The organism is Phenylobacterium sp. P4_E10, from assembly GCF_056401675.1.
In genome coordinates, this window is the sequence record NZ_JBFUIW010000009.1 from 1 (window position 1) to 55,787 (window position 55,787).

The 55,787-nt window shown below is 68.7% G+C and carries 52 protein-coding genes and 1 pseudogene; 18 read left to right on the forward strand and 35 right to left on the reverse strand.

Translation table 11 applies throughout. The features are described from left to right. Together AC1DQJ_RS11950 and AC1DQJ_RS11955 are read right to left on the reverse strand one after the other, a co-directional pair. The coding region (locus tag AC1DQJ_RS11950; protein WP_477603518.1) for a bifunctional [glutamine synthetase] adenylyltransferase/[glutamine synthetase]-adenylyl-L-tyrosine phosphorylase at positions 1–2,439 on the reverse strand (2,439 nt) is incomplete at its 3' end. A 366-nt stretch (positions 2,440–2,805) separates the two neighbouring features. Then, positions 2,806–4,872 carry a gamma-glutamyl-gamma-aminobutyrate hydrolase family protein gene (locus AC1DQJ_RS11955; RefSeq protein ID WP_477603520.1) on the reverse strand — a complete coding sequence of 689 codons (2,067 nt, stop codon included), beginning with the start codon at positions 4,870–4,872 and terminating at the stop codon, positions 2,806–2,808. A gap of 345 nt (positions 4,873–5,217) precedes the next feature. Here AC1DQJ_RS11955 and AC1DQJ_RS11960 point away from each other — a divergent pair, with 345 nt between their 5' ends. Continuing rightward, positions 5,218–5,481: a hypothetical protein gene (locus AC1DQJ_RS11960; protein WP_477603522.1), complete on the forward strand. Its 264-nt coding sequence runs from the start codon at positions 5,218–5,220 to the stop codon at positions 5,479–5,481. Positions 5,482–5,803: 322 nt separating this feature from the next. Here AC1DQJ_RS11960 and AC1DQJ_RS11965 read toward each other — a convergent pair whose 3' ends face one another. The 14 genes from AC1DQJ_RS11965 to AC1DQJ_RS12030 form a co-directional block, all read right to left on the reverse strand. Continuing rightward, positions 5,804–6,634, reverse strand: a complete 831-nt coding sequence (locus AC1DQJ_RS11965) for a thioesterase family protein (protein WP_477603524.1) — start codon at positions 6,632–6,634, stop codon at positions 5,804–5,806. Positions 6,635–6,679: 45 nt separating this feature from the next. Further along, on the reverse strand, positions 6,680–8,083 hold the full coding sequence (locus tag AC1DQJ_RS11970; RefSeq protein WP_477603526.1) for a sensor histidine kinase: 1,404 nt from the start codon (positions 8,081–8,083) through the stop codon (positions 6,680–6,682). 15 nt (positions 8,084–8,098) lie between these two features. Then, on the reverse strand, positions 8,099–8,770 hold the full coding sequence (locus tag AC1DQJ_RS11975; RefSeq protein WP_477603528.1) for a response regulator transcription factor: 672 nt from the start codon (positions 8,768–8,770) through the stop codon (positions 8,099–8,101). 29 nt (positions 8,771–8,799) lie between these two features. Continuing rightward, the gene (locus AC1DQJ_RS11980) at positions 8,800–10,401 is read right to left on the reverse strand and encodes a Do family serine endopeptidase (protein ID WP_477603530.1); all 1,602 of its coding nucleotides are present in this window, start codon (positions 10,399–10,401) and stop codon (positions 8,800–8,802) included. A 159-nt stretch (positions 10,402–10,560) separates the two neighbouring features. After that, complete coding sequence (locus tag AC1DQJ_RS11985) at positions 10,561–11,034, reverse strand: cytochrome c-type biogenesis protein (protein ID WP_477603532.1); 474 nt, start codon at positions 11,032–11,034, stop codon at positions 10,561–10,563. 89 nt (positions 11,035–11,123) lie between these two features. Beyond that, on the reverse strand, positions 11,124–13,097 hold the full coding sequence (locus AC1DQJ_RS11990) for a heme lyase CcmF/NrfE family subunit (RefSeq protein WP_477603534.1): 1,974 nt from the start codon (positions 13,095–13,097) through the stop codon (positions 11,124–11,126). Beyond that, positions 13,094–13,591, reverse strand: a complete 498-nt coding sequence (gene ccmE / locus AC1DQJ_RS11995; RefSeq protein WP_477603536.1) for a cytochrome c maturation protein CcmE — start codon at positions 13,589–13,591, stop codon at positions 13,094–13,096. The genes AC1DQJ_RS11990 and ccmE overlap by 4 nt, the downstream gene beginning before the upstream one ends. Then, positions 13,588–14,664: a c-type cytochrome biogenesis protein CcmI gene (ccmI, locus tag AC1DQJ_RS12000; protein ID WP_477603537.1), complete on the reverse strand. Its 1,077-nt coding sequence runs from the start codon at positions 14,662–14,664 to the stop codon at positions 13,588–13,590. Before ccmI ends, ccmE begins: the two co-directional genes overlap by 4 nt. Before the next feature lie 61 nt (positions 14,665–14,725). Next, positions 14,726–16,117, reverse strand: a complete 1,392-nt coding sequence (locus tag AC1DQJ_RS12005) for a hypothetical protein (RefSeq protein WP_477603538.1) — start codon at positions 16,115–16,117, stop codon at positions 14,726–14,728. 88 nt (positions 16,118–16,205) lie between these two features. Continuing rightward, on the reverse strand, positions 16,206–17,588 hold the full coding sequence (locus AC1DQJ_RS12010) for a sensor histidine kinase (protein WP_477603815.1): 1,383 nt from the start codon (positions 17,586–17,588) through the stop codon (positions 16,206–16,208). 2 nt (positions 17,589–17,590) lie between these two features. Beyond that, complete coding sequence (locus AC1DQJ_RS12015) at positions 17,591–18,283, reverse strand: response regulator transcription factor (protein ID WP_477603540.1); 693 nt, start codon at positions 18,281–18,283, stop codon at positions 17,591–17,593. Between the two features lie 7 nt (positions 18,284–18,290). Beyond that, the gene (locus AC1DQJ_RS12020) at positions 18,291–18,623 is read right to left on the reverse strand and encodes a PepSY domain-containing protein (protein ID WP_477603542.1); all 333 of its coding nucleotides are present in this window, start codon (positions 18,621–18,623) and stop codon (positions 18,291–18,293) included. Positions 18,624–18,714: 91 nt separating this feature from the next. Continuing rightward, positions 18,715–19,638 carry a DnaJ C-terminal domain-containing protein gene (locus AC1DQJ_RS12025; protein ID WP_477603544.1) on the reverse strand — a complete coding sequence of 308 codons (924 nt, stop codon included), beginning with the start codon at positions 19,636–19,638 and terminating at the stop codon, positions 18,715–18,717. Positions 19,639–19,744: 106 nt separating this feature from the next. Continuing rightward, complete coding sequence (locus tag AC1DQJ_RS12030) at positions 19,745–20,206, reverse strand: YcgN family cysteine cluster protein (protein WP_477603546.1); 462 nt, start codon at positions 20,204–20,206, stop codon at positions 19,745–19,747. A gap of 47 nt (positions 20,207–20,253) precedes the next feature. On the opposite strand from AC1DQJ_RS12030, the gene pbpC reads away from it, so the two are divergent. Both pbpC and AC1DQJ_RS12040 read left to right on the forward strand, forming a co-directional pair. Beyond that, on the forward strand, positions 20,254–22,395 hold the full coding sequence (pbpC, locus tag AC1DQJ_RS12035; RefSeq protein WP_477603548.1) for a multimodular transpeptidase-transglycosylase PbpC: 2,142 nt from the start codon (positions 20,254–20,256) through the stop codon (positions 22,393–22,395). Between the two features lie 112 nt (positions 22,396–22,507). Then, positions 22,508–22,657, forward strand: a pseudogene (locus AC1DQJ_RS12040) (DUF4262 domain-containing protein); the annotation flags it as partial. A 6-nt stretch (positions 22,658–22,663) separates the two neighbouring features. Here the strand turns inward: AC1DQJ_RS12040 and AC1DQJ_RS12045 are convergent. From AC1DQJ_RS12045 to AC1DQJ_RS12055, 3 genes are all read right to left on the reverse strand, one after another. Further along, positions 22,664–23,116, reverse strand: a complete 453-nt coding sequence (locus AC1DQJ_RS12045; RefSeq protein WP_477603550.1) for a DUF695 domain-containing protein — start codon at positions 23,114–23,116, stop codon at positions 22,664–22,666. Positions 23,117–23,171: 55 nt separating this feature from the next. Further along, positions 23,172–23,348 carry a hypothetical protein gene (locus tag AC1DQJ_RS12050; protein ID WP_477603552.1) on the reverse strand — a complete coding sequence of 59 codons (177 nt, stop codon included), beginning with the start codon at positions 23,346–23,348 and terminating at the stop codon, positions 23,172–23,174. Between the two features lie 134 nt (positions 23,349–23,482). Continuing rightward, positions 23,483–24,187, reverse strand: a complete 705-nt coding sequence (locus AC1DQJ_RS12055; protein ID WP_477603553.1) for a choice-of-anchor J domain-containing protein — start codon at positions 24,185–24,187, stop codon at positions 23,483–23,485. A 267-nt stretch (positions 24,188–24,454) separates the two neighbouring features. Here AC1DQJ_RS12055 and AC1DQJ_RS12060 point away from each other — a divergent pair, with 267 nt between their 5' ends. After that, complete coding sequence (locus AC1DQJ_RS12060) at positions 24,455–24,952, forward strand: STM3941 family protein (protein ID WP_477603555.1); 498 nt, start codon at positions 24,455–24,457, stop codon at positions 24,950–24,952. A gap of 105 nt (positions 24,953–25,057) precedes the next feature. On the opposite strand, the gene AC1DQJ_RS12065 is transcribed toward AC1DQJ_RS12060, so the two are convergent. Continuing rightward, complete coding sequence (locus tag AC1DQJ_RS12065) at positions 25,058–26,686, reverse strand: ABC-F family ATP-binding cassette domain-containing protein (RefSeq protein ID WP_477603557.1); 1,629 nt, start codon at positions 26,684–26,686, stop codon at positions 25,058–25,060. Between the two features lie 147 nt (positions 26,687–26,833). Here AC1DQJ_RS12065 and AC1DQJ_RS12070 point away from each other — a divergent pair, with 147 nt between their 5' ends. Beyond that, positions 26,834–28,645, forward strand: coding sequence for an ABC-F family ATP-binding cassette domain-containing protein (locus AC1DQJ_RS12070; protein ID WP_477603559.1), 1,812 nt, complete (start codon positions 26,834–26,836; stop codon positions 28,643–28,645). Here AC1DQJ_RS12070 and AC1DQJ_RS12075 read toward each other — a convergent pair. Continuing rightward, a complete protein-coding gene (locus tag AC1DQJ_RS12075; RefSeq protein WP_477603817.1) occupies positions 28,642–29,655 on the reverse strand; it encodes an SPOR domain-containing protein in 1,014 nt (337 codons plus the stop codon). The two genes, AC1DQJ_RS12070 and AC1DQJ_RS12075, sit on opposite strands and share 4 nt — an antisense overlap. Before the next feature lie 605 nt (positions 29,656–30,260). Between AC1DQJ_RS12075 and AC1DQJ_RS12080 the strand changes: the two genes are divergently transcribed. The 6 genes from AC1DQJ_RS12080 to AC1DQJ_RS12105 all read left to right on the forward strand — a co-directional run bounded on the left by AC1DQJ_RS12080 (position 30,261) and on the right by AC1DQJ_RS12105 (position 36,876). Continuing rightward, a complete protein-coding gene (locus tag AC1DQJ_RS12080) occupies positions 30,261–32,327 on the forward strand; it encodes a hybrid sensor histidine kinase/response regulator (protein ID WP_477603561.1) in 2,067 nt (688 codons plus the stop codon). Between the two features lie 66 nt (positions 32,328–32,393). Beyond that, a complete protein-coding gene (locus AC1DQJ_RS12085; protein WP_477603563.1) occupies positions 32,394–33,401 on the forward strand; it encodes an ABC transporter substrate-binding protein in 1,008 nt (335 codons plus the stop codon). A 145-nt stretch (positions 33,402–33,546) separates the two neighbouring features. After that, a complete protein-coding gene (locus tag AC1DQJ_RS12090; RefSeq protein ID WP_477603565.1) occupies positions 33,547–34,293 on the forward strand; it encodes an ABC transporter ATP-binding protein in 747 nt (248 codons plus the stop codon). Beyond that, positions 34,290–35,048 (forward strand): ABC transporter permease, encoded by a 759-nt coding sequence (locus AC1DQJ_RS12095; protein ID WP_477603567.1) that lies wholly within the window; start codon positions 34,290–34,292, stop codon positions 35,046–35,048. The genes AC1DQJ_RS12090 and AC1DQJ_RS12095 overlap by 4 nt, the downstream gene beginning before the upstream one ends. Before the next feature lie 48 nt (positions 35,049–35,096). Then, positions 35,097–35,765, forward strand: coding sequence for a hypothetical protein (locus AC1DQJ_RS12100; protein ID WP_477603569.1), 669 nt, complete (start codon positions 35,097–35,099; stop codon positions 35,763–35,765). A gap of 13 nt (positions 35,766–35,778) precedes the next feature. Beyond that, positions 35,779–36,876: a DUF2336 domain-containing protein gene (locus AC1DQJ_RS12105; protein ID WP_477603571.1), complete on the forward strand. Its 1,098-nt coding sequence runs from the start codon at positions 35,779–35,781 to the stop codon at positions 36,874–36,876. A gap of 76 nt (positions 36,877–36,952) precedes the next feature. Here AC1DQJ_RS12105 and AC1DQJ_RS12110 read toward each other — a convergent pair whose 3' ends face one another. From AC1DQJ_RS12110 to AC1DQJ_RS12120, 3 genes are all read right to left on the reverse strand, one after another. After that, positions 36,953–38,332, reverse strand: a complete 1,380-nt coding sequence (locus tag AC1DQJ_RS12110; protein WP_477603573.1) for a hypothetical protein — start codon at positions 38,330–38,332, stop codon at positions 36,953–36,955. A 186-nt stretch (positions 38,333–38,518) separates the two neighbouring features. Continuing rightward, positions 38,519–40,117 carry a peptide chain release factor 3 gene (locus AC1DQJ_RS12115; RefSeq protein ID WP_477603575.1) on the reverse strand — a complete coding sequence of 533 codons (1,599 nt, stop codon included), beginning with the start codon at positions 40,115–40,117 and terminating at the stop codon, positions 38,519–38,521. Between the two features lie 56 nt (positions 40,118–40,173). Beyond that, entirely contained in the window at positions 40,174–40,731 is a 558-nt protein-coding gene (locus AC1DQJ_RS12120) for a cysteine hydrolase family protein (protein WP_477603577.1), read from the reverse strand. Positions 40,732–40,831: 100 nt separating this feature from the next. Here AC1DQJ_RS12120 and AC1DQJ_RS12125 point away from each other — a divergent pair, with 100 nt between their 5' ends. Next, the gene (locus AC1DQJ_RS12125; protein WP_477603579.1) at positions 40,832–41,248 is read left to right on the forward strand and encodes an Lrp/AsnC family transcriptional regulator; all 417 of its coding nucleotides are present in this window, start codon (positions 40,832–40,834) and stop codon (positions 41,246–41,248) included. A 1-nt stretch (position 41,249) separates the two neighbouring features. On the opposite strand, the gene AC1DQJ_RS12130 is transcribed toward AC1DQJ_RS12125, so the two are convergent. Both AC1DQJ_RS12130 and AC1DQJ_RS12135 read right to left on the reverse strand, forming a co-directional pair. After that, positions 41,250–41,630, reverse strand: a complete 381-nt coding sequence (locus AC1DQJ_RS12130; RefSeq protein WP_477603581.1) for a hypothetical protein — start codon at positions 41,628–41,630, stop codon at positions 41,250–41,252. Positions 41,631–41,722: 92 nt separating this feature from the next. Continuing rightward, the gene (locus AC1DQJ_RS12135; RefSeq protein ID WP_477603583.1) at positions 41,723–42,055 is read right to left on the reverse strand and encodes a DUF1491 family protein; all 333 of its coding nucleotides are present in this window, start codon (positions 42,053–42,055) and stop codon (positions 41,723–41,725) included. A 93-nt stretch (positions 42,056–42,148) separates the two neighbouring features. On the opposite strand from AC1DQJ_RS12135, the gene AC1DQJ_RS12140 reads away from it, so the two are divergent. Beyond that, positions 42,149–43,066, forward strand: coding sequence for a hypothetical protein (locus AC1DQJ_RS12140; RefSeq protein WP_477603585.1), 918 nt, complete (start codon positions 42,149–42,151; stop codon positions 43,064–43,066). A 6-nt stretch (positions 43,067–43,072) separates the two neighbouring features. Here AC1DQJ_RS12140 and AC1DQJ_RS12145 read toward each other — a convergent pair whose 3' ends face one another. Further along, entirely contained in the window at positions 43,073–44,548 is a 1,476-nt protein-coding gene (locus AC1DQJ_RS12145; protein WP_477603586.1) for a sensor histidine kinase, read from the reverse strand. 191 nt (positions 44,549–44,739) lie between these two features. On the opposite strand from AC1DQJ_RS12145, the gene AC1DQJ_RS12150 reads away from it, so the two are divergent. Continuing rightward, positions 44,740–45,513 (forward strand): sensor histidine kinase, encoded by a 774-nt coding sequence (locus AC1DQJ_RS12150; protein WP_477603588.1) that lies wholly within the window; start codon positions 44,740–44,742, stop codon positions 45,511–45,513. A gap of 46 nt (positions 45,514–45,559) precedes the next feature. Continuing rightward, positions 45,560–45,985, forward strand: coding sequence for a SufE family protein (locus tag AC1DQJ_RS12155; protein WP_477603590.1), 426 nt, complete (start codon positions 45,560–45,562; stop codon positions 45,983–45,985). 12 nt (positions 45,986–45,997) lie between these two features. On the opposite strand, the gene mopJ is transcribed toward AC1DQJ_RS12155, so the two are convergent. The 5 genes from mopJ to AC1DQJ_RS12180 all read right to left on the reverse strand — a co-directional run bounded on the left by mopJ (position 45,998) and on the right by AC1DQJ_RS12180 (position 49,758). Further along, on the reverse strand, positions 45,998–46,486 hold the full coding sequence (gene mopJ / locus AC1DQJ_RS12160) for a motility/cell cycle regulatory protein MopJ (RefSeq protein ID WP_477603592.1): 489 nt from the start codon (positions 46,484–46,486) through the stop codon (positions 45,998–46,000). Between the two features lie 80 nt (positions 46,487–46,566). Further along, entirely contained in the window at positions 46,567–46,848 is a 282-nt protein-coding gene (locus AC1DQJ_RS12165) for a hypothetical protein (RefSeq protein WP_477603593.1), read from the reverse strand. Positions 46,849–46,959: 111 nt separating this feature from the next. Further along, positions 46,960–47,382: a Ros/MucR family transcriptional regulator gene (locus AC1DQJ_RS12170; RefSeq protein ID WP_477603595.1), complete on the reverse strand. Its 423-nt coding sequence runs from the start codon at positions 47,380–47,382 to the stop codon at positions 46,960–46,962. Between the two features lie 222 nt (positions 47,383–47,604). Then, entirely contained in the window at positions 47,605–48,816 is a 1,212-nt protein-coding gene (locus AC1DQJ_RS12175) for a DUF2336 domain-containing protein (protein ID WP_477603597.1), read from the reverse strand. A 57-nt stretch (positions 48,817–48,873) separates the two neighbouring features. Beyond that, positions 48,874–49,758, reverse strand: a complete 885-nt coding sequence (locus AC1DQJ_RS12180) for a crotonase/enoyl-CoA hydratase family protein (RefSeq protein ID WP_477603599.1) — start codon at positions 49,756–49,758, stop codon at positions 48,874–48,876. A 142-nt stretch (positions 49,759–49,900) separates the two neighbouring features. Between AC1DQJ_RS12180 and AC1DQJ_RS12185 the strand changes: the two genes are divergently transcribed. Next, the gene (locus AC1DQJ_RS12185) at positions 49,901–51,439 is read left to right on the forward strand and encodes an acyl-CoA synthetase (RefSeq protein ID WP_477603601.1); all 1,539 of its coding nucleotides are present in this window, start codon (positions 49,901–49,903) and stop codon (positions 51,437–51,439) included. 172 nt (positions 51,440–51,611) lie between these two features. Here AC1DQJ_RS12185 and AC1DQJ_RS12190 read toward each other — a convergent pair whose 3' ends face one another. Continuing rightward, positions 51,612–53,171: an aminoacyl--tRNA ligase-related protein gene (locus tag AC1DQJ_RS12190; RefSeq protein ID WP_477603603.1), complete on the reverse strand. Its 1,560-nt coding sequence runs from the start codon at positions 53,169–53,171 to the stop codon at positions 51,612–51,614. 125 nt (positions 53,172–53,296) lie between these two features. Between AC1DQJ_RS12190 and AC1DQJ_RS12195 the strand changes: the two genes are divergently transcribed. Next, positions 53,297–53,746 carry a MaoC family dehydratase gene (locus AC1DQJ_RS12195; RefSeq protein WP_477603605.1) on the forward strand — a complete coding sequence of 150 codons (450 nt, stop codon included), beginning with the start codon at positions 53,297–53,299 and terminating at the stop codon, positions 53,744–53,746. 10 nt (positions 53,747–53,756) lie between these two features. After that, positions 53,757–54,185 carry a VOC family protein gene (locus tag AC1DQJ_RS12200; RefSeq protein ID WP_477603607.1) on the forward strand — a complete coding sequence of 143 codons (429 nt, stop codon included), beginning with the start codon at positions 53,757–53,759 and terminating at the stop codon, positions 54,183–54,185. Here AC1DQJ_RS12200 and AC1DQJ_RS12205 read toward each other — a convergent pair. Both AC1DQJ_RS12205 and AC1DQJ_RS12210 read right to left on the reverse strand, forming a co-directional pair. Continuing rightward, positions 54,175–54,789 carry a hypothetical protein gene (locus AC1DQJ_RS12205; protein WP_477603609.1) on the reverse strand — a complete coding sequence of 205 codons (615 nt, stop codon included), beginning with the start codon at positions 54,787–54,789 and terminating at the stop codon, positions 54,175–54,177. The two genes, AC1DQJ_RS12200 and AC1DQJ_RS12205, sit on opposite strands and share 11 nt — an antisense overlap. A gap of 117 nt (positions 54,790–54,906) precedes the next feature. Continuing rightward, positions 54,907–55,707, reverse strand: coding sequence for a trypsin-like serine peptidase (locus AC1DQJ_RS12210; protein WP_477603611.1), 801 nt, complete (start codon positions 55,705–55,707; stop codon positions 54,907–54,909). Positions 55,708–55,787: the final 80 nt, after the last annotated feature.

A 55,787-nucleotide genomic window follows, 5' to 3' on the forward strand; every position in this document is an offset into this window, starting at 1 on the left:
GCGCAGCGCCGCCTCGATCGCGCCGGCCGCATCGGCCGCGAAGCCCGGCGTCGAGGCCCAGACCACCCGCGCCCGGGTCAGGGCCAGCAGCTCCCAGGTCTCGGCCTCGCCCGAATAGTAGTCGCCGAACGCCGTGAAGCTCACAGCCACCGGCCCCTTGGTGCCGGACGGCCGCAGCTGCATGTCGACCTCGTAGAGCTCGCCCTCCCCGGTCGGGGTCGAGAGCGCGGCGATCAGGCGCTGGGTGAAGCGGCCATAGAAGACGTCGGCGCTCCACTCCTTGATCGACGAGGCCGCCGCCGGCTCGGCCGGCCGATAGAGCGTCATCAGGTCGAGGTCGGAGCCGGCGCTCATCTCGCGCGACCCGCATTTGCCCAGTGCGATCACCGCCACCTCGCCGGGGAAGGCGCCGCCGATCCGCTGCGCCTCCGCCAGGGCGGCCGGCGCCAGCGCCCCGATGCAGATGTCGGCCTGGTCGGCGAAGGCGCGGCCGGCGACCTGGGCGCTGGCCGCGCCGCTCATCACCTGCACCCCGACCCGAAAGGCCTGCTCGCGGTGCACGCGGCGCACCGCGTCCATCACCTCCTCGAAGCCGTCGGCGCGCGACACCGCCACGGCCATCACGTGGCGGTCCTCCTCGTTGTCGATGTCGGCGAAGAACGCCCCGTCGAGCAGGGCGTCGAGCGCCGCGGGCCGCCTAGCCAGGGTGGTGGCCAGCCGCGGGGCGAAGGCCATCACCTGCACCATCAGCTCGAACAGGCGCGGCTGGGCCAGGAACAGCGACTGCAGCTGCACCCCCGAGGACAGCTTGGAGAAGAACGCCTCGAAGCGGGTGAAGGCGGCGTCCGGCGCGCCGCTGGCCTGGGCCGCGTCGAGCAGCCGCGGGGCCAGCCGGGTGAACAGTTCGCGGCCGCGCGCGGTGCGGGTGGCCGAGATGTGGCCGTGGTGCCAGTTGCGGATGGTCTGCGACACCGCCGCCGGATTGGAGAACCCCATCCGCGCCAGGGTGGCCAGGGTCTCCGGATCGTCCTCGACCCCGGTGAAGATCAGGCTGCCGAACTTCGAGGAGAGCTGCTCCTCGTCGGGGAACAGCTCGCCATAGCGGCGGTTGACGGTCTTCAGGGTGCGCTCGATGGCGGCGTCGAAGCTGCGCACGCGCTCGAACCCCGACAGCGCCGCCACCCGCTTGCGCTCGCCGTCGGCCTCCGAGAGCTTGTGGGTCTGCTCGTCGGCCAGCATCTGCACCCGGTGCTCGGCGCTGCGCAGCGCCCGGTAGGCCTCGGTCAGCTCGCCCGTCGCCTGTGCCGAGACATGGCCAGCCGCCTCCAGCGCGCGCAGGGCGTCGAGGGTGCGCGGCGAGCGCAGCTCCGGGTGGCGACCGCCGAGGATCAACTGCTGGGTCTGGACGTAGAACTCGATCTCGCGGATGCCGCCGCGGCCGAGCTTGAGGTCGACGCCCTTGGCGGTCAGCCGCTCGTCGACCTTGTGGACGTGGATCTGGCGCTTGATCGAGTGGATGTCGGCGATGGCCGCGAAGTCGAGGTTCTTGCGCCAGATGAACGGGGCCAGCTCCTCCAGGAACGCCCGCCCGCGGCCGATGTCGCCGGCCGCGGCCCGCGCCTTAATGAAGGCCGCCCGCTCCCAGTTCTGGCCGACGCTCTCGTAATAGTCGAAGGCCGCCGGGGCCGGCACGGCCGGCGGGGTCGAGGACGGATCGGGGCGCAGCCGCAGGTCGACGCGGAACACGTACCCGTCGCCGGTCTTCTCCTGCATCATCTCGGCCAGCCGATGGGTCAGCCGCACCGCAAAGGCTTGCGTCTCCAGCCCTTCGGCCAGCGGCAGGGCGTCCGGCTCGTAGAAGACCGAGATGTCGATGTCGCTGGAATAGTTGAGCTCATAGGCGCCGTGCTTGCCCATGGCGATGCAGAACCAGCCGGGCACCGGCCCCTCCTCGCCCTCGCCCAGACGGGTCAGCCGGCCGGCCTCCAGCTCGGCCTTGGCGGCGACGGTGAGCGCCGCGTGCAGGGCGGCGTCGGCGAACCGGGTCAGCGCCCCGGTCACCGCGTCGAGGTCCCAGACCCCGCCCAGATCGGCCAGGGCGATCAGCAGGTGGGCCTCGGCCTTGAGCTTGCGCAGGCCCGACTTGGTTTTTTCCCAGTCGAGGCCGGCCTGCTGGGCGGTGCGCGCCAGCAGGTCCGTAAACCGCGCGTCGGGCTCGCTCTCCAGCAGCGCCCGCAGCCTGGCCGGATCGCGCCGCGCCAAGCTGGTCAGATAGGGCGAGGCGCCGAACACCGGCGCCAGCACCGGCCAGCACTGGTCGAGCAGGTCCGCCCAGCCGTCGCGGCCGGCGGCCTCGGCCAGGACGTTGCGGGCGCGGTCGGCCGCCTTGGGATCGGCGATCGGACCGCAAGGGCGCAGGCTGTCTTTGAGCTGAGTCATCGCGGCGGAGTGTAGCCGCCGGGCGGTGAGGATTTCACTAGGGCGTTGAGGGAGTGCAGCTTTGCTGGTCAAGGCGGAAGGCCGAGTTTGAGCTCGGATTTTCAGCAATGATCATGCAGTATCCAGCCAGTAGATGGGCGGTCTCGCAATCTATCCCTCGCGCATAGTTGCACCCCATCAAGGTGGGTCGGCGGACTTTTCAACAGAATCGGCTCGGAGGCGACCTTCAGAAGGTCTGCTGTCGGCGCCGAGCCGCACTTCGACATCGCTGGGCTTGTGCGTCCTCGGAGGTACTCGCGTGCTCCCAACCGCGCCACCTTCCGACAAAGCCCAGCCCAAATCCCGCGGGCGCATGCTCGGCCGTTTTCAAGCGTTTTGCTGAGACGCCGGGGCACGCCGCGCCTTGGCGGCCGCGACCAGGGCCACGAACAGCTGGCGATGGCGGGCGCGGTAGATCATCAGCTCTGGATGATACTGCACGCCGATCCAGAAGGGGCGTGATCGATCTTCGATAGCCTGGATAACGCCGTTGGGCTCGCGCGCCGCCACCGTCAGTCCGGCGCCGACCCGATCGATAGCTTGCTGGTGGATGATGTTCACCATCATGGCGTCCTCGCCGGCGATGCCGGCGAGCCGTGAGCGCTTGCGCAGGCGCACAGGCTTGCGAACGGTCAGGCGCTCCCAGGCCGTAGGCGTCAGGTCGGCGCCCTCGAAGCTGGAAAGGTCCATGTGCAGGGTGCCCCCGGCGATGACGTTGAGCATCTGTGCGCCCCGGCACACCCCAAGCACCGGGAGGTCTAGACGCCGCGCCGCCAGGCCCCAGGACGCTTCCATGTCGCCTCTCGCCAGGTCGTAGCGATAGCCGTCTTTGGGTTTGCCCTCGAACGCCAAGGGGTAGACATCCGAGCCGCCGGCGAACACGAGGCCGTCGATGGTCTTGGGATCGCGCGGCGCGCGCGCCGTAAGCCGCACGGCGCGGCCGCCCGCCAACCCGATCGCGAGCTTCATCGCCAACCATGCCAAGGTGTCGCCGTGGTCGGGCAGGGTGACGCCGATGGTTGGCCGACGGGGCTGCGGGCGGCCGCTTGCCGGATCGGCCGGCTCAGCTCCTGCATCGTAGGTCAGTTCTTCGGGCAGCTTGCCGTGCTTGACGAGTGAACTGAGCACGAAGAGCGCGCCGAGGCCGACCAGCGGGTCGTCGTCGTCGCTGAATTCGCTGGGTGCGCTCTGGCCCTGCGACAGCGCCTCTTTGAGCTGCTCCACGATGTCGCCGACCGAGAGGACGTCCTTGGCCGCGCTCAGGCGCTCTCGCAGGCCGGTGAGCTGGCCGGCGGTCAGGCGTCGCCGGATTTCCCGCCAGGTCTCCTTGGCCGTCGCCAGTTGCGGCGCTGTCGCGGCGACATCCTCCACGGCGGCCAATAACCAGACGCCCGGTGTCTTGGTGCGGGCTCCGATTTGCGGTTCATCGACCCCGTCCAGCGGCTGGCCGATTGTCTGTTGATAAAGCAGCCAGGGAAAATCCACGGCTGTCTGGATGGAATGGAAGATCCCGGCCCAGAACCGCGCATTGACTTCGATCAGTTTGGGCGTGTCCCTGGCCTTGCCCGTCCAGCGGAAGTCGAGTTCGGCCAGGCCATCCCAGGCTGACGCCGCCAGGACCTTCTCGACGGCCTTCCGGAACGGCTCGGCGTCCACGGTCTCCCTGATGGCCCCGGCCCCGGCCTTGCGCGGGAAGGTCGTCAGATTGCGATAGGCCATCATCGCGGCGAGCTTGCCCTTGTCGGCCAGCACAGCGACGCAGAAGTCCTCGCCCGCCACCATCTCCTGGAGCAGGGGCTGGGGCATGAAGCCTAGCGCTTCCACCTGAGCGGTCGCCTCCTCGGCTGACGCCGCGGCGCTGACGCCTCGGCCGCCCGCCCCGTCGCTGGGCTTGACGATCAAAGGATATTTGAGCGTGGGGGCGAGCCGGATCAGCTCGGCGCGGCTCGGCACGATCCAGGTCTTCGGTGCAGGGAGATCGCCGCTTTCGACGAGTTGGACGAGATGGTCCTTGGGATGAACCAGATCGATGCTCTTCCACGAGGGGGTGGCCACCTTGAGCGTAGGCTCAAACCGGTCCCGATTGCGTGCAATCAGCTCGCCCTCGGTAAAAACAGGCATCAGGACGTACGGCCGTCCATCCTGCGGCGCATACTCTCGTACGGCCGCCTCGAGATCGTCGAGGAAGTCTTCAGGATGAAGTTTCCATGGGGCGACGGTGAAGGTCTCCTTCACGTGCTTGGAGAAGGACATCACAGTCAGATCAACGTCGTCGCAGCCGATGACCTCGACGCCCCGCTGGGCGAGCGACCGGGCGATGACTAGAGCCATGAGGCTGCGCCCGTAGGTGAGGATGACCCGCCCGTTCGGCGTCGCAGACGATCGTTGGGGCAACAGTGCTTCTCCGGCTAGGCTCAAGCTCTAGCGATCCGGTGGCGAGGCGGTTCCGAACCGGTGAGCGAGCGCCGACAGCATGGTCGCGGCGGCACAGCGCGTAGGCGCCGAAATGGAGCCGCCCAGCCTGCCTCAATGTCCGATGTCCGAAACGCAGCCGAAGTCTGCTCATGGCGCATTTGCGACCTGTGCCGGCAGCGTGGTCTTTTGCGCCAGGTGCGGACTCCAGGACCGTCTGGAACGGGTGGTGAGCGGACGTTTGAGCAGTGCTTAGGCCTGGAACTTCCGTCCGTCGCCACTTCCGCCGTTAACCTCGCTGCAGCATTAGCGGCCTAGGTCGCCGCCATGCACAAGTTCATCACAATCGCCCTTACCTCCGTCTTCCTGAGCGCCTGCCAACCCACCTCCGCGGACAATGAGGCTCTTGCCCCGCCAGAGGCTGAAGAACTCAAAGCCTGGACGCGACAACTCAAGGCGGATGATCCGGACACAACGCGCCTGCTGGTGCGGGAGTGTGGGCTAGCCGGGGCGTTCGGCTCAGTCGATAGCAAGCTCGAAACGATGCGCTGCATGCACCGCAAATATGACGAGGGCACGCGCGCTCGTTAGTCGGTTCCGGCGCGCCGATCGTAACCGCTAAATGTCCACTCCGGGTCGGATCCGGTCGTTAGGAGTGTTCGTGGAAGCAGACCTCCATAGGAGTCAGCTTCTGGCCGCGCACGAAATGTCTGGTAGTGGCGGATTCTGTTGAAAACGTCCGCCGACCCACTTTGATGGGGCGCAACTATGCGCGATGGATAGATTGCGAGAATGTTCCGCCCATCTACCGGCTGAATACTGCATGATCATTGCTGAAAATCCGAGCTCAAACTCGGCCTTCCGCCTTTTTCAACAGAATCGGCGCCAAGGAGACTTTGGCTCCCCGCCCCCCCTACTCCGGCGACACCGGCGGGGCTTGGCGGTACCAGGCCAGTTGTTCGCTCGTCGCCAGCAGGCGGCCGTCGCGGGACCAGTAGCTGGAGCGCTCGTCGGAGGCTCCGCCGCCGCCGACGCGGCCTTCGCACTCGATCAGGATGAAGTCGTCGCCGATGGCGGCGAGCTCCTCGGCGCTGGCGTGCAGGTAGGCGGTCAGCGAGAGGGTGGTCGTGTGCACGCGCTCCAGCGCGTACATGGCGCGCGGCGCGGAGTTGTCGGTGACCATGGCCAGCAGGGCCTTGTCCCACTTGCCGTTGCGCGGGCGGACCCAGGCCAGGGAGCGGGAGTCGCCGCTGGGCTTGGGCGGGAAGCCGTCGAGGGTGCGGCGCTCGAAGGCCGAGGCGCCGAAGTGGGCCGGGCCGGCCGGGTGCTCGGGGCTCGGCAGATTCTCGGGGTTCGGGGCGTTGGGCAAGGTCGCGAAGGCGAAGGGCGGGGTCGGCGGGCGGCGCGCCAGGGTGACCATGCCGTGGACGCCGACGTCGTCCTGGCCGTGGGGCGCCAGCTCGACCTCCCAAACGCCAATCGACTTGCCCTGGCGCAGGCGGCGGGTGCGGACGTCGAGCAGTCCTGAGGGAAGGCCCGCGGCGTAGGTAAGCGTCATGGAGAGGGTTTCACCGGCAGCCTCGGGCTCGGCCTCCAGCGCGCGGACGCAGAGGCCGAGCGCATAGCCGCCCCAGAGACCGCCGCCGGGATTGCGCCATTCCGGCGCGGCGTGGGTGGTCCAGCGGCCGGGGGCGACGGGATCGAGGGCAATATCGTAGGCGGGGTTGGCGGACGTCTCGAGCATGGGGGTGGTTCTACCCGCCGAGCGGCTGGGTGCAAGCGCGAGCGGTCAGGCCGGGCGCGGCAAGATCAGCGCGACGCGCAGGCCGGGGCCGAGTTCGCCGACCTTGCCGGGGCCTTCGGAGAGTTCGAGGCGCCCGCCGTGGGCCTCGGCGACGGCGGCGACCAGCGAGAGGCCAAGGCCCGAGCCCGGCTCGCTGCGGCTGTTTTCCAGGCGCACGAAGCGCTCGACCACCCGGGCGCGGTCCTCGTCGGGGACGCCGGGGCCGGTGTCGGTGATCGAGAACTCGATCTCGCCGGAGGAGCGGCGGCGGACGCGCAGCATGATGGCGCCGCCGGAGGGCGTGTACTTGACCGCGTTGTCGAGCAGGTTGGCCAGGGCCTGGGCCAGGAACTCGCGGTTGCCGCGCACCTGCAGGTCCTTGGCGAACTCGGCGCCAAACTCCAGCCCCTTGTCCTCGCAGGTCGGCTCGTAGAGGTCGGCGAGGTCGGCGGCCAGCTCGGCCGGGTCGAACAGGTTCTGGTCGGCGGCCTGGCCGGCGGCCTGCAGCCGGGCGATGGCCAGCACCGCGCCGAAGGTCTTCAGCACGCCGTCGGTGTCTTCCAGCGCCTGGGCCAGGGCCTCCTGGGCGTCGCCCTTGCCGGCCTCGACGTCGAGATAGGCGGTCTCCAGCCGGGCGCGCAGGCGGGTCAGCGGCGAGCGCAGGTCGTGGGCGATGGCGTCGCCGGCGTGGCGGTGGCCGGCCATCGAGCGCTGCAGCCGGTCGAGCATGTCGTTGATGCCCTCCGACAGCTCGTCGAACTCGTCGCGGGCGCCGCGCACCGCGGCTCTAGCGTCGAAGTCGCCGTTGCGCACGGCCGTGACCACGTCGTTGAGCGCGCCCATGCTGCGCGAGACGTTGCGGCTGACCAGCAGGCCGCCGGCCAGGCCGAGCACGACGACCAGGGCGCCGGCCCCCCAGAGGGCGCGGACGATCTTGACCACATAGGCCTGGTCTTCGCTGATGTCGGCGCCGACGAACAGGATCTCGCCGCCGCTGAGCCGCTCCTGGAAGCCGCGGGCCGGGTGCTTCACCATCCGGCCTTCGCTGTCGTAGTCGGTGACCGAGAAGCTGGAGCGCGAGGGGGCGTTGGCGCCGCCCTCGATCGGGGACTCGGCGATCGAGCCGGAGATGCGCGTGCCGTCCGGCTTCATCAGCAGGTAGAGGAACGGCCGCTCGCTGGCGGCGCGCTCGATCAGCGACTGGTTGACGGCGTCGACCCCGGCGCGGTCGTAGGCGGCGACCAGCGAGCGCATCTCGCGGGTGATGTTGAGGTCGGTGCGCCGCGTCGCCTCGCCCGCCGTGGCCAGGTAGATGTAGGCCAGGAAGGCGCTGGCCGCCGCGGCGAACAGCGCCAGGAACAGCAGGGTGAGCCTGAACGGCGTGGTTCGAAAGAGCCTGGGCAGGCGCATGGCGTGCGCCAGGCTCTAGGGATCGAGGCGGTAGCCCGCCCCGCGGACCGTCTGCAGCATCGGACGGTCGAAGCCCTTGTCGATCTTGGAGCGCAGGCGCGAGATGTGCACGTCGATGACGTTGGTCTGCGGGTCGAAGTGGTACTCCCAGACCTTCTCCAGCAGCATGGTGCGGGTCACCGACTGGCCGGCGTGGCGCATCATGAACTCCAGCAGCTGGAATTCGCGCGGCTGCAGGTCGATTTCCTTGCCCTGGCGGTGCACGGCGCGGCCGATCAGGTCCATCTCCAGCTCGCCGACCCGCAGCAGGGTCTGGACCGAGCCGGTCTCGCGACGGCGGCTCAGCGCCTCGACCCGGGCGATCAGCTCGGCGAAGGCGTAGGGCTTGACCAGGTAGTCGTCGCCGCCGGCCTTGAGGCCCTCGACGCGGTCGTTGATCTCGCCCAGGGCCGAGAGGAACAGGACCGGGGTCTGATCGCCCTCGCGCCGCAGCGCCTGGACCATGCTGACCCCGTCCATCCGCGGCATCATGCGGTCGACGATCATCACGTCGAACTCGCCGGCCTGAGCTGACGACAGACCCGCCTCGCCGTCGGCGGCGCGCACGCATTCGTGGCCCGCCTCGGTGAGGCCGCGATCCATGACTTCCGCCGCTTCGAGATCGTCTTCGACAATCAGAATGCGCATCGACTCAGGCCCCCAAGCTTTTCCGGAGATTAGCCGGAAATCTTCAGCGGCAGGAAGGAGGTGCGGCCGCCGCGATGGACGCCGACCAGGATGCTCTGGCGACCGGCCTTCTTGGCGGCGGTGACCGCGGCCGAGAAGTCGGCGGCGGTGGCCACCGGCTCGCCGTTGGCCTGGACCAGGACGTCGTCCTTGCGCAGCCCGCGCAGGGCGGCGTCCGAGGACTGGTCGACGCCGGCGATCAGCACGCCCTTGAAGCCGGGCTCCAGGTTCAGGCGGCGGCGGGCGGCCTCGTCGATCGGGGCCAGGGCCAGGCCCAGCACGACCGGACGCTGCGCCTGGGCGCCGGGGCCTTCCGCGCCCGGACGGCTCGCGCCGCCCTGCGGGCCGTCGCTGGCCGCCAGTTCCTTCTCGGTCGGACGGATGCCCGAGCGGACCTCGACCACCTTGCGCTTGCCGGCGCGCAGCACGTCGAGGCGCAGCACGTCGCCGGCCTTGGCCTTGGCCACTTCGCGGGTCAGTTCCGAGGAGCTTTTGATCTTCACGCCGTTGACCGCGGTGACCACGTCGCCCGAGACCAGGCCGCCGCGATCGGACGGACCGCCGGGCGTGACGTTGGCGACGATGGCGCCGCGCAGGTCGCCCAGGCCCTGGGCCTCGGCCATCTCGGCGGTGAAGTTCTGGATCGAGGCGCCGATGTAGCCGCGAGTGATCTTGCCGCCGGAGATCAGCTGCTTGGTGATCGAGTCGGCCAGGTCGGCGGGAATGGCGAAGCCGATGCCGACGGAGCCACCGGACGGCGAGAAGATCGCGGTGTTGACCCCGATCACCCGGCCATAGACGTCGAAGGTCGGACCGCCGGAGTTGCCCCGGTTGATCGGCGCGTCGATCTGGATGAAGTCGACGAAGGTCTCGCCGATGTCACGGCCGTAGGCCGAGATGATGCCGGCGGTGGCTGTGCCGCCGAGCCCGAACGGGTTGCCGACGGTGATGACCCAGTCGCCGACGCGCGGCTTGGCGGCGTTCTCGAAGTTCACGAACGGGAAGCCCGAGCCCTGGACCTTGATCACGGCCAGGTCGGTGCCTTCGTCGCGGCCCACCACGACGGCGTCGAGCTCGCGCTCGTCCTTGAGCACGACCTTGATCTCCTTGGCGTTCTCGACGACGTGGTTGTTGGTCACGATGTAGCCGTCGGCCGAGATGAAGAAGCCGGAGCCGGACGATTGCTGGCTCGGCAGGCGCGGCTGGCTGCGGCCCTGGCCGCCCGGCTGGCCGCCCTGCGGAGGCGCGCCCTGTTCGTCGTCCTCACCGCCCGGCGCCTGGCCGCGCGGCACGATGTCGAAGGGGAAGTTCTCGAAGCCCGGCACGCGGCGCAGGGCGGAAGGATCGACCTCGGAGGTGACGTTGATCGACACCACGGCCGGAGACACCTTCTCGAAGATGTCGGCGAAGGACAGCGGCGCGCCCGGCGGCGGCGCAAAGATCGGCGCTGTCGAGGTGCGCATCAGCATGCTGCGGTCGATCTTCGAATCGGACCGCGGCTGATCCGCGAAATTGGCGCCGGCCAAGGCCGCAGTAGCTACGCCGACACCCGCCAGGGCGCCGAGGAGGTAACCGGTCTTCTTAGAGGTCATAAGCCTTCAATTTCCCTGTGGGCGGCCCAGCCACATAACACGGACGCGCACCCGACAACCTAAGTTCGATGCCAAAGAGCGCAATGTCTCTCAAGTTACGTTTAGGTCACGCTCGGCTCTTCATAGCGTTCAATCTTTGGCGCAATCTTGTCACGCCGCTCAATCCTCAGGCAGCTGATCGATGCGCGCCGCCTCGTCGGAGGATAGTTCGCCGTCCTCGGATCGGTTGCGGAAGTTGAGCACCAGCAGGCCCAAGCCGACGATCACCACCAGGACAGGCGCGCCCCAGAGCGCGGCGTTGCCCCACGAGAACGACGGCTTCAGCAGCACGAACTCGCCGTAGCGGTCGGTCAGATGCTGGCGGACCTGATCGTCGGTCATGCCGGCCTTCACCTCTTCGCGCACCAGGCGGCGAAGGTCGGCGGCCAGCTCGGCGTTGGAGTCGTCGATCGACTCGTTCTGGCAGACCAGGCAGCGGACCTCGCGGAACAGTTCGCGGGCGCGGGCTTCCTGGGCCGGATCGGGCAGCCGCTCGGACGGATCGGACGCCGCGGCGATGCAGAGCACGGCGGCGACTACTGCAAGACAGCTCCTCCCCCGCTGGGGGAGGTGGCGCTTGGAGCGCAGCGACAAGTGACGGAGGGGGCCTGCGCCGCCTGCCCCCTCAGTCAGCTTCGCTGAAAGCTCCCCCAGAGGGGGAGCATCTCGACGCCGAAGCTTCCTCACGCAGCCGCCTCCGCGCGGCGGCCGACGCCGAGCCGCAGCCGGCGGTCGCTGAGCGAGACGATCCCGCCCAGGGCCATGATCGCCGGGCCGATGAAGATCAGCAGCGCCCAGGGGTTCCAGTAGGCGCGGACCAGCCAGACCGGCTCGCCAGCGGCGTCACGCCGCTCGCCGAGCACGACATAGAGGTGGTCGAGGCCGAGGGTGCAGATGGCGACTTCGGACGTCGTCTGGCCGCCGGCCGGATAGAAGCGGCGCTCCGGAGTCGGGGCGCAGATCTGCGTCTCGCCCTTAGAGGCGCGGAGGTAGCCGCGTTCGGCGTCGTAGTTGGGGCCTTCGACGCCCTTCACCTGGTCGAGGACCAGGCTGTACTCGCCAAGGTTCAGCCGGCCGCCGACCGGCAGGGTCTCAGCCGCCTCGAGCTTCCAGCCGGTTTCGAAACAGGCGCCGAGCACGAAGACGCCGAGGCCGATGTGGGCCAGGGTCATGCCCCAGGCGCCGCGCGGCAGGCCTACGAGGCGCCGCCAGCTCTCGCCCGACGAGGCGCGGAAGGCGCGGGTGCGCTCGGCCAGCTCGACCACAGCCCCGATGATCAGCCAGGCGCCCATGCCCACGCCGATCGCGGAGAACGCCTTGCGCGGGCTGATCAGGGCGAAGGCGGCCAGGCCGCAGGCGGCGGCGATCAGCACCGCCACCCAGAGGCGCTGCACGACACCCTGCAGGTCGCCGCGCTTCCAGCCCAGCAGCGGGCCGGCCGGCAGCAGGATCGCCAGGGCCGCCATCAGCGGCGTGAAGGTCAGATTGAAGAACGGCGGGCCGACCGAGATCGCCTCGCCGGTCGCCGCCTCGCGGATCAGCGGGTAGAGCGTGCCGAGCAGCACCGTGGCGGTGGCCGCGGCCAGCAGGATGTTGTTCAGGACCAGGGCGCTCTCGCGGCTGACCGGGGCGAACACGCCGCCGCGTGAGAGGGTCGGGGCGCGCCAGGCGAAGAGCGAAAAGCCTGCGCCGGCCGTGATCCCTAGGATCATCAGCAGCAGGGTCCCGCGGGTCGGATCGACCGCGAAGGCGTGGACCGAGGTCAGTACGCCCGAGCGCACCAGGAACGCCCCCAGCATCGAGAAAGTGAAGGCGGCCAGGGCCAGGAACACCGTCCAGCCCGCCAGCGCGCCGCGCTTTTCGGTGACGATCGCCGAGTGCAGCAGGGCCGTGGCGATGAGCCAGGGCATGAAGCTGGCGTTTTCGACCGGGTCCCAGAACCACCAGCCGCCCCAGCCGAGCTCGTAGTAGGCCCAGAACGCGCCGAGCGTGATGCCGACGGTCAAGGCGCTCCAGGCGGCAAGCGTCCAGGGTCGCACCCAGCGGGCCCAGGCAGCATCGACGCGGCCTTCGACCAGGGCGGCGACGGCGAACGAGAACACCACCGACATGCCGACATAGCCGAGGTAGAGCGCGGGCGGGTGGAAGGCCAGCGCCGGGTCCTGCAGCAACGGATTGAGCGAACGGCCTTCGACCGGCGCATTGGCCAGCCGCACGAACGGGTTGGAGGCGAAGACGGTGTAGGCCAGGAACACGACGCCCAGCAGGCCCTGAACCGCGACGGCCACGCTCTTCAGGCCCGCGGGCAGGCCGCGGCCGAAGCCGGCCACCGCCGCGCCGCAGCCGGTGAGCGCCAGGCACCACAGGAGCATCGAGCCCTCGTGGCTGCCCCAGGTCCCGGCCACCCGATAGAGCAGCGGCTTGGCCGTGTGCGAGTTGGCCGCGACGTTGGCCACCGAGAAGTCCGATGTCACGAACGCGTACATCAGGGCCGCGAAGGCTATCGTCAGTGAGACGAAGGCGCCGATCGCCGCCCCCTGCCCGGCGCCGGCCAGCACCACCGAGCGGCGCAGGCGACCTGCGCCGCTGAGCAGCGCCTGGGCCAGCGAGAGCGCCAGGGCGAGCGCCAGGGAGAACCCCCCGATCTCGACGATCATAGGCTGGAGCCGGTGGTCTGGTAGGCGGGCGGCGGCGCGCCTTCACCGCGCCATTCGCCCTGTTCCTTCAGGGCCTTGGAGACCTCGCGCGGCATGTAGCGCTCGTCGTGCTTGGCCAGCACCTGCTTGGCCTCGAACTGGCCGTCGGCGCGGAAGGCGCCGGTGGCGACGATGCCCTGGCCCTCGCGGAACAGGTCCGGCAGGTCGCCGGAGAAATGCACCTTGGTGGTCGCCTGCTGGTCGGCGACGACGAAATCCACCCGGCCGTCGGCGTGCTTGACCACCGTGCCGGGCTGCACCAGCCCGCCCAGCTGGATCGAACGGCCGACCGGCGGCTTGGCTGCGGCGGCCTGGGCCGGGGTGTAGAAGAACGAGATGGAGTCCGAGAGACCCCACAAGGTCAGGCCGGCGGCGAGCGCCAGCACCGGCGCGATGGCCGCGATCAGGTAGAGGCGACGCCGCGCCTTCGGGGACTTCGGCAGCCAGCCGCTCATCGCATCGGTTCCGTCTTCGCCGCCAGGTCGAGGGCCTTCAGAACATCGGGCTGACCGGCGTAGCGCGCCTTGGCTTTCGTCAATGCGGCGTCGCGTTGTGCGCCATCGCCGAGCACGGCGTAGGAGCGGACCAGGCGCACCCAACCTTCCGGATCGTCGGGCTCGGCCGCCAGACGCGCGGCCAGGCCGGCGACCATGCCCTGGACGGCGGCCATCTGGCTGTCGGCGACCTGCTGGGCAGGCAGGTTCTGCGCCTTGGCGATGGCCTGCAGGACGGCGTCGTGGCGTGGGTCGGAGGTCGGCAGGTCGGCCGCCAGGGCGCGCCAAGCCGCCAGGCCAGCCTCGCGCTGGCCGCTGGCGATCTGGCCGCGAGCCAGATGGAAGCGGGCGTTGACCGCCTTCGGATCGCGCTTCAGCGCCTCCTGGAAGGCGCGCTGGGCCTGCGGCGTGACTTCGCCCTGCGCCTCGACGAGCAGGGTTTCGCCGAGGCCCTCCCACAGGTCGGCGCGATCAGGCGCCAGTTCGATGGCGCGGCGCAGGGCGCGGCTGGCGGCGGCCGGGTTGTCGGAAGCCATCTGCGCCTGGGCCAGGAAGCCGTAGGCCTCCGGGTCGCCGCCGCGTTCGGCGATCACCGACTGCAGCACCACCGCCATCTGCGGCGGGGTCAGGCTGGCCGGGTCGGCCGCGCGCCACTGGGTGACCCGGGTCTTGAACGGCTGGTCCGGCAGGCCGGGCGAGCCGACGGCGAAATAGATCCCGAGGGCGACCAGCGGTGCGAGCGCTGCAACGAGCAGCGCCGGACGGCGGGCGCTGAAGTCCACCGCCCAAGGCGCGGACTTGGCGTCGGTGGCATGCAGCAGGCGGCGGGCGGCTTCGGCGTGGGCGATGGCGCGCTCGCCGGCGGCGATCAGGCCGCGGTCGGCGAGATCGTCGATCTCGCGCAATTGCCGGCGATAGAGCGCGGTCGTCGGATCGGCCGCGCCGGCGCCCGTCGCAGCGCGAGCCGAACCCCAGAGGACAAGACCCGCGCAGAGCGCCGAAAGCACTCCCGCGACCACCCAGAACGCGATCATGGCGGGGCTTTAGCCGAAACGCCGGAGCAGTTCTACAGCGCCGATCCGCGCACGTCGCAAATCAGAGTGGGCGAGCCGGATCTTCCCAGGCCGGGCGCGGCGACTTCACCGCCCCGAAGGCGGTGGCGGCGCGGCGGCGGACGATCTCGGCGGCCCGCGGCTCGTGGATCAGACCCGCGAACTCGGCGGCGACCTGCAGGTAGCGGGCGGCGATCTCTCGCTCGGTGGACTCATTGTCGCGCACCAGTCCCAACACGTCCTCGACGTACTGATCCAGGGTCTCGCCGGCCTTCTCCATCACCTTGGCGCGGGTGGAGGCGAAGCCGCCGTAGTTGGCGCTGGCGCGAATGCCCTCGGCGAAGGTGAGCAGGCTGCGGCAGCGTTCGACCTGAGCGGGATCCGGCGCGGCCAGCAACTGCGGTTCGGACACCATGGCCCGGGCGACGCGCACCTTGTGGCTCGGCAGGGCCGCGTTCTGCAGCTTGGCCAGTTCGCGCAGGCGTCCTTCGACGACGCTGGCGAGGCTTTGCTTCTGCTTCTGGACGCGGCCGCCCCAGCCGCCTTCGCGGCCGAGGTCGACGCCGTTCTCAAGCTCGGTGATCTGCAGGGTCAGGGTCTCGACCCAGGCCGCAGCGGTGTCGCCCGCCGCCGCGCCGCCTTTCAGATCGAAGCTCGCCACCGCCCGCAGGTTGGCGTCGATGGCGTCCATCAGCCGGATGGCGAAGACCGACAGCTCCGATCCGGCCAGGTAGCCCTCAGTCGGGCGGTCCATCACCGCCGAGACGATGCGCAGGATGGTCCAGGGCTCGGCCAGCTGGGCCCCCAGCATTTCGAAGAACCGCGGCCCGAGGTCGTCGCCGTTGCGGCAGGCGTCGCGATAGGCCAGGCGGGCCGCCGCGGCCCGCTCGGAGGTCGTGCGGCTGATCCATTCCGGCAGCTTCAGGGTCGCGCGGCGCACGACCGGCCCCATGGAGAGGCAGGACAGCAGGATCGCGGTTCCGCCCTTCCCCGCGGCCTCGATGATCTGAACGGCGGTGTCGATATCGCGCTGGCCGCCGGTCTCGACCGCTTCGGCCAGTTGCTCGGTCAGGGCGTCGAAAGCGTCGGTCGAGGTGACGCCCGGCTCGTAGTCGGCCAGCACGAAGCCGGCGGCGGCGACCTCGGCCGGGGCCAGTTCGCGCAGGCCACGCCACAGCAGCGGCAGGGCGCGCAGCGGAAAGCTGAGCCGCCCGGCCTGCGGCTGCGCGACGAACAGCGGCGCGATCGGCTCAAGAACCTTGTTGCGAAGATTGCGGTCGGCGACCTCGGCCTCGACGACGCGGCGGACCCCCGCCAGGGCGGTGTCACCCTCCGCGGCGGCCAGCGCATTGCGCAATCCGCTCACGACCTTGTCCGGCGCGCTGGCCACAAGGGTGCGGACGATGTCGATCTTGGCGTCGGGCAAGCCGGCCATGCGGAAGTGAGCTCCAGCGCGGACACGCGCCCGCGCAGACCAACCCATGCGCCCGGCGAGTTAAGGCTTTACGAAATACCCTTGAAAATCAGGACTCAGCGCGCGGCAGGTCGAGCTCAACCAAGAGTCCGCCAAGCCGCGCTTCGCCCAACTTGAGCGAGCCGCCATAGGCCCGCGCCAGTTCGTCGACGATGGAGAGTCCCAGCCCAGAGCCGGGCGCGCTTTCGTCCAGCCGCGCGCCGCGACGCACGACCTCTTCGCGCTGCTGCGGGGTCAGGCCGGGGCCGTCGTCCTCGATGCTCAGATGCAGCCGGTCGCCCGGGACGGCGGCGGCGCGGACCCGCACCCGAGCGCGGCACCACTTGCCGGCGTTCTCCATGGCGTTGCCGGCCAGCTCCAGCAGATCCTGGCGCTCGCCGAGGAAATAGAGGTCGTCGTCGGCGTCCCAGTCGATCTCGACGCCCTTGTCCACGAAGATCCGCTCCAGGGTGCGCGACAGCTCGTCGAGCACGTCGGCGACGGAGGTGCGCGCCCCGGACCCCTGGGTGCGGGCCGCCGCGCGGGCGCGGCGCAGATGGTGGTCGACCTGCTGGCGCATGGCCTCGGCCTGGGTCTCGACCACCTCGGCCAAGCCGCCGCCGGTCTGGCGCGCCTCGGTCAGCATCACCGACAGCGGGGTCTTCAGCGCATGGGCCAGGTTGCCGACGTGGGTGCGCTGGCGCTCCACGACTTCCTGGTTGTGGGCCATCAGGGCGTTGAGCTCGTCGGCCAGGGGCGAGAGCTCGCTCGGATAGTTGCGCTGCACCCGGTCGGATTTGCCCCGGCGTACGGAAGCCACCTCCCGGCGCAGGGCGAACAGCGGGTTCAGGCCCACCCGCACCTGGATCACCACCGCGGCGATCATGCCCACGCCCAGCAGCAGGAAGGCGATGGCGGTGGCGGTGATGAAGCCGCGCACGTCGCGGTCCACAGGACTGCGGTCCTCGGCGGCCATGAAGATCACCGGCGCGGCGCGGCCGGGCAGCTTGGCCTGGGTGGCCATGGCCCGCAGGGGTTCGTTGAGCGGTCCGAGCGTGTTGTAGGCGACCGGCTTGCCCGGCTCGTCATTCAGCCGCTGGGCCGTATCGGCGGGCGACTTGAGCTCGCTGTCCCACAGCGAACGCGAGCGGACCAGCACCCGCAGCTTGCCGTCAGGCCCCGGCTCGGCGATCTGCCAATATTTGCCGGAGAAGGCGCGCAGCGCGCGCAGGTCGGTCAGGGCCGGCGCCACCACCTCGCCCTTGTCGGCGATGGTGGTGCCGGCGGTCAGGTTGTCGATCAGCTCAGACAGGCCCTGGTCGAACCGCCGGATCGCCGCCTGCTGGAACAGCAGGGCCAGCACCAGGGCCGACACCAGCAGCACCGCCAGGCTCCAGCCGGCGGCCAGGATCACCAGCCGCCGAACGAGCGAGGGCTGGTTGAGGGCCGGCATGGTCACGAGCCGGACGCCCCGCCTCCCAGTTCCTCGGTCGGGGCGGTGAGCCGATAGCCCAGCCCGCGCACGGTCTCGATCCGCTCGGAACCGATCTTCTTGCGCAGGCGGCCGATGAACACCTCGATGGTGTTGGAATCCCGGTCGAAGTCCTGGTCGTAGAGGTGCTCGACCAGCTCGGTGCGGCTGATCACCCGGCCCTGATGCATCATCAGATAGTGCAGCAGCCGGTATTCCAGCGAGGTCAGGCGCAGCGGCTCGCCGTTGACGCTGGCGCGGGCGGCGCGCGGATCCAGGCGCAGACCGCCGAGCGACAGGCTGGGCGCGGCGTGGCCGGCCGAGCGGCGCAGCAGGGCGCGCAGGCGGGCCAGCAGCTCCTCGGTGTGGAACGGCTTGGTCAGGTAGTCGTCGGCTCCGGCGTCGAAGCCGGCGACCTTCTCGCTCCAGGCGCCGCGAGCGGTGAGGATCAGCACCGGGGTGGTCATGTTCTCGCGCCGCCAGCGCTCCAGCACCGAGACGCCGTCGACCTTGGGCAGGCCCAGGTCGAGGATCACCGCGTCATAGGGTTCGGTCTCGCCGAGGAACTGGGCCTCCTCGCCGTCGCCGGCGTGGTCGACGGCGTAGCCGGCGTCGCCGAGCGCCGCCTTCAGTTGACGCGACAGATCGCGATCGTCCTCGACCAACAAGATACGCATGGAACTCCTAGCCGCCCTGGCGCGAGATGATCGCGCCGCTCTGGGCGTCGACGACGAAGATGATCACCCGCCCGTCCGTGGTCTGCCACTGGACGAAGTAGGCCGGACGCCCGCCGGCGTCGCCCTGGGTGGTGTTGAGCTGGCGCCCCGGCGTGCGCGCGGCGATCGTGGCGATCACCTGCGACAGCGGCACCTGGCGGCCGCCGCGCACGGCGGCGCGGGCGGCGTCCTGGTCGCCCCGGCCGCCGTAGGACGGGCGGCCGTAGTCAGGGTACGGCTGGGCGACGACCGCCGCGGGGGCGGTCGCCAGCAGCGCGGCAATGACAAGAAGGCGTTTCATGAAGCCAGGATTAGAGCCAGATCACTGAACCGAGCCTGAATACGCAATTAATTAATGCCGGGGCGACTCCTGTCACCCGAGCGGAGCCGGGTTATTTTTTCTTGGGCGTGTAGGGCCGTTCCTTGCGCCAGCGCTCGGCGAATTTCTCGAGCTCGCCGTCCGGCTTCTCGGGCAGCATCAGCACGATGCGGGCCAGCAGGTCGCCGCGCCTGCCGCGACTGTCGGACAGGCCCTTTCCCTTCAGGCGCAGGGATTGGCCGCTGTTGGCGCCCTTGGGCACGGTCAGGGTGACGGCGCCGTCGGGGGTGCGCGCCTCGACCTTGCCGCCGAGCACCGCGTCGGGGATCGAGACCAGCAGGTCCATGACCAGGGACTCGCCCTCGCGCCGGAAGATCGGGTGCGGCCGCAGGACCAGCTCGATGAACGCGTCGCCCGGACCGCCGCGGCCCGGAGATCCCTGGCCCTTGAGGCGCAGGGTCTGGCCCTCTTCGGCGCCCTTGGGGATGGTCACGTCGATGGTGCGGCCGTCGGAGAAGGCGATGCGCTTCTTGGCGCCGTGGATCGCCTCCTCGATGTCGATCTCCAGCTTGGCCCGCACGTCGGAGCCGCGCTGGTTGAAGCCGCCGAAGCCGCCGCCCCCGCCGCCGCGTCGGCCGAGGATCTCGCTGAACAGGTCGCCGAGATCGCCGCCTTCCATGGTCTCGCTATAGCGTCCGCCGCCGGGGCCGCCCCAGGCGCCGCCCTGCTGTCCGAACGGGCCGCCGCCGCCGCCGAAACCACGCATGGTCTCGCGACCGTCCGCGTCGATCTCGCCGGCGTCGAATTTCTTGCGCTTCTGGACATCGCCGAGGATGTCGAAGGCCGCGCTGACCTGCTTGAACTTCTCCTCGGCGGCCGCGTTGCCCGGATTGGTGTCCGGGTGATGCTGCTTGGCGAGCTTGCGGAACGCCTTGCGGATCTCGTCAGCGCTCGCGCTGCGAGAGACGCCCAGCTCCTGATAAGGGTCGCGCGCCAAAGACAAACCTCTCAAAACCTACGGAAACTTCGGGTCACTCAATTAGGCCGTTTGGCCCAGGGCGCAAGCCCGGTTGTGACATATTTACCACAATTGTGCGATCGACCTAGTCGCCGCGCTCCTCGAGCAGATCCCAGGCCGCATACTGAAGGGCGTCTTCGGGATCGTCCAACGTCTCCTCGCTGATCGTCTCGCCGCGGATCGAAACGCCCGCTTCATGAACGCTTTCCGGGTCGCCCGAGATCAGCGGATGCCAGTCGGCCAGGCCGCGGCCTTCGTTGATCCGGCGATAGGCGCAGCTCTTGGGCATCCACTGCAGGTCGTCGATGTTGTGCGGGGTCAGCTTGATGCAGTCGGGCACGTACTTCTTGCGCTCGGGGTAGTTGGTGCAGGTGCAGGCCTGGGAATCGAACAGCTTGCAGTGCACCCGGGTGGGGAAGACCTCGCCGGTGTCTTCGTCCTCGAACCGCACCAGACAGCACAGGCCGCAGCCGTCGCAGAGGCTCTCCCACTCGCGAACAGTCATCTGCTCGAGAGACTTCGTTTCCCAGAAAGGCCTCGAAGCCATGATAAGGGCGTCCTACACAAACCAGATTACGCCGCCCCAGATTACCCGTGACCGACGAGAACAACGACTCCGACCAGACTCCGAAGCCCGCCGGCGGCCTGCGTCCAGGCGCGCCCAAGGCCGCGCCGGAGCCCACAGAGCCCTTCCGCGCCGACCTGCCCGGTAAGGGCGGCAAAGGCAAGGGCGGCCGGGGTCGCGGGGCGAGCATCCTCAAGTGGCTGGCGATCGTGCTGCTGGTGATGGTCGGCGCCGGCCTGATCGCCGCGGCGGCGGCCTGGAACTACGTCAACGACAAGTACCTGCAGGACCTGCCGGAGGTGCCAACCCGCCAGGAGATCTACGCCTCCACCCGGGCGCCGGCGATCAAGTTCTACGACATGAACGGCGCCTTCATCGCCTCGCGCGGGCCGCAGTACGGCGAGAACGTGCGGCTGGCCCAGCTTCCGGACTACGTGCCCAAGGCGTTCCTGGCGGCCGAGGACAGGCGCTTCTACCACCACGGCGCGGTCGACCCCTGGGCGATCGGCCGGGCCGCCTACGCCAACCACAAGGCCGGGCGCGTGGTCGAGGGCGGCTCGACCATCACCCAGCAGCTGGCCAAGGGGATGTTCCTCTCCCCGCAGCAGAACCTGAAGCGCAAGATCCAGGAGGCGGCGCTCGCCAACAAGCTCGAGCAGATGCTGTCCAAGGACGAGGTGCTCGAGCTCTACCTCGACCGGATCTATTTCGGGGCCAACACCTTCGGCCTCGACGGCGCGTCGCGGACCTATTTCGGCAAGCCGGCCAGCGAGCTGAGCCTGGGCGAGGCCGCGCTGCTGGCGTCCCTGCCCAAGGCGCCCTCGCGCATGGCGCTCCACCGCAACATGGACAAGGCCCTGGAGCGCCAGCGCCTGGTGCTGGAGCGGATGCGCGGCGAGAACTGGATCAGCGAGGCGGAGATGCGCCAGGCCCTGGCGCGCCCGCCGCAGCTGGCCGCCACCGCCCTCGCCAATGACGGGGACAACGGCTACCTGATCGACTACGCCCAGGCCGAAGTGCTGAAGATGGTCGGCGAGAATTCGCCCGACCTGTTGGTCACCCTGACCGTCGATCCGCGCCTCCAGGCGGCCGGCGCCCAGGTGCTGCGGCGGATCATTGAGGTGGACGGCAAGGCCAGCGGCGCCAGCCAGGGCGCGATGGTGGCGATCGACTCCACCGGCGCGATCCGCACCATGGTCGGCGGCGTCGACTACACCAAGAGCGTGTTCAACCGCGCGGTCCAGGCCAGGCGCCAGCCGGGCTCCAGCTTCAAGCCGTTCGTCTACGCTGCGGCCCTCGAAAAGGGCGTGCTGCCGTCCGACACCCGCGTCGACGCGCCGGTGAAGATCGGCGACTGGGAGCCCAAGAACTACGGCGGCAAGTACGCCGGAACCGTGAGCGTCGAGCAGGCCCTGGCCCGTTCGCTCAACACCGTCGCGGTGCGGCTGGGCGAGGAGGTCGGGGCGCCAGCGATCGCCAACCTGGCCAGCCGCTTCGGCATCACCACCCTGCCCGCCAACCCGAACCTGTCGGTCGCCCTGGGCGCCTACGAGGTGCCCCTGATCGAGATGACCTCGGCCTATCAGGTGTTCCAGCAGGGCGGGAACCGCATCACCCCGTTCATCGTCGCCCGCATCCAGACCGTCGATGGCCAGGTGGTGTTCGACCACAAGACCGCCTCGCCGGTGCCCGCCTACGACATCCACTGGGCCAGCATGATGGTGAAGATGATGCAGAAGGTGGTCACCGAAGGCACCGGCACCCGGGCCAATTTCGGGCGCCCGGCCGCCGGCAAGACCGGCACCAGCCAGAACTTCCGCGACGCCTGGTTCGTCGGCTTCACCCCCGACTACGTGGCCGGCGTCTGGGTCGGCAATGACGACGACCGGCCGATGAACCAGGTCACCGGCGGCCAGGTCGCCGCCGCCATCTGGCGCGACTACATGGCCGCCGCCCACATGACCCTGGCGAGCCGCGACTTCGACTGGCTGCTGCCCGACCCCGAGCCGGTCTACGAGGACGATCCGCGCAACGAGTTCTACCGCGGCCTGGCCTTCGAGTTCGAAGAGACGGCCAAGGAGAATGCGCCCGGCCCGCCGCCTCCGCAGCTTATCGAGCCGGACGATCCTGCGCAGGAACAGACCCTGGAGATCGAGCCCGCGCCGAACTAGTGATCGCCGTCGAACTGAAAGCTGGGTGAACTGCGTGCTCCGACGGCGAGACCCTGGGCTTGGCGGCGCTGGGTGATCTCAGCACCCCAGAGCGGACCTCCGGTGGTTCTATCGCGGCGACGATTTCGAATGTCTGCAGGTCGTTTGGCCCGACGACGCCGGCCTTTTCCCGTGGGAGGACGGCTTCGATTCCCAATATGCCCGCGCGCAAATCGATCTCACCGAGCGAGGCTGGGCCGCCGAGGCTGCGGCGGCGGAGTAGGCAGAACTAGTTCAAGCGTCGATTCTTCATGCGCTGGTAGTCCGCCGCGCTGGGGTAGAGGAAATCGAAATAGGTCAACCAGTCGGGATCGGGCCGATCGGTCATTTCCAGGACATAGGGCGAATGTCTCCCCATCACCTCGGTGACCGCTGCTTCGACGACCGCGAGGTCGGACGAATATAGGTAAAACACCCGGCGACCGCGCGTCGTCAGCCGGCCAACATAGATCGCGCCGATCGCGTGGACCGACGCTTCCAGATCATCTTCGAGCGCGATGAGATCCTTGAATTCGTCATCGCTCGACATGCCGTTTTCCTGAGCGCGGAGCATCGCGACCGACACCATCGTCGAATGCTGGTGCGACGACACCGGCGCGACCTTGGCCTGGGCCAGATCGAGATAAATCGAGGCGAGGTCCTCGCCCAGTGTGCGCAGATAATGATCCCAGTCCCGCGTCAAGGCGTCCTCGCTTCAATACCGTGATGTCTATCGGGGCCCGAACCTTTGCTCGAGCCTACGCCATCAGGTCCACCTCGTCGGGCCTATAGGAAAGACCGTTGGGCTTGGGGCCTTTGAAGTCCACGCCGCCGCACAAGAAGCCGCGTAACCGGGCGGCGGCCCCGCGTTCCAAACCTACCTTGTCGGGGCTGTAGGCTTCGTCCTGCCGGCAGACAACGCCGCCCTTCGTCACGAAGGGACCTTCTCGAACAAGGCCGTGGCTAGTGGATCGCCGTGCACTGCTACGATGTCGGCATAGCGACCCGGAGCAATCGCACCGATGTCGCTAGATGCGCCCGTCAGTTCCGCGGCCAGTATGCTCGAATCTCAAGCCCGCAAGACAGATCGCCGGCGACCTCGGAGCACCGCGCCCAGGCCCGCGAAGCCAAGGACCATCATCGCCCAAGTGGAGGGCTCGGGGACGGCTGAAGGCGCGTCAGTTTGGATGCTCAAGGTATCCACGCCCATATAGTTGGAAAGGTCGGCGTACCCCACGTATTCGATGGCGAATCTTCCCGTCGATCCCGCGCCTTGCGCCGCGAACGCGATGCTGAATTCTTGCCATTTACCAGGAAGGAGGATCGGTCCCGTAATGTTGGTGAAATTCGCAGTTGCGCTGCTGCCGTCGCTGAATCCGAAACTAATGTGATCCTCATACTCGGGGTAGTCGGGATCTGCTACGGCCCGCGCCCAGAAGGTCACAGTACCGGCGGCGGCAGTCGAAAAAAGCGGCGTGATTAGCCAGTTTGCCAACGTGCCCCCCGGGAGGGCCGCATTGTAATTGCTGGCCACGTACCCCTCTGGGGATCCCGCTTGGGATGAAAAGACGGTTTGGTCTCCTTGATACCAGCCGCCCGTTGAGCCGATCGACGAGCTCTCGTTGGTCAGAACCCAGCCCTTTCCGGACAGATTCGAGATATTGTCGAAGGACTCGCTAAGGAGCGTACCTGCTCGGCTGGGCGTACTCGTCGTGAAAAGGGCCGCCGCGAGAAGTAGCGCCGAGGGAAGAACTGACAAGCCGGACTTTTTCATTAGGCACCCCGATTAACTCTTCATGTCTGCTCCTATGGGTTAATTTGGCCCCATACAAGAGATTACAGTGAAGCTACATCAATAGGTCTACGGTGAGCGGCGGCGAGTGTTCCGGGGCTAGGGTCTTGGCGCGCGCCTTGTAGTTTCGGGGGGCAGCGCAAGGATGAGCCGCGGAGGTCAGCCGTTGGAGCGAAGCCTGAGCTCCAAAAGTGGCGCCTGGCGGTCGAGTTTAACGATGCAGCGTGGCGTTGAGAGAGGGGGGCGGCCATGGGCGCGACAGAGATTTCCGGCTCGCGATGGAAGACCGTTCTGTATCTGGGCGGGAACTTGGCGTTTGTCGTCAGCGCGCTGTTCTTGCTCCAGCACCCCGACCGGGACGCCTGGAAGCTTCAGCTCTGCGTTGGCTTCTTCGGCCTATGCGCGGTCGTCTTCGTATGGATGCTCATCCGTCCCCAGAGACTTCTGCTCGACGATGAGGGCTTCACGCTGCTTGGTGGCTTTGTCAGGTCCCCGAAGAAGGTCCACTGGCGCGACATTGATGAGTTCTTCGTCTACCGCCTTGCGAGGGGCGGCAAGATGATCGGCTTCAGCTACAAGGCGGGTGCGCGTGAGGTCTCGCCGATGGTTCGGTTCGCCCGGAGTTTCGGCGCGGAAGGAGCGCTGCCGAAGGGCTGGGCGCGGTCTCCAGAGGAGATGGTCGCCGAACTCGAGACCTACCGTCTGCGGGCCTTGGCCACGAGAAACGCCGCGGTCGAGAATGCCTGACAGGGGTCGAGAGCGGGCCTCGTCCGGATGGCGGACCTGCTCGCTAGGCCAGTTCGGCGCTGAGCTCCGTCCGCGCGTCACCGGCGGCGCTGGGAGCCGATGGCGCTACCCGCCCGGGTGCAGCCCCGGCGCTTCCTGGCCCGTGCGGCTGACATACTCCGTATAGCCGCCGCCGTACTGATGGACGCCCTCGGGGGTCAGTTCCAGCACGCGGTTCGACAGGGCGCCCAGGAAATGGCGGTCGTGCGAGACGAAGAGCATGGTGCCCTCGAAGTCCGCCAGGGCCGCGACCAGCATCTCCTTGGTCGCCATGTCCAGGTGGTTGGTCGGCTCGTCGAGCACCAGCAGGTTCGGCGGATCGAACAGCATCTTGGCCATGACCAGCCGCGCTTTCTCGCCGCCGGACAACACGCGGCAGGGTTTGTCGACATCGTCGCCGGAGAAGCCGAAGCACCCCGCCAGGGTGCGCAGCGCGCCCTGGCCCGCCTGCGGGAACGAGCCGTCCAGGGACTCGAAGATCGTCTCTTCGCCGTCCAGCAGGTCCATGGAGTGCTGGGCGAAGTAACCCATCTTGACGCTGGCGCCGATGCTCACCGTGCCCTGGTCGGCGGCGGTGTCGCCGGCCACCAGTTTCAACAGGGTCGATTTGCCGGCGCCGTTGGCGCCTAGGACGCACCAGCGTTCCTTGCGGCGCACCAGGAAATCGAGGCCCTCATAGATCGGCTGGTCGCCGTAGCCCTTATGGACATCGCGCAGGCTGATCACGTCGTCGCCCGACCGCGGCGGGCTCCTGAACTCGAACTGGACCGACTGGCGCCGGCGCGGCGCCTCGACACGTTCGATCTTGTCGAGCTTCTTCACCCGGCTCTGGACCTGGGCGGCGTGCGAGGCGCGCGCCTTAAACTTCTCGATGAAGTTGATTTCCTTGGCCAGCATGGCCTGCTGGCGCTCGTATTGCGCCTGGCGTTGCTGTTCGCTGAGCGCGCGCTGCTGGTCGTAGAAATCGAGGTCGCCCGAATAGGTGATGAGCGAGCCGGCGTCGATCTCCACCACCTTGCCGATGATGCGGTTCATGAAGGCGCGGTCGTGCGAGGTCATCAACAGCGCGCCGTCATAGTTCTTGAGGAAGGCCTCAAGCCAGATCAGGCTTTCCAGGTCGAGGTGGTTGCTGGGTTCGTCCAGCAGCATGCCGTCGGGCCGCATCAGCAGGATGCGGGCCAGCGCCACGCGCATCTTCCAGCCGCCGGACAGCAGACCGACATCGCCATCCATGCGTTCCTGGCTGAAGCTCAGGCCGGCCAGCACCTCGCGCGCCCGCGCGTCCAGCGCATAGCCGTCCAGCTCCTCGAAGCGTTCCTGCACCTCGCCATAGCGTTCGATGACGGCGTCCAGTTCGTCGGCCTGGTCCGGATCGACCATGGCCGCTTCGAGCTTGGCCATTTCCGCGGCCAGCGCGCTGACGGGACCGACGCCATCCATCACCGCGGCGACCGCGCTCTGGCCCGACATTTCGCCGACGTCTTGGCTGAAGTAGCCGATGGTCATTCCGGGATCGATCGTGACCAGTCCGTCGTCAGGTTGTTCCTGACCGGTGATCATGCGGAACAGCGTCGTCTTGCCGGCGCCGTTCGGGCCGACGAGCCCGACCTTTTCGCCCTTTTGGACGCCCATCGAGGCTTCGATGAACAGGATTTGGTGGCCGTTCTGCTTGGAAATATTGTCGAGGCGGATCATGGGGCGGTCTGCTAGCTCGGGTAGACGGGGAACGCCAGCCTTAGAGCCATGCCAGTTCCAAGCGCGATGATTGGGCGCGGTGTGAGTACCCGCCCCCTTGGCCAGCGGGCGACAAGGGGGGTCGCTTCGGGGCGGCGGAGTGTCTATGTGCGTGCGCCAATGAAGCCCCCCGTTCTCGCGCTCAAGGACGTCCGCCTCGCCGACGGACCCAAAATGCTGTTCGACGGCGTCGACCTGGCCGTGGAGCCGCGCTCGCGCGCCTGCCTGGTCGGCCGCAACGGCGCCGGCAAGTCGACCCTGCTGAAGATCCTGGCCGGGCAGATCTCCGCCGACGAAGGCGAGCGGACGGTGCAGCCGTCAATCCGCATAGCCTATGTTCCGCAGGAGCCGGACATCACCGGTGAGACGCTGCTGGACTACGTGATCGCCGGCGGGGCCGAACCGCACCGCGGCGAAGCGGCGCTGGAAATGTTCGGGGTCGATCCCGCCAAGCCGACCAAGGGCCTGTCGGGCGGCGAGATCCGCCGCGCCGCCCTGTCGCGCGCCTTCGCCGAGGCGCCTGACGTCATCCTGCTAGACGAGCCGACCAACCACCTGGACATCCTGGCGATCGAGACGCTGGAGGCGGAGATCGCCGCCTCGCGGTCCGCCCTGGTCATCGTCAGCCACGACCGCACCTTCCTGGAGCGGGTCACCAATCGCTGCTTCTGGCTCGAGCACCGGCGGGTGCGCCGGCTCGAGAAGGGGTTCGCGGCCTTCGACGAATGGGTCGAGCGCATCCTGGCCGCCGAGGCCGAGGAAGGCCGCCGGCTCGATAAGCAGCTGGAGAAGGAAGAATACTGGCTGCGCCGCGGCGTCACCGGCCGGCGGGCCCGCAACGAGGGCCGCCGCCGGGCGCTGATGGATCTGCGCAAGACCAAGGTCGAGCGCATGCGCGAGGTGCGCGGCGACCTCTCGATGGGCCTGGCCTCGTCCGGGCTCTCGGGCCAGCGGGTCGCCGAGGTGAAGAACATCTCCAAGGCGTTCGGCGACCGGGTGCTGGTGAAGGATTTCTCCACCCGGATCATGCGCGGCGACAGGGTCGCCATCGTCGGCCCGAACGGCGCGGGCAAGACCACCCTGGTCAAGCTGCTGCTGGGCGAATTGGCGCCGGACGCCGGCGGCGTGAACCTCGGGGTCAACCTGGAGATCGCCTATATCGACCAGGGCCGGGCCGACCTGAAGCCGGAGATGCTGCTGCGCGACGTGCTGACGCCGCTGGGCGGCGACCAGGTGATGGTGCGTGGAATGCCCAAGCACGTGGCCGCCTACGCCAAGGAATTCCTGTTCACCGACAACCAGTTGCGCCAGCCGGTTCGCAGCCTTTCCGGCGGTGAGCGCAACCGCCTGCTACTGGCCCGCGCCCTGGCCACGCCAGCCAACCTGCTGGTGCTGGACGAACCGACCAACGACCTCGACATGGACACCCTGGACCTGCTGGAGGACCTGCTGGCCGACTTCGAGGGCACCTTGATCCTGGTCAGCCACGACCGCGACTTCGTCGACCGGCTGGCCACCTCGACCATCGCCCTGAACGGCCACGGCAAGGTCGTGGAGACGCCCGGCGGCTGGCAGGATTTCCTGTCGCAGAACCCGGGCTACTTCCGCTCGGTGGCCGACGGCGCGGCCCCGGCGCCCGCTGCGCCCAAGCCTGCCGCCGTCAAGGCCGAGCCCGCCAAGCCGACCAAGCTCTCCTACAAGGACCAGCGCCGGCTGCAGGAGCTGGACGGGCTGATCCACTCCCTGCCCGGCAAGATCGCCAAGCTCGAGCACGATCTTCACGACCCCAACCTCTACAGCCGCGACCCGGCCGGCTTCGCCCGGATCAACGCCGCCTTGGAAGCCGCCCGCCAGGAGCTGGGCGCCGCCGAGGAAGAATGGCTGGAGCTGGAAGAGCGGCGCGAGGCGCTGGCGCGTTAGCGGACGAAACAGTCGCCCTTCAGCGCGCCGCAGAACGCCTGCGCTTCGGCCCGGGTGGCGAAGCCGGTGACCAGGGCCCGGTGGTAGGTCTTGCCGTCCACCGTCACCGACTTGACCTGCGTCGACAGCGGCGGCGCGACCTGGCGCTTCACCTTCGCCAAGGCCTCCCGCGCCTGGCTCTCGCTCGGCGAGGCGGCGATCTGCACGGAGAGCTTGCCGGGCTGGGCCTTGGGCTTCGCCGCCGGCTTGGGCGGCGCAGCCGGGGCGGACTTCGCCGCCGGCTTCGGCGTGGGCGAGGGCTGGATGGCGGGCCGCAGTTCGGGCGCGGCCGAGTTGGAAACCAGTTGAGCGATCGGCGCTCGATAGCGCGCCTCCACTGAGGTCCGCATCGGCTGGTCGGGGCCGACGACCTCGGGCATCGACGGCGGAGGCAGCGGATCTGCAGGGACGGGCGCCGGGCGGCTGCGCGGCGGCCGGGCGACTCGGACCGGCCGGTCGGCGCTGACCGCCGCGGCGTCCTTGGCAGGGAGCGGCGACGCCGCGGCCAGTTGCTGTGGCGCGCCGCCGCAGACGCTGGCGATGACGGCGGCCAGATAGGCGTCCGGCGAGGGTTGCGCCCAGCCGCCGGGCACCTGGCGGACCACGGCCGCACCCTTGGCGCCGGGCTCGGAATAGACCGTCATCTTCACGACCTGGTCGCGCCGACGCACGCAGTCGACGTTCACCGTGGAGCGCATCGAGCGGTAGCCGAGGAACTGGGCGGCGTCGTGCGAGACCACCTCGCCCTGCAGGGTGATCCCTTCGATGACGGCGCCGGCGGTGCTGATTGCGCCGCGGTTGCGGATCGCCACGACCATGCCGGACTTCACCGCCACCACCGAGGTCTTCGGCAGGCCGCTTGCGGCGATGGCCTTGCGCTCGCCGGGCGCCGCCTCGCTGACGTCGGCGTCGGCCGGACCGGCCAGGGCCGCCGCCGTCATCGCCACCACCATCACCAGACCCAGCCGCACCAAGGGAAAACCGCCTCCAGACCCCCGCCGCAGGTCGCTTAGTTCGCATCGGCGTAACATGGTTAGCGAGAATCGCGGGCATGAGCAGCCCTGATGCAGCATTCCTGTGGATAATTGCGACGCTTGAATTTTCTTAGGGAGCCGGCGCTGTTCCCCAAGTCCTGCACAGCTTGTCCACCCGGCGGCCGGGACCTGTTCACATGGGCGCGGCGCGGGAAGATTGCGTCCTAGCTGAGCCGGTGAGAACGTCAAGGGGCCGAGAGGGACTGCGGCGCGGGCGGGACGGGAAACCGAAACGCCGAGCGGGCGGAAGGTTCTTACGAGGATGGGACCAGGGCGACCCGGGACCTTCCCTCCAGAGGACATCGGAACGCGACGGACACCAATGGGGAACCCCCATATTCGAAGTCGCGGACCTCACACCTCAGTGCGCAGTTCCCGCATAGGGATCTGGATGAGAGGGCGACGCCGCGGGAAAGCCGCCGCGCCGCCCTCTTGCTATGGGGCCGCCGCCAGCCGCGGCGCTGCGACAAACTGTCCAGCGCCCCCTTAAGCCTTTGGTTGCCTCGCAGCAGTCAGAATTCCCTCACTCCGCAGGGACTTCCATGACCGCTCGCCACTCTCGGCAAACAGATCTGGCGCTCGCCGCAGGCCTCACCGTGGCCTTCGTCGTCTGCATGATGTTCGGCCTGAGCCTGACCCGTGGAGGGGGCGGCATCGCCACCATCTGGCTGGCCGGCGGGGTCCTGACGGCCGCGTTCCTGGTGCTGCCCTGGGGCCTTGGCCTGGCCGTGGGCGGCGTCTGCCTCGCCGTCCACTTCGGCTACAATCTGGTGATCGGCAACGACCTCGCGGCGGCCCTGACGTTCCCCGCCCTTATCTTCGGCGAGGCCCTAGCGACGGCCTGGCTGGCGCGCAAGGCCTGCGGCGCCACCATGCGCCTGACCAGCCTGGCCCGGGTCGCCCGGCTGCTGGCGCTTGCGATCGCGCCGGCGACGGCGGTGACCGCCCTGCTGGCGGCCGACATCTTCACGTTCTTCGGACGCAGCTTCAACACGGTGCTCGCCAGCTGGTTCTACGGCCACGCGCTGGGCATGGCGATCGTGCTGCCGGCGACGCTGATGGTCGTGCGCCCGGACATGGTCCGCGACTTCCGCCGCACGCCGGCCGAGCAGATCGCGCTCTACGCCCTGGTGGCGGCGATGAGCGTGGCGGCGTTCATTCCCATCCGCTTTCCGCTGCCGCTGCTGCTGTTCCCGACCCTGGCCCTGATCGCCTTCCGTCTGGGCCCGCGCGGCGCGGCGGTCGGCGCGCTGATCATGGCGGTCATCCTCTCCAGCTTGGTCGTGACCATGGACACCCGGGTCAACGGCGCAGCCTGGAGCCTGGCCGAGCGCACCCGCAGCCTGCAGTTCCTGATCGCGCTGATCTTCTTCACCAGCCTGGCCACCGCCATGGCCATCGCCGACCAGAAGCGGATGAAGCGTCTGTGGGCCAGCCGCACCCGCGTGGCCCGCGCCTCGCAGGACCGCGCCCTGGCGGCCGGGCGCGCCAAGACCGAGTTCCTGGCGACCATGAGCCACGAGATCCGCACCCCGATGAGCTCGATCGTCGGCTTCACCGAGGTGCTGCTCAAGCGCGACGACCTGCCAGATCCGGCCCGCCGGCAACTGTCGCTGATCGACCGCGCCGGGGCCTCGCTGCTGACCGTGGTCAACGACATCCTCGACTTCTCGAAGATGGAGGCCGGCGAGGTCGAGCTGTCGCCCGCGCCCGCCTCGCCGCGCGCCATCGCCCAGGACGCCCTGGCCATCGTCGCCGAGGCCGCGCGCCGCAAGGGCCTGGACCTGCAGCTGGGCTTCATCGGTCCGGTCGAGCGTCCGGTGATGATCGACGACCTGCGGGTGCGCCAGATCCTGCTCAACCTGCTGTCCAACGCCATCAAGTTCACCGCTGCGGGCCGCGTGCGGCTGGACGTCCAGGCGATGGAACAGGCCGACGGACTGCTGCTGCGGTTCAAGGTCGCCGACACCGGCGTCGGCGTGCCGCCCGACCAGATCGCCCGACTGTTCAAGCGCTTCAGCCAGGGAGACTCCTCGGTCAGCCGCACCCACGGCGGCACCGGCCTGGGCCTGGCGATCTGCAAAGGGCTGACCGAGCTGATGGGCGGCCGCATCGGCGTCGAGAGCAAGTTCGGTGCAGGGGCCACCTTCTGGTTCGAACTGCCCGCCAAAGTCGCCGAGGGAGGCCTGGCCGCCGCCCCGTCCGCGGACGCCTCGCCGCTGGCCGCCCGCATCCTACTGGTTGACGATCATCCGATGAACCGCGAGCTGGGCGCCACGGTGCTCGGCCTGCTGGGCTGCGAAGTGGTGCTGGCCGAGAACGGCGCGGAAGCCGTGGAGGCGGCCAAGGCCGGCTGCGACCTCATCCTGATGGACGTGCACATGCCGCAGATGGACGGTCTTGAAGCGACCCGGGCCATCCGCGCGGTCGGCGGCGCCTGCGCTGAGCTGCCGATCATCGCCATGAGCGCTGACGTCATGCCCGAGATGGAGGCCGCCTGCCTCAAGGCCGGGATGAACGCGGCGGTAGGCAAGCCGATCCAGATCCAGGCCCTGCACGACGTGCTGGCCCACTGGCTGCCGCCGGCCCGGGACGCCGCCGCGGCCTGATCCCCCGATCTTCGCCTTGGAACGGCGCGCGGCTGAGCATAGGCTCCCGGCGCTATCAGTTGGGGGATGTCCATGAAGGTTCTGCGCCTCGCCGCGCTCGCACTTGCGGCCCTGGTTTGCGCCTGCTCGCCGGCCAAACAAGATGAGTCCGCCAAGGCCCCCGACGGCCGCACGACGATCCGCTTCGCCACCGACTGGCGCGCCCAGGCCGAACAGGGCGGCTTCTACCAGGCGGTGGCCACCGGCGAGTACGCCAAGCGCGACCTGGACGTGCAGATCATCCAGGGGGGCCCCGGCGTGAACGTGCCCCAGCTGCTGGCGTCCGGCGCGGTGGAGGCGGGCATGGGCTCCAACAGCTTCATCGTCATGAACCTCGCCCAGGAGAAGATCCCGGTGAAGGCCGTGGCGGCCATGATGCAGAAGGACCCGCAGGTGCTGATCGCCCACCCCGACCAAGGGCTGGAGAAGATCGCCGACCTGAAGGGCCGTCCGATCCTGCTGTCCGACGCCTCGGTCACCGCGTTCTGGGTCTGGCTGAAATCCAAGTACGGCTTCACCGACGACCAGGTGCGCAAGTACACCTTCAACTCCGCCCCGTTCCTGGCGGACAAGCGGGTGGTCCAGCAGGGCTACGTGACCTCCGAGCCCTATACGATCGAGAAGCAGGCCGGACTGAAGCCCAAGGTCTTCCTGCTCGCCGACGAGGGCTATCCCGGCTACGCCACCATGATCCTGGTCCCCGACAGCCTGATCGCCAAGAATCCGGCCGCAGTGAAGGCCTTCGTGGAAGCCTCCGCCGCCGGCTGGAAGAGCTACCTGCACGGCGACGCCGCGCCGGGCGACGCGTTGATCAAGAAGGACAATCCGGAAATGACCCAGGATGTCCTCGACCAGGCTCGCGAGAAGCTGAAGTCCTACGGCATCGTCGACTCCGGCGACGCCCAGGCCAGCGGAATCGGCGTGATGACCGACGCCCGCTGGGCCGAGTTCTTCAAGGTCGCCGCCGATCAGGGCGTCTACCCCAAGGACATGGACTACAAGAGCGCCTACTCGCTGCAGTTCGTCGGGAAGTAGTCGTGCGATTGGCCGACAGATCCTCCCCTGCTGGGGGAGGTGGATCGGCGCGCAGCGCCGAGACGGAGGGGGATTTCGCCGACGTGAGCAGGCCCCCTCAGTCAGCCGTTCGGCTGCCAGCTCCCCCATGGGGGGAGCAGCTACAATGACCGTCGCGTCTCTGCAGGGCGTCGAGGTCGACTATGCCGGGCGTGGGCGGGCGCTGGGGCCGATCGACCTGGCCGTCGAGCCGGGCGAAATCCTGGCCCTGGTCGGGCCGTCAGGCTGCGGAAAATCCACAGCGCTGCGACTGTTGGCGGGGCTCGAGGAGCCGACCCGTGGCGCGGTGATCCGCACGCCTGCCCGCGGCGAGACCGCCGTGGTCTTCCAGGCTCCGACCCTGGCTCCATGGCTGACGGCCCAGGCCAATGTCGCGTTGCCGCTTGAGCTGGCCGGCGCACCGGCCGAGGAGAGCCGGGCCAAGGCCGCCGCCGCCCTGGAACGGGTCGGCCTGGCCCATGCGATCAAGGCCCGGCCGGCGACCTTGTCGGGCGGCATGGCGATGCGGGTCTCGCTGGCCCGCGCCCTGGTCACCGAGCCACGCCTGCTGCTGCTCGACGAGCCGTTCGCAGCCCTCGACGAGATCACCCGCCGCACCCTGGCCGACGACGTCCTGGCGCTGTGGCAGGGCTCGCGCCCGGCCATCGTCTTCGTGACTCACAATGTCGAGGAGGCGGCCTATATGGCCGACCGCGTCGCCGTGCTGAGCCGCGGGCCTGGCCGCATCGCCGGGATCGCCCGGGTCGAAGCGCCGCTGCCGCGCGCGCCTGGCTTCCGTACGTCCGAAGCATTCCGCACCGCGGTCGAGCAGGTCTCGGCCCTGCTGGCCCAGGGCATGGAGCAGGCCGCGTGAGCAAGATCCTCGCCCCGCTGGTGCTGCTCGCCGTGCTGCTGGCCGCCTGGGAGATCGCCGTGCGCGCCATGGGGGTGCCCGCCTACTTCCTGCCGCCGCCGTCCGGCGTCGCCGTGGCGCTGGTCCAGAACCTGCCGAGCTTGTTGTCAGCCGCCTGGATCACGCTCTCCACCGCACTGGTGGCTCTGCTCGTCGCCAGCCTGCTGGCCGTGGGACTGGCGGTGATCGTCGGCCTCAGCCCGTTGCTGGAGGCTGCGGTGCGCCCGCTCGCCTCGGTGCTCCAGGTCACCCCGGTGGTCGCCATCGCCCCGCTGGTGCTGATCTGGGCGGGGATCGACCATCCTGAACGGGCGATCGTCGCCCTGGCCGTGCTGGTCGCCTTCTTCCCGATCTTCTCCGGCGCGGTGACCGGACTGCGGGCGGCCGATCCGGACTTGGAGCGGTTGTTCGACCTCTACGGCGCCGGACGCTGGAGCCGGGTCATGCGCCTGCGCCTGCCCTCGGCCGTGCCGTTCCTGCTCGAAGGCCACAAGGTCGGCGCGGGCTTGGCGATCATCGGCGCGGTGGTGGCCGAGTTCGGGGCCGGATCGGGCGGCGTGCGCGGCCTGGCCTGGCAGATCCTCGACGCCGGGAACAAGCTGCAGACGGCGCGGATGATCGCCGCCCTGGTGGTTCTGGGCCTGATGGGCGTGGCGCTGCACGCCTTGCTGGACAAGGCCGAGCAGCTCGGCCTGGTATGGTGGAGGGGCCGTTAATCTAGGCCGTTAGGTCAGGGTTAAGCGGCGTCAGTTAACGCTGTCGCCATGCGCGTCGTCCTCGCCATAGTTGCCGGGCTTGCCTGCCCTCTGACCGCCGCGGCCCAGCCCGCGGGCGACCGCTATGGGCCGGCCTCGAACCTGCAGCTCGCGGAAGCGGCCGCCGCGAACTATCTGGGCCGACCGCTGTCGTGGGCCAACAAGGAGGCCAGCGCGGCGCCGACGCCCGCCCCGGCCGCCGCTCCGGCCGTACCTGCGGCGCCGCAGACCTTCGCGTCCCGGCTGCCGACGGCGCCCACTCCCTATCGCCAGGCCTCCGCCCCGGCCTACGCCCCCTTCCAGCCTCAGGTCCCGCTGCCGCTGCAGCGTCAGGCCGCGCCTCCGGCGCAGCCCGCGCAAGGGCTTGCCACCAGCATCTATGGCCCGGCTGCGCCCGCGCCCGCGCCCGCCCAGGTTCGCCCGTCGATCGCCGCAGCCGCCCCGCAGCACCCGGACCAGGCGGTCGCGCCTGCGCCGCAACGCCTGGCCAACGCGGCGCCGGCCATGAGCGCCACCCGGCTCTATTCTGTCCACCGCGGCTATGGCTTGACGCCGGACGCGATCCCCGAACTGCCCGCTGGAAACCGCTATGTGCTGATCGGCCCGCCCGCCGGCGAGGCGGCGGCCAAGACCAAGACCGACGACGACGCCCCGGACGCCCGTCCGGGCGCCTTCTGAAGAAGACGCATCGATGGCCCGCAGCAAGCTTCACGACCTGATCGAGATGGCCAAGGAGCCGTCCAGCGAGCGGCGGCGCGAGCTGCTGCGCGGGGTCACGGACCTGTTCTTCTCCAGCGAAGACGTCCGCGGCGGCGAGGAGCTCGAGCTGTTCGACGACGTGCTGAGCCAGCTGGCCGGCGAAATGGAAGAAGCCGTCCGTGGCGAGCTGGCCCAGCGCATGGCCGCCGCCGATGCGCCGCCGCGCGGCCTGCTGCGCGATCTGGCCCGCGACGTCTCCATCGACGTGGCCCGCCCGGTCCTCGAGGGATCGCGCGCGCTCAGCGACGACGACCTGCTGTCGGTCGCCCGTACCCGCGGCCAGGATCACCTGCGCGCCATCTCTCAACGCTCCATGGTCTCCGAAGCGGTGTCCGAGGCGATCGTCGAACGTGGCGACGACGACACGCTCGGCCTGCTGCTGGCCAACGAGGGCGCGCTGATGTCGCGCGAGACCCAGGAAATGGTCGTCGACCGTGCGGTCGAGAACCCGGCCCTCCATGAGGCCGTGGTCAGGCGCAAGTCGCTGCCGGTCGACCTGCTGAACGAGATGTATTTCGTGGTCGAGGCGCGCCTGCGCGGCGAGATCCTGGCCCGCAACGAGGCGGTTGACCCGGCCGAGCTCGACGCCGCCCTGGCCGCCGGGCGCAAGCAACTGGCCGCCCGCGACGGCGCCCTGCCCTCCGACTACGCCGAGGCCGAAAAGCAGGTCCGCGTGCTGCGGCTGCGCGGGGCGATCACCCCGCAGGTGCTGGCCGGCTTCCTGCGCTCCCGCGAGACCACCAAGTTCCTGGTCGCGCTGTGCGAACTGGCCGACATCGACTTCCACACCGCCCGCCGTATTCTGGAGCGGCGCGAGCTCGACGCCCTGTCGATCGTCTGCAAGGCGGCCGGCTTCGAGCGCTCGCTGTACCTGACCTTCGCCGTCCTGATCCTCGACCGCGACGCCAACGCCATGGGTCGGGCGCGCGAGTACGGCGAGCTCTACGAGAACCTGCCCCGCGAGGCGGCCCAGCGGACCATCCGGTTCTGGCGCATGCGCCGCAAGGCCGGCGACATGGCCGCCGCCTAGGGAAGTCCGGTTCAGGCGGATTCACCTCACTAACTGACGGACGCCGCCATCAGCATCCGCCTGCCGCTGTCACGTCCTAGTAGGCGGGGCGCGCCGGGACGGTGCAAGCGGCCAGGCGCTCCAGGGCGTCGGTCGCGACCAGGGTGAGCGAGCGCAGGCCCATCTCGCCGAACACGTCGAGCGCGGCGTTGAGCGACATGGCGGCGGCGGCGCGTTCGCCTCGGTCCTGGCCGGTGATGTCCATGCGTGCTTCGTAAAGGCGGGCCAGGTTCACCTGCAGCAGCGCCCAGGCGGCCGGCTCGCGCTTGGCGGAGATCGCCGACAGCTCGATCTTGAAGGCGGACTCGGCCGCATCCAGCACCGTCAGGTCGCCGGACAGTTCGGCCGAACGCGCCAGGCAGAGCGCCCGGTTGGAGGCGCCGAACGCCCGCAGCGACAGGCCCGGCGCTTTCTTGAGCACGTGGGCGGCGCGGTCATAGCAGGTGACGGCCTGTTCGTAGGCACGCTCCGAAGCGCCGGCTTCGCCAAGCGCCTGCAGGCCCTGGGCGAGCGCGGTCTGCACCCGCGCCCAATCCAGCGGGCTATGCTCGCGCGACAGCTCGCCAACCACCTCGGCCATGGCGGTCACCGCCTGAGCCAGGGTTTCGACCTCGCCCTCGACCTCGCCCAGCAGCGCCATGGCCTGGCCGCGCAAAGCCGCAGCACGGGCCCAGCTCAGCGGCTCATAGGCGGCGTCGAGGCCCTCGGCGGCGCGGGCCGCCTCGTCGCGGGCCATGGTCAGGATCTCGGCGTCGCGCAGGCGCGCGCCCCAGCCGATGAGGATGTCGGCCAGCACCAGCCGGGCTTCCACCGCCAGCAGGCGGGCTGCCCGGCAGCGGCGGGTCAGGCTGCGCAGGCCGGCGATCGGGGCGGCGAATTGCTGAGCCGCGGCGCGGGCGGCGCGCGCGTCGCCCAGGGCCATCTGCTCGCGCGCCTCGATGGCGGCGATGCCGATGTCGGCCAGGGGCAGCGACAGCCCGCCGCGTGCGGCGATGCGAGCTTCACGGAAAGCGACGTCGGCGGCGGCGTTGAGGCCCTCGTCACCGAACAGCTCGGCGCCCAGCATGGCGCAGAAGGCCTGCTCGCAGCGGGCTCGCGCCCAGCCGTCGGGCCGGCGATCACGTCCGAACGCTTCGGCGGCGGCCTCGGCGGTGGCGGCAGCCTTGCGCAGGATGGCGGCGTCGCCGGAGCGACGGGCGACCTCACGCCAGACGATGGCGCTTTCCAGTCGGCGTTGAGCCTTGTCCTTGGCGCCGACGCGGCCGGCGGCGATGTCGGCGGCGCGGCCCTCCTCGGTGATCATCCGGAGATCGAGCAGCTCCAGCAGCGAGGCGTCGCCGCCGGTCAGTCCGTCGCGCGGCGCGTTGAGGGCGTCCGACCCGAACAACCGCTTCAGCTCTCGACCGAACTCGAACATGCCAATGGCTCCGATCACCTCGCGACGTCTCAACACGGGACGCCCACGGAAGGTTCAGACCGGACAGAGCAAAGCCGGAGCCGAGATCGTAAACAAGTGGTTAATGCGCCACTTATGGTTAACAGTAACTAAATATATTGTGTGCCGGTCGCGTCCCAGATTGGCGCCAAACTTGCTTAACGGCTGTTAAGCACGTTCCTTGGAGCGCTCGAATCCGATTTTCGGGAAACGCTCGCTGACATATCCAATCTCCCACGAGGATTTCGCCAGGAAGACCGGTTGGTTGTCGATGTCCGCAGCCATCGCGCCTTTGTGTTTGTTGGCGAAGTCTTCGACCTCGGCCTTCTCGCCCGACAGCCAGCGCGCTTCTGCATAGGGTGCGGCCTCGAAGATCACTTCGAGCTGGTATTCATTGGCCAGGCGGTCGGCCATGACCTCAAACTGCAGTTGGCCGACAGCGCCGACGATGAAATCGGCGCCGATCACCGGCCGGAACAGCTGGGTCACGCCCTCCTCGGCCAGGCCTTCCAGCGCCTTCTTCAGGTGCTTGGCCTTCAGCGGATCCTTCACCCGCACGCGCTGCAGGATTTCCGGGGCGAAGTTGGGCAGGCCGGCGAACCGCAGGGCCCCGGTTTCGGACAGGCTGTCGCCCACCCGCAGAACGCCATGGTTGGGGATGCCGATGACGTCGCCGGCGAAAGCCTCTTCGGCCAGCTCGCGGTCGGAGGCGAAGAACATGATCGGCGCATTGACCGACAGCTGCCGGCCGGTGTTCTGCACCTTCAGCTTCATGCCGCGGTTGAAGCGGCCCGAGGTCAGCCGCAGGAAGGCGATCCGGTCGCGGTGGTTGGGGTCCATGTTCGCCTGGACCTTGAAGACGAAGCCGGTGACTTCCTTGTCGCCTGGCGCGACGTGGGTGGGATCACCACCGCGCACCGCGGCCACCGCCTTGGGCGGCGGGGCGTAGGCGCCGAGGCCGGCCAGCAGTTGGTCGACGCCGAAATGGCGCAGGGCCGAGCCGAAGAACACCGGGGTCATGTGGCCTTCCAGGAAGGACTTCGGATCGAACGGCTTGGAAGCCTCCTGGACAAGCATGGCGTTCTCTTCCAGCTCGGCCTGCTCCTCGGGGTCGAGGTAGCTGACCACCGCATTGCCCTTGAAGGCGACGGAGGCCGGGTGGCCCTCGTCGACGTCGGAGCCCTTCTTGGCGAACGGGAAGAACTGCTCGTTGCGCAGGTCCAGCATGCCCTTGAAGCGCCCGCCCGAGCCGGCCGGCCAGAACAGCGGCGCCGGATCCAGCGCCAGCTTCGAGGCGATCTCGTCCAGCAGTTCAATAGGGTCCTGCGCCTCGCGGTCCATCTTGTTGATGAAGGTCACGATGGGGATGTCGCGCAGGCGGCAGACCTCGAACAGCTTGAGGGTCTGCGGCTCGATGCCCTTGGCGGCGTCGAGCACCATGACCGCGGCGTCGGCCGCCGTCAGGGTGCGGTAGGTGTCTTCCGAGAAGTCCTCGTGGCCCGGGGTGTCGAGCAGGTTGAACATCAGACCTTCGTGGTCGAACGTCATCACCGAGGCCGAGACCGAGATGCCGCGCTCGCGCTCGATCTTCATCCAGTCGGACCGCGTGCGGCGGTTCTCGCCGCGGGCGCGCACGGCGCCGGCCGCCCGGATCGCCCCGCCGGCCAGCAGCAGGTTCTCGGTCAGCGTGGTCTTGCCGGCGTCCGGATGGGAGATGATGGCGAAGGTGCGCCGGCGCGCGGCCTCGGCGGCGGGAGAATTGCTCATGGGCCGCAGGTAGCGCAGGCGAGGTCCCGGCGAAAGCCCGCGCGTCGCTCGCCCGCCTACGCCGCGACCATCTGCGCCGTGCTGATCACCTCGCAGAACTCGAAGCCGAGGGTCGCGACATGCGCCGCCTGGATGGCGCTGGCCGGGATCTGACCGCCTGCGCCGTCCGGCAGTTCGAAGCAATCGCAGGCGTCGGCGACCAGCACCATCTTCCACCCCAGATTGGCGCCCATCCGCACCGTGGTGGAGACGCACATGTCGGTGGAGATGCCGAAGGCGACGACGGTGTCGACGCCCAGCCGGCGAAGACGCAGGTCGAGGTCGGTGCCGATGAAGGCGGAATTGACGCTCTTGGAGATCACCGGCTCGCCGGCCAGGGGCTCGAAACCCGCACGGAAGGCGTTGCCGGGCTGTCCATGAGCAAGGGACGAACCTGGCGTCGCCGAGTCATGGCGGACATGGATGACCGGCCGCTCGCGGGCGCGCCATGCGCTCAGCACCGCCAGGCCGTTGGCGTCGAAGTCGCCGTTCCAACGCTTAGGCCATGGCGGTTGATCGAAGGCGCGTTGAACGTCGATCAGCAGTAGGACGGCGCGGGACAGGTCTGGGGTCATGGAAATCTCCTTCGACCGTCACTTATCCCCTCCACGGCGCCGGTTTCCTCCGGCATGACGTCGGAATGACCGGCGAAACGCCGGGCGGGCGAGGACTCCGATGGACGACAAGGACCGGCTGCTGATCACCTTGCTGCGGCGAGACGCGCGGCGTTCGATCGTCGCGCTGGCCCGCGACCTCGACCTGTCGCGCAGCGCCACCCAGGAGCGCCTGGCCAAGCTGCAGTCGTCCGGAGCGATCGCCGGCTTCACCGTGGTGGAAGGCGACGGCTCGCGGCAGTTGGCCTATCTGACGGTCAAGCTCGGCGCGGGGCGTCGGTGCGCGCAGGTGCTCCCGGCCCTCCGCGCCCTGCCGGCGGTGGCCGCCGCGCACTCGGTGGCGGGCGCTTTCGACCTGGTGCTGACCCTTGAAGGCGAGGACGTGGCCGCCATCGAACAGGCGCGCCAGGCGGTGGCGGCGATCGACGGCGTCGCGGAGGTTTCGACCTATGTGGTGCTGGAGCGCCACATCGGCTGATCTACGCCGCCAGCCGCCGCCAGACCTGCCTGTCGGTCCAGACGGTGTCGAGCTGGCCCTCGGCCTGGCGGGTGGAAAGCCTGGCCATCACCTCGAAGTCGACATTGGCGTAGCGCAGCGCCACTTCCTCGGGCGAGCAGCCATAGCTGGGTGCGACGAACAGGGCGGCGTTGATCGCCGGCGCCTTGGCGATGATTAGGGTCGCCAGCCGCTTGGCCCGCTCGGGTCGGTCGAAGTGCAGCAACGGGTCCTCGGCGTACAGTTCCTGGCCGAGCTTGCTGACGATGTTGAACGGAAGAGCCTGGAATCTGCGGCTGGCCATCTTGGGCGCCAGTTTCGCCCCGCTCAGGTTCAGCACAACGTCATTCAACAGGAACAGCATACCAAGCAAGCGCTCGCGTTGGTGGAACGCCAACCTCTGCCACAACCGTGCTTTCGCCCCCGTTGAGAAAGGCGGTGAATCCGGCGGTAAGCCTAACCCTGCTCGACCGGCTCGGTCAGGAAGTGGCGGCCCTCGCGGTCCTCGATCTCCACCACCCAGATGTCCGGATCGATGCGGATCGCCCGCTCGATATAGCGGTCGAGGTCGGCCTCCTGGTCCGACAGCGCCGGCCGCATCCACACCCGCTCGCCGTCCCCGCGGGTCGCCTCGGCGTAGAGCCGGCTGGTCCCCTCGCCGCGGTTCAGCACCTTGACCAGCACGCTCCCGGCCCGCGCGTCGCCCTTGCGCCCGACCACCGCAAAGCCGCCCCCCAGCTCGACGCGGCGGATCAGGGCCGCGACCCAGATGTCAGTGGAAAGCAGCATGGGCGGTCTTCTTGGGCCTCGATAACGGAACGGAAAGGCCAATTGTCTAGGGTGGCCGAAAGATCTCGAACCTATACGAGAAAAATAAAGAGCATGACGAGTACGCGCAGAACCGCGCGGCGCGTCGTGTGTGGATGGATGGGGCTGGCCGCTGCGGGGACGCTTCTCGCCGCGCCCGGGGTATCGACGGCTGGCGCCGCCGACCTCTTCTACGAGCGCACGGTGATGACCGCCGCCGACGCCCGCTGCGGGCTGTTCGAGCCGCCGGTGGGGGCTGCCCTGGCGTCTGGCCGGATGCAGGCGCACGGCGCCGCCGTCCGCGCCGGCGCCGACAAGATCACCTTGGCCAAGGTCGAGCGCCGCGCCCTCGCCAGGGCCGCCGCCACCCCGTGCGACTCCAGCGACCTCGACCTGGCCGCCGCCCGCGTGCGCGAAGCATATGACGGTTACGCCCAGCTGACCCGGATGAGCTATCCGGGCGAACTGGCCGAGTGGCGCGCCGACCGCGCCAGCGGCAGCGCCGTGCGTTGGCGGCTGCAACAGAGCGCCAGCTTCGGCTGGAACCGCATGGTCTTCGGCCTGGCCGGGCGCGAGGGCGCCAACGCCCTGATGGCCGTGGCGAACTTCCCGGACGGCAAGACGCCCTACGCCGCGCGGTTGGTGCTGCGCGACGCCGGCGCCACGCTCGGCCCCTATCTCGACTCCCGCGGCCAATCCCTGGCCACCCTGCCCCTGTCGCGCCGTCTGCCACCGCCCGCGGCGCGCGTGGTCTATTCGGCCGAGGCCCGCAGCCCGGCCGGCCTGGACCTGTTGCCCAAGGGCCTGAAGTCCGGCTGGGCGTTCCGCTTCCCGGTCGACGCCGCCCACGCCCTGGCCGATCTAGACCCGCGCGAGGCCGTAGCCGTGGAATTCCTGTTCGCTGGGCCCGAGGGCGAGGCCGTGCGCCGCGCCTATGTCGAGGTCGGGGATTTCGCCGCCGGCCGCGCCTTCCTGCAGGTCGCCAGCCGCTAGAGCGGCCTAGGGCGCGTTGGCCGCCAGCGTCTGTTCGATCACCGGCAGCCGGACGGTCACCGTGGTCCCTTCGCCAAGCGCGCTTTCGATCACCATGTCGCCGCCATGCAGCTGCGCGAAGGAGCGCACCAGCGACAGGCCAAGCCCGGTCCCGGACGCCTTCTGAGCCGGCCCTCCGGCCTGCTCGTAAGGCCTGCCGAGCCGCAGCAGGTCCTCGGCGCCGATCCCGACGCCGCTGTCGGCGACGACCAGCTCCAGCATGGTTTCATCGGCGTGCATGGTCACCGTCACCGAGCCCCCGCGCGGCGTGAACTTCAGGGCGTTGGAGACCAGATTCAGGGCGATCTGCTTCAGCGCCCGGCGGTCGGCGATCACGTCGATCGGATCCTTGGGCAGCAGGCCGCGCAGGTGCACGCCGGCGCGGTCGGCTTGGCCGCGCATCAGCCGCATGACGCCCCACACCGCATCGCGGGCGTCGAACGCCTCGCGGGCCAGTTCGTAGCGCTCCGCCTCGATCTTCGACATGTCGAGCACGTCGTTGATCAGATCCAGCAGGTGACCGCCGGACTCATGCACCAGCTCCGCATACTCGGCGTAGCGGTCCGACAGCGGCCCGAACAGCCGTTGCCGCATGATGTCCGAGAAGCCCATGATCGCGTTCAGCGGCGTGCGCAACTCATGGCTCATATTGGCCAGGAAGCGCGACTTGCCGGCGTTCTGCGCCTCGGCCTCGGCCCGCGCCTGGTTCAGTTCGGTCTCGCGCAGCTGGGAGGCGGTCGCCTCGCGCAGAGTTCCCATCAATCGTCCCGAGGACGTGCGGCGCAGGCAGAGCCCCAGCCACGCATCCGGCTCATAGGCGGCGGCGAAACGCACCTCGGCCGAACCATGGCCCAGAGCCTGGCTGAAGGCCTGGCGCACCGCCACGCGATCGTCCTCGGCGACCAGGTCGTACATCGAGCGGCCCGGTCCGGCCAATCCGACCGCGCCGAGCGGCTCAGGTCCCCACGCGCCGCTGACGCGGCCGTTGCGGTCGATGGCGGTCAGCAGGTGCGGCTGTTCGTCGAGGGCGTGGCGAAGCCGCAACAAGGCCTGGCGCTGACGCTGGTCCTCAACGCCGGCGCTGCGCTGCATGACCACCAGGCCGGCGGCCAGACCGAGGATCGTGCTGGCCAGGGCGAAGACGCCGAGCACCGCCGAAGCCGCCGGATTGAGCGGCGGGATCGGGAAGGTCAGGCCGCCGAGCGCCGCGATCCCGACCGCGGCCAGCGAGACCGCGCCGCCCAGGGCCAGCCGCTCGCCGCGGCCGATAGCGACGCCAGCCACCAGCGGGGTCAGGCACCAGACCGCCAGCGGGCCGGTCACGCCGCCCGTGGCGACAGCCGCCGTCGCCGACGCCACGCCCAGGCCGACGACCGCAAGCATCGAGGCCAGGCCATTGGGCCTCGCCGTCGATAGGGTCCTGGCTGGCGGGTTCTCGATCACGGGACTTAGGCGCTCTCTTTGGTCTGCGACCGGGGAGACTAATCGGCCAAGTGAGTCCCTGCGAGGGCGCTCTCGTGGCGCGCGACCGGAGATTTAGGCGCCGCGGCGACCTCTGTGGATCGAAACCAATTCGTAAGCGGCCGCCCCTTAGGGTCACGGTGATTACTGCGCGCAAGGCTATTTGCTTCCCCATGGCCCAGTTGGCGCCACTTCCGATCATCCCGGACCCCGAACCCGACACGGAGCCCGCCCGCCCCGCGTGGGACGCCGCGACCGACGAAGCGCGCCGATCCTTCCTGCGCATGGTCAGCCATGAGCTGCGTACGCCGCTGAATTCGATCCTCGGCTTCTCGGAAATCCTGCAGTCCGAACTCTACGGCCCGCTCGGAGCGCCGCAGTACAAGGAATATGCGGGAATCATCCGCACCAGCGGCGCGCGGCTGCTGAAACTGGTCAACCAGGTGCTCGAGATCGCCCGGCTCGAGAGCGGGACCATGGACTTCGACCTGCGGCCGGAGTCCCTCGACCACGCCATCGACGACGCCATCGACGGGCTGCGCGACGAGATCCAGGCCCACGGCGTGAGCGTGTTGGTCGAGAACCAGGGATACTTGCCTGCCGTCGTCGCCGACGCCCGCGGGCTGCGCAACGTGCTCACCAACCTGATCCACAACGCCGCCGCCTTCACGCCCGACGGTTCGGTGGTGCGTATCCGCGCCCGCCTGGTCGGGAGCCAAGTGGACTTCGCGGTCATCGACAATGGTCCCGGCGTCGAACCCGACGACATTCCCCGCCTGCTGCGTCCCTTCGAGCAGGGCGAAAACGCCTTGACCCGGCGCAGTGAAGGCGCGGGTCTTGGCCTGCCCATCGTCGACCTGCTTTGCCTCGGCATGGGCGGGCGCCTCAAGCTCAGTTCCGCGCCTGGGCAGGGACTGACTGCGTCGGTACGCCTGCCTGCGGCGTGAATGCCCGTTGCGCTATGGGCCTGCGGCGCCTAAGTCGCCTCTATAGATGAGCACGATCGATCAAGACCTTGAGAACCTGGCCGAGGAGTTCGATCTCCTGGGCGACTGGGAAGAGCGCTACCGCTACGTGATCGACCTGGGCCGCGAGCTTGCGCCGCTCACCGACGCCGAGCGCAACGATGCCAACAAGGTCCGCGGCTGCGCCAGCCAGGTGTGGCTGGTCACCGAGCCCCAGGCCGACGGCTCCGTGGCGTTCCGCGGCGATTCCGACGCCCATATCGTACGCGGCCTGATCGCGGTGCTGTTCCGGCTGTTCTCGGGCCGGCGGCCGGACGACATCCTGGCCTTCGACGTGCGCGCTGCCTTCGACCGCCTGGGTCTTAGCGGCCACCTCTCGGCCCAGCGCTCCAATGGATTGGCCTCGATGGCCGCCCGCATCCGCCGCGATGCCGAGGCGCTGGCCGCGGTCTGAAGCCGCCGGGCTCTAGGCCGCGCGGATTCCGCTGACCGTGTCGCCCTGCACGCCGACGATGGCGTCGTAGCCGAGGATCATGTCGACGTCCCGGCCGTTGGTGGCTAGCGGCAGCCGCAGCCACAGGATCGAGATGTGCGACGCCCCGCGCCAGGCCAGGCTGTGCACGCCGACCGCCGGCCGCCGATCCTCGACGATCTTGGTCAGTTCACGCCGCCAATAGTCGGCCGCGCCGGTGTTGTAGACCTCGCCCAGGGTGCGGCCGGTGATCTCGCGGCCGTAGACGCCATAAAGGCCGGTTCCGGCCAGGCGCAGACGGAAGTCCAGCGGCTCGTTCCGCACATCGATCAGGCTGACCGTGGGCAGCAATCGCTTGAAGTCATCCGGGCGGATATCGTCACGCCCGGGCAGGCGCCCACTGCGCCGAAGACCGGCCCAATATGCGTATAGCTCTTCATGCGCGCGAGCGGCCGCCGCCGAACTCCCCATCTGTGCGGCCATATTCAGATTCCTTAACAACCCCTTGGAATCACGACGAATCACTTATCGCCCAGAGGGTGATTCTCGGGCAAGGGGAATTCCTAACCGCCGGAAAGAATTCGGGCCGAAACGTGGCGAATGGGCGACGCCGGGCGCTTTGGCCGCAGGCGCGCGCAGCCCGAAAAACTCAGGCGGCGGCGGCACTTGGCGCGCGGCGCAGGGCCCTCAGCCGACGCGACGCCGGTCCCTGTAAAAATCCAGACGACACCGATATTCGGCCCCGGCGCGCGCATGATCACCGCCTGGCGCGCGGCCGCGAGACGGTCGCCCATGTCAGCCACATCGTTAAGGATTGCGAGGCCGACCAGATGGTGGTCGAGCATTCGGACGGGCAGGGTCGGGGCGAAGACGCCGCTCAGCTCATCCCGACGCCCAAAAACAAAAGCGCCCGCCGGTGAGGGCGGGCGCTTCGAAGATCGGGTTGTGCCTGCGCCTTACTTGGAGCGCTTGCGCGGGGCCTGACGGCCGCCTTGGCCGAGACCCATTTGCTTGGCCAGGTCCGAGCGGGCCTTGGCGTAGTTCGGCGCGACCATCGGGTAATCCTTCGGAAGACCCCACTTCGCGCGGTATTCTTCCGGGCTCATATTGTATTTGGTCCGCAGGTGGCGCTTCAGCGACTTGAACTTGCGGCCGTCTTCCAGGCAGACCAGATGGTCCGGCGTGATCGAGCGGCGGACAGGAACCGCCGGTTCTTTCGGCGCAGCTTCCTGAACGTCGGAGCCGGTGGAAATACCCGCCAGGGCCCGATGGACGCTCTGGATCAGGTTGGGAAGGTCGGCCGCGGCGACCGAATTGTTCCCGACATACGCGGAAACAATATCCGCCGTCATCTCAATGACTTCCGACTTCTCGTCCATATTTCTCGGTTCCGTGAGTGCGGGTGCACCAAGTTGGGGGATGACTGATTCACGACATCAGTGATCGCGTTCTTATCTGGAACCCAACTCTAGCACAAGCACAGAACAATAGTTTGTTCTTCATCGATCAGGTTCAGCGACAAGTCTAGCTGCCGCACTGCACCATCCGGTTGCAGACAGCGTCACTATTTCAGCGCGACGAAACGTCGCAACCTTAAGTGCTCAATGCCCAAATTCCTTGGAGAAAGCGAGCATCGCCGTCCTTTGTGGCGTCGAGTATTCGTCGACTGCGTCGGCGTCACCATCGCGGATCGCCCTCAGCAGAGCTGGCGTCAAAGCCGAGGTCAAAGACCAGTTCCAATACCTGAGCACCGTCTGCGCGCGGTCCACGGCGATCATGTCGTAGGCGATCATCGCCCGCTCCAGCGCCTGCGAAGGCGCGCCGTCGTGCTCGAGCTCGTCGCGTTTGAGCCCGCGCCAGAGCGCGCGGATCGCCTGCTTGGGCAGGCCGGTCGCCTTGCAGAGGATGGCCAACGGCTCGCCGCCGGGATCGGTGAAGATCTTCGCCCCCGTCATCGGCTTCAGGCCCGACAGGTAGGAAATCTCCTCGGCCGTTTCCCGGGAAAGGCCGTTCTGGGCGGCCGAGACCGCCGCCTCCAGATTGTCGAACGGGCTCTTGTCGATCGCGGCGCGGTTCCGCTGGCGGCGCTCGATGAACTGCAGGGCCTTGCGCGACAGCGGGTCCTGCCAGCGCTCCTGCGCGGCCATCGGGAAGATGTCGCTGGTCGCCTCCTGCAGAACTTCGCGCGAGACTGCGAAGCGCTGGAGGATGATCTTGCGCGCGTCCGGGTCGGCCCACCAGAACAGCACATAGGCGTGGGCCGGCCGCAGTTCGGGCCGGCGCAGCAGGATGGTGGTCAGCCGCGGATCGCCGCGGGTCAGCGCCACCACCGCCTCGATGCCGCCGTTGGAGAACCGCGCCTCCTCGTTCTTCAGCAGGCACTCCAGAACCAGAACCTCGCCGAACTCGATCAGCACGTCGCAGACCACTTCGCTAACGCTTCGGCGCAGGGCGATCAGCCGGCGGTGCTCCAGGTTCATCATCCGCGCGCAGTCCAGCAGGTCGGCGTCGGACAGGCTGTTGGAGTTCAGCAGCAGCTCTTCGGCGACATCGACCTCGTCGCGCAGCAGCATGCGGACCAGGCTGGCCGGGATTTCGGTCAAGCCGGCGATCCGGCGCGCCACCTTCTTGCGTTCGGACGGCTCGGCTTCGCGCAGCATGTCGACTAGCAGGTCGGCGGTCATCGCCCGCTCGAAGGCGTTGACCCGCGAGATCGGCAGACAGACCACGTCGGCCAGCCGCTTGAGCAGCATGGCGCGCGCCCGCGAGGTCGGCGGGGCGTCGAGCTCGGCATTGGAAAGCGGCAGGTTCATGGGCGGCCCAGGCGAAAACCTGACGCCTATCGAATCACATGCCGCTTAACCGGTCGTTCATTTGAAGCCGGGCGCCTGCCAATGCTCCCAGATGTCCGGCAGATCGCTGGAAACCTTGTTCGGGAATTGCGGCGGGCGCTTCTCCAGGAACGACATCACCCCCTCGCGGGCGTCGTCCATCTTGCCGCGGATCTGGATGCCGCGGCTGTCGGCGCGGTGCGCCTCCATCGGATGCTGCGCCCCGGCCATCCGCCAGATCAGCTGGCGAGTGATGGCGATCGAGACCGGCGCGGTGTTCTCGGCGATCTCACGCGCCAGGGCCTTGGCGGCCGGCAGCAGGTCTTCAGGGGCGTGCAGCGAGCGCACTAGACCACGTTCCAACGCCTCCTGGGCTGGGAACACCCGCCCTGTGTAGCACCACTCCAGCGCCGTCTGGACGCCGACCAGCCGTGGCAGGAACCAGGACGAGGCCGCCTCGGGGTTGAGGCCGCGGCGGGCGAACACAAGTCCGAACCGGGCGTCGGTGGAGGCCAGGCGGATGTCCATCGGCAGCTGCATGGTGACGCCCACGCCGACCGCCGGGCCGTTCACCGCGGCGATCACCGGCTTGAGGCTTTCGTAGATCCGCAGCGAGACCAGCCCGCCGCCGTCCCGCTGCACGCCGTCCTTCTGGCGCGCCGCCAGGGCTTCGCCGCCACGCTTGTCATAATCGAAGGTCTCGCCGCCGGCCGACAGGTCGGCCCCGGCGCAGAAGGCCCGCCCCGCCCCGGTGACGATCACCGCCCGCACCGCGTCGTCGGCGTCGGTGACGTCGAACACGTCGATGAGGTCCTTCATCATCTGGGTGTTGAAGGCGTTCAGCTTCTCGGGACGGTTCAGAGTGATGATCGCCACCCCGTCCTCAAGCTCATAGCCGAGGGTCTCGAAACTGCGGGTCGACATGCGGATTCCTCCCTTTCGTTTCGTTCATTCGCCCCGCTTGACGGACGGTCCGTCAAGCGCCGCATACTCCCCTTAACAACGATAACTTTGGGAGGACGGCCAAGGCGCGGAACAAGCGTCAGGCCGCCGCGAGGAACAGTTCATGCATCCGGCCAATCACGCCCAGACCCATCCCGACCGCGCCGCCTACGTCATGGCCGGGTCTGGCGAGACGGTGACCTACAAGCAGCTCGACGAGCGCTCGAACCAGGGCGCCCAGCTCTTCCGGTCGATGGGCCTGAAGACCGGCGACGTCATCGCCATCCTGATGGAGAACCACCCGCGGTTCTTCGAGATCGCCTGGGCCGCCCAGCGCGCCGGCCTCTACTACGCCTGCATCTCGTCGAAGCTGACCGCCGGCGAGATCGAGTACATCGTCAAGGACTGCGAGGCGAAGGTGCTAATCACCTCGGCCGGGGTCGGTCCGGTGATCGACGAGCTTCCGGCCCTGATCCCCGGCGTGAAGCTGTTCATGGTCGGCCAGGCCCGCGCGCCCTACGAGAGCTTCGAGGCCGCCCGCGACCCGCAGCCGGCCACGCCGATCGGCGACGAGAGCGGCGGCGCCGACATGCTCTATTCCTCCGGCACCACCGGCCGGCCGAAGGGGATCAAGCCGCCGCTGACCGGCGCGCCGATCGATGCGCCCAACCCCTTGGCGATGATGGCCCAGATGCTGTTCGGCTTTCAGCCCGACAGCGTCTACCTCTCGCCCGCCCCGCTCTATCACGCGGCGCCCCTGCGCTGGTGCATGAGCGTCCAGCGCCTCGGCGGCACCGTGGTGGTGATGGAGAAATTCGATCCGGAAGACGCCCTGGCGCTGATCGAAAAGCACAAGATCGACGTCGGCCAGTTCGTGCCCACCCACTTCGTGCGGATGCTGAAGCTGCCGCCGGAGGTCCGCGCCAAGTACGACGTCTCCTCGATGCGCTCGGCCGTCCACGCCGCCGCCCCCTGCCCGATCCCGGTCAAGGAGCAGATGATGGCCTGGTGGGGTCCGGTCATCCACGAGTACTACGCCGGCAGCGAGGGCAACGGCTTTTGCTACATCGGCCCGCACGACTGGCTGACCCACAAGGGCTCGGTCGGCAAGGCGACCACCGCCGAACTGCACATCGTCGGCGACGACGGCGAGGAGGTCCCGGCCCGCACCGAAGGCGTAGTCTATTTCGGCGGCGGCGCGCCGCTGACCTATCACAACGCCCCCGACAAGATCGCCGAGAACACCAACAAGCACGGCTGGACGACGCTCGGCGACGTGGGCTGGGTGGATGAAGAGGGCTTCCTCTACCTGACCGACCGCAAGAGCTTCATGATCATCTCGGGCGGGGTGAACATCTACCCCCAGGAGCTCGAGAACCTGCTGATCACCCACCCCAAGGTCGCCGACGCCGCCGTGGTCGGCGCCCCGCACGAGGAAATGGGCGAGCAGGTGGTGGCGGTGATCCAGCCGATGGACTGGGCCGCGGCGGGCGAGGAGCTGAAGGCCGAACTGGCCGCCTTCTGCCGCGCCAACCTCAGCCACGTGAAGTCGCCGCGGGTGATCGATTTCATGCAGGAACTGCCGCGCCATCCGACCGGCAAGCTCTACAAGCGCCTGATCCGCGACGCCTACTGGGGCAAGGAAGGCTCGAAGATCGTCTAGGGCAAGATGCTCCCCCACCGGGGGAGCTGTCGGCAAAGCCGACTGAGGGGGCTCCCCGCAAGGGGAGGCTGCGCGGATGGACGGAACCGCCAGTCGGCGGCCCCGTCCGTCCCGCCTTCGGCGATCCACCTCCCCCAGAAGAGGGGGAGGATCGTTTCCGCTGGCTTGCCGCCTAGTAGGAGCGGCCGATCAGGATTTCCTCGACGCCGGGCGCGCCGGTGAAGACGCAGGCGCCGAAGCTGGACGGCTGATTGCTCGGCGCGTTGCGCAGGGTGAGCTTCAGGGTCTTCAGGCGCTCGACGACCTTCTCCAGCTCATCGCCGGTCGGGCGGCTCCAGGAGGCGCGCACCCAGCCCTTGAAGGCCGAGGTCTCCTCGTCCTCGTCCGACAGCTGGCCGAAGTACTCGGCCACTTGGTCGAAGGTGGTCAGGTCACTGCGGATGCTGGCGTCCAGGCGGGCCTTGGCCTCGTCGTAGAGCGCCTGCTGGATTTCCTGCAGCAGGGCCGGCGCCTGGGCCACGAACTCATCGCGCGGCAGGGCTTGGGACTTCACCTTGTCACCGTCGCGCAACTGGTCGCGGCGCATGAAGCTGACCTGGCCGCCGGCCGCGTCGCGCGGACCCAGCTCGACGATGATCGGCGCACCGCGGCGCACCCAGTTCCAGCGCTTGTCGCTGGACTTCTGGTCCTTGGTGTCCAGCAGGGCGCGGATCGGCTCGCCGAGGGCCAACTGGCCGTGCAGCGCCTTCACCAGGCCCTCGGCGAAGGCCAGGACCTCGGCGTCCTCGGGCTTGCCGCGCAGCATCGGCACCACGACGATCTGGCGCGGGGCGATGGCCGGCGGCAGTCGCAGGCCGTCGTCGTCACCGTGGGTCATGATGACCCCGCCGATCATCCGCGTCGACGTGCCCCAACTGGAGGTGTGGCAGAACTCCACCTCGCCGCTGTCGCTCTGATAGCGGATGTTCTGGGCGCGCGAGAAGCTGGTGCCCAGATAGTGCGAGGTGCCGGCCTGCAGCGCCTTGCCGTCCTGCATCATGGCTTCGATGGAGAAGGTGTTGTCGGCGCCGGGGAACCGCTCGTTCTCGGGCTTCTCGCCGGCGATCACCGGCATGGCCAGGACGTTCTCGGAGAACTCCCGGTACATCTCCAGCGCTTCGAGGGTCGAGTTCAGGGCGTCCTCGCGGCTGGCGTGGGCCGTGTGGCCTTCCTGCCAGAGGAACTCCGAGGTGCGCAGGAACAGGCGCGTGCGCATCTCCCAGCGGACCACGTTGGCCCATTGGTTGATCTTCAGCGGCAGGTCCCGATAGCTCTTCACCCAGCGCGAGAAGGCGTCGCCGATGATGGTCTCCGAGGTCGGACGGACGATCAGCGGCTCTTCCAGCTTGGCGTCGGGATCGGGCTGCAGCTTGCCGTCGATGCTCTTCAGCCTGTGGTGAGTGACCACCGCCATTTCCTTGGCGAAGCCCTCGACGTGCTCGGCCTCCTTGGCGAAGAAGCCCAGCGGAATGAACAGCGGGAAATAGGCGTTCTCGACGCCCATCTCCTTGATGCGGCGGTCCATGGTCTGCTGGATCCGTTCCCAGACGCCATAGCCCCACGGCTTGATGATCATCGAACCGCGCACAGGGCTGACCTCGGCCATGTCCGCCTCGCGGACGATCGCCTGGTACCAGTCGGGGAAGGTCGACTTGTTGCCGGTCATCCGGCTGACGCTGAGAGCTCGTTGCATGAGGCGCTCTTTAATGCCCCTGGCGGCTGCGTAAAGGCGTTGCTCGCGTCAGGGCGGACGCTTCCACTCCACCCGAAACCGCTCTAGAGGTCGAACATCTGTTTCAATCGAATTGGGAGCAAACGATGAACCCGGTGGAGTTCAAGGACCTGCCCGGCCTTGTGGGTCAAGAAGTCGGCGTGTCGGACTGGGTGGAAATCACCCAAGAGCGCGTCAACCAGTTCGCCGAGGCCACCGGCGACCATCAGTGGATCCACGTCGACGTCGAGCGCGCCACCAAGGAAATCGGCGGCCCGATCGCCCACGGCTACCTGACCCTGTCGCTGATCCCGTTCCTGGGCGCCGGCATGCTGCCGATCAGTGGCGTCGTCCGCGGCATCAACTACGGCTCCGATAAGGTCCGCTTCATCAACATGGTCCGCGTCGGCAAGCGCGTGCGCATGCGCCAGAAGCTGATCGGCGCCGAGCCGAAGGCCGGCGGCATGCAGATCAAGAACGAGTGCACGATCGAGATCGAAGGCGAAGCCAAGCCCGCCTGCATCGCCGAGACCATTTCGGTCGTCTACGGCGCCTAAGCAGCGCCTTGTGCGCGGCTCGATCCATCATCTGGATTTGACCGTTCGGGACCCCGGGGCCTCGCGTGACTTCTACGCGGCGGTCCTGGGCTTCCTGGGCTACCGCCTCGCCGACGAACATGCGCGGGGCTACGACTTCGATCTCTCCACATCCGAAGGCTTCTGCTCGATCGGCGTGGTGAAAGCCCACGCCCGCGCCCAGGCGCACGACCGCTATTCCCCCGGGCTGCACCACGTGGCCTGGACGGCGCAGAGCCGGGCCGACGTCGACGCCCTGCATGCGCTGCTGCTCGAGATCGGCGCCACCATCCTCGACCCGCCGGCCGACTACCCGCGCTACGCCGATCCCTACTACGCAGTGTTTTTCGCCGACCCCGACGGGCTGAAGCTTGAGTTCGTGTACTCGCCTCGCCCGCCGGGCGAGGCTCCTACTGCTTGAATTGGTTTACGGTGATCTCGACCACCGTGCGCGGCGTATAGCTCGCCCAGTTCTTGGCCAGGCCCTCGTCGTGGAACGAGACGTTAAAGCTCCGCAGGTCGCCCTTGGCGTCGCGGATGGTCCACTGGAACTGGCTTTCTTGAACCCACACGCCGCCCGGCAGGGGCTTGCGCGCCTGAGTCAGCGTGGCCTTCTTGGTGGCGCCCAGGAGCGGGCGGTCGTCGATCGTCGACCTATTTTGGAATTCATACTCGTGCAGATACAGGATCACCGGGGTCGAGCCGTTCGGCTTGACGTTCTCGTGGCCGTCCTCTGAGCTGTACTCGATCTTCCCGCCCAGCTTGCCGAGGTAGAAGTTGTGCAGGTCTTCAGGCGAAGCGGCGACCGTATAGGTGCGCTTGACCCCAGAGACGAAGGGGATGGGGTCGTTCCAGTTCAACAATATCTCCCCGCCCTCGACGGTAGGCTCCTCCCCGGTCTTGGTCATGCCTGGATACATCGGCACGGCTTCGAAGGTCCGCGGCTGGGCGGCCGGTGCGGCGGTGGAGGACGAGCAGGCGGCGACGCAGGCGGCGGCCAGGGCGGTGGTCAGGAGAAAGCGCATGAAATTCGGCGTCCGGAACGCGCTCGGCCAAGGCCAAGCTGGGGACGCCGATTGCGCCGCCGCACGCCGTTCAGGTCAAACTACCCGGTCGCGCCTAGGGCTGGGCTCATCGAAAAACTAGTAGGGCGAGACCGCTTCCTCGGCTGAGGCCGCCTTGGCGCCCTCGACCGGTTCGTTGCGTGCCATGGTCGTGGGCGCGCGCGGATCTTCGACCAAGGCGATGGTCTCGCGGATGAACTTGGCGTGGGTGACGATGCCGATTTCCAGGCGCTCGTTGTTCAGCTCGACCTGCTGGGTCAGCAGGCCGGCGATGAACTGGACGTCCTGGCCTTCGCTGGCGCCGACCCGGCGGCGGGCTGCCTGGGACATGAACACCGGGCCGCCGGAATTGCCCGGGAACACGGTGAAATCGAGCAGGAAGGTCGGGAAGACCTGGGCCGGGGCGACCGGGAACGACGCCACGCGCCCGGCGCGCAGGATCGGGAAGCCCGCCTGATTCGCCGCCAGACCGCGCGGGAAGCCCAGCGCCATCATCTCGTCGCCGGCGCCGATCTGGTTGGACTGGAAGGTGTCGTCCTGGGCCAGCCAGCTCAGCGGGATCGCAGCCTTGGCGAAGGCCTCGGGCGCCTTGATCACGATGGCGGCCACGTCGCGCGAAGGGTGCTGGGTCCACAGCTTGGCGCCGTTGGCGTCACGGATCTTCAGCGTCTGGGGCGAATAGCTCCAGCTGCCGTCGGCGTTGGCGATGCGATAGCCAATGCGCGCCTCGTTGCCGGGCATCTTGGCCAGCACGTGGTTGGCCGTGACCAGCACGGTGTGCGGCGTGCCGTCCGGTCCGGTCTCGGCGATAAGAAAGCCGGTGCCGACCGTACGCGTCCCATCGCCCAGCGGCTGCTCCAACTGGACAGTCGCGTGCATCAACTCAACTGAAAGATCCAAAGGCAAACGCCCCTAAATGACTGAGAACTGGCGCCCGTTCCGACGATACGAAATTTAGT

Coding starts and splice junctions, on each gene's coding strand:
- AC1DQJ_RS11960 (WP_477603522.1), top strand. CDS start 5,218: ATGCACAAGTTCATCACAATCGCCCTTACCTCCGTCTTCCTGAGCGCC.
- AC1DQJ_RS12105 (WP_477603571.1), top strand. CDS start 35,779: ATGGCCCGCAGCAAGCTTCACGACCTGATCGAGATGGCCAAGGAGCCG.
- mopJ (WP_477603592.1), bottom strand. CDS start 46,486: ATGGCCGCACAGATGGGGAGTTCGGCGGCGGCCGCTCGCGCGCATGAA.
- AC1DQJ_RS12155 (WP_477603590.1), top strand. CDS start 45,560: ATGAGCACGATCGATCAAGACCTTGAGAACCTGGCCGAGGAGTTCGAT.
- AC1DQJ_RS12190 (WP_477603603.1), bottom strand. CDS start 53,171: ATGCAACGAGCTCTCAGCGTCAGCCGGATGACCGGCAACAAGTCGACC.
- AC1DQJ_RS12090 (WP_477603565.1), top strand. CDS start 33,547: ATGACCGTCGCGTCTCTGCAGGGCGTCGAGGTCGACTATGCCGGGCGT.
- AC1DQJ_RS12210 (WP_477603611.1), bottom strand. CDS start 55,707: ATGCACGCGACTGTCCAGTTGGAGCAGCCGCTGGGCGATGGGACGCGT.
- AC1DQJ_RS12175 (WP_477603597.1), bottom strand. CDS start 48,816: ATGAACCTGCCGCTTTCCAATGCCGAGCTCGACGCCCCGCCGACCTCG.
- AC1DQJ_RS11970 (WP_477603526.1), bottom strand. CDS start 8,083: ATGCGCCTGCCCAGGCTCTTTCGAACCACGCCGTTCAGGCTCACCCTG.
- AC1DQJ_RS12055 (WP_477603553.1), bottom strand. CDS start 24,187: ATGAAAAAGTCCGGCTTGTCAGTTCTTCCCTCGGCGCTACTTCTCGCG.
- AC1DQJ_RS12010 (WP_477603815.1), bottom strand. CDS start 17,588: ATGCCGGCCCTCAACCAGCCCTCGCTCGTTCGGCGGCTGGTGATCCTG.
- AC1DQJ_RS12115 (WP_477603575.1), bottom strand. CDS start 40,117: ATGAGCAATTCTCCCGCCGCCGAGGCCGCGCGCCGGCGCACCTTCGCC.
- ccmE (WP_477603536.1), bottom strand. CDS start 13,591: ATGAGCGGCTGGCTGCCGAAGTCCCCGAAGGCGCGGCGTCGCCTCTAC.
- AC1DQJ_RS12100 (WP_477603569.1), top strand. CDS start 35,097: ATGCGCGTCGTCCTCGCCATAGTTGCCGGGCTTGCCTGCCCTCTGACC.
- AC1DQJ_RS12170 (WP_477603595.1), bottom strand. CDS start 47,382: ATGGACGAGAAGTCGGAAGTCATTGAGATGACGGCGGATATTGTTTCC.
- ccmI (WP_477603537.1), bottom strand. CDS start 14,664: ATGATCGCGTTCTGGGTGGTCGCGGGAGTGCTTTCGGCGCTCTGCGCG.
- AC1DQJ_RS11975 (WP_477603528.1), bottom strand. CDS start 8,770: ATGCGCATTCTGATTGTCGAAGACGATCTCGAAGCGGCGGAAGTCATG.
- AC1DQJ_RS12065 (WP_477603557.1), bottom strand. CDS start 26,686: ATGATCCGCCTCGACAATATTTCCAAGCAGAACGGCCACCAAATCCTG.
- AC1DQJ_RS12195 (WP_477603605.1), top strand. CDS start 53,297: ATGAACCCGGTGGAGTTCAAGGACCTGCCCGGCCTTGTGGGTCAAGAA.
- AC1DQJ_RS12130 (WP_477603581.1), bottom strand. CDS start 41,630: ATGCTGTTCCTGTTGAATGACGTTGTGCTGAACCTGAGCGGGGCGAAA.
- AC1DQJ_RS11965 (WP_477603524.1), bottom strand. CDS start 6,634: ATGCTCGAGACGTCCGCCAACCCCGCCTACGATATTGCCCTCGATCCC.
- AC1DQJ_RS12150 (WP_477603588.1), top strand. CDS start 44,740: ATGGCCCAGTTGGCGCCACTTCCGATCATCCCGGACCCCGAACCCGAC.
- AC1DQJ_RS12120 (WP_477603577.1), bottom strand. CDS start 40,731: ATGACCCCAGACCTGTCCCGCGCCGTCCTACTGCTGATCGACGTTCAA.
- AC1DQJ_RS12080 (WP_477603561.1), top strand. CDS start 30,261: ATGACCGCTCGCCACTCTCGGCAAACAGATCTGGCGCTCGCCGCAGGC.
- AC1DQJ_RS12135 (WP_477603583.1), bottom strand. CDS start 42,055: ATGCTGCTTTCCACTGACATCTGGGTCGCGGCCCTGATCCGCCGCGTC.
- AC1DQJ_RS11980 (WP_477603530.1), bottom strand. CDS start 10,401: ATGACCTCTAAGAAGACCGGTTACCTCCTCGGCGCCCTGGCGGGTGTC.
- AC1DQJ_RS12020 (WP_477603542.1), bottom strand. CDS start 18,623: ATGAAACGCCTTCTTGTCATTGCCGCGCTGCTGGCGACCGCCCCCGCG.
- AC1DQJ_RS11990 (WP_477603534.1), bottom strand. CDS start 13,097: ATGATCGTCGAGATCGGGGGGTTCTCCCTGGCGCTCGCCCTGGCGCTC.
- AC1DQJ_RS12030 (WP_477603546.1), bottom strand. CDS start 20,206: ATGGCTTCGAGGCCTTTCTGGGAAACGAAGTCTCTCGAGCAGATGACT.
- AC1DQJ_RS12205 (WP_477603609.1), bottom strand. CDS start 54,789: ATGCGCTTTCTCCTGACCACCGCCCTGGCCGCCGCCTGCGTCGCCGCC.
- AC1DQJ_RS12140 (WP_477603585.1), top strand. CDS start 42,149: ATGACGAGTACGCGCAGAACCGCGCGGCGCGTCGTGTGTGGATGGATG.
- AC1DQJ_RS12110 (WP_477603573.1), bottom strand. CDS start 38,332: ATGTTCGAGTTCGGTCGAGAGCTGAAGCGGTTGTTCGGGTCGGACGCC.
- AC1DQJ_RS12015 (WP_477603540.1), bottom strand. CDS start 18,283: ATGCGTATCTTGTTGGTCGAGGACGATCGCGATCTGTCGCGTCAACTG.
- AC1DQJ_RS12180 (WP_477603599.1), bottom strand. CDS start 49,758: ATGTCGACCCGCAGTTTCGAGACCCTCGGCTATGAGCTTGAGGACGGG.
- AC1DQJ_RS12125 (WP_477603579.1), top strand. CDS start 40,832: ATGGACGACAAGGACCGGCTGCTGATCACCTTGCTGCGGCGAGACGCG.
- AC1DQJ_RS12085 (WP_477603563.1), top strand. CDS start 32,394: ATGTCCATGAAGGTTCTGCGCCTCGCCGCGCTCGCACTTGCGGCCCTG.
- AC1DQJ_RS12005 (WP_477603538.1), bottom strand. CDS start 16,117: ATGGCCGGCTTGCCCGACGCCAAGATCGACATCGTCCGCACCCTTGTG.
- AC1DQJ_RS12060 (WP_477603555.1), top strand. CDS start 24,455: ATGGGCGCGACAGAGATTTCCGGCTCGCGATGGAAGACCGTTCTGTAT.
- AC1DQJ_RS12185 (WP_477603601.1), top strand. CDS start 49,901: ATGCATCCGGCCAATCACGCCCAGACCCATCCCGACCGCGCCGCCTAC.
- AC1DQJ_RS12165 (WP_477603593.1), bottom strand. CDS start 46,848: ATGCTCGACCACCATCTGGTCGGCCTCGCAATCCTTAACGATGTGGCT.